Source organism: Arthrobacter sp. 05N33_2 (genome assembly GCF_056397425.1).
On sequence record NZ_JBFTNJ010000001.1, the window covers coordinates 1 to 57,671 of the forward strand.

Genomic DNA, 57,671 nt, shown 5'->3' on the forward strand with positions numbered 1-57,671 from the left:
TCCACCGCGGCGATCGCGGCCATCGTGACCGGGCCGCGGCGCCAGTACGAGGACCGGTACAGGAACTGCCAGGTGTCCTCGATCCGGTGCGGGTCCTTGCCGATCAGCAGCTGCGCGACGTGCTCCTTCAAATAGGCGGCCACGGCGAGCTCGCGCCCGTTCAGGGTCGCGTCCCCGATCCCGGTCACGCCGTCCTCGGTGGTGATCCGCAGGGTCACGAAGTTCCGGGAGGGGCTGGTGACGAACACTTCAGCGGCAATGATTTTCACAACAGGTCCTTTTCTGGTCTTTCGGGGGTGTCTTATTTGCTGGGCGCCAGCGGCGCGGCGTCCGCGGAACCGGTGGCGGAAACAGCGGCCGGCACGCCGGCGCCGTCGGAAGAACCGTCGCCGCCGGTGCGGCGGGCCTGGATCTCGGTGAGGATCCGGGCGTGCATGGCATCGGTAAGCGTGTACTTGGCCATGACGAGCACGGCCAGGATGGTCATGACGGCCGGCAGGGCGCCTGCGGCGATCTGGATGCCGAAGACGGCGTCGGGCGTCTGGACGGCGCCGGACTTGTAGCCGCCCAGGGCCAGGGCGTAGGCGGCGAGCGCACCGCCGACGGCCTGTCCGGTCTTGCGGGTGAAGGAGAACAACGCGTAGGTGATGCCCTCGGTCCGGACGCCGGTCTTCCATTCGCCGTACTCCACGGTGTCGGCCTCGAGCGCCCACACGACGATGTTGACCGCCAGCACGCCCACGAGGCTGATGATCAGGCCGGTGAATCCGATCCAGACCTGGCTTGCCGGGGTGAAGAAAACGATGGCGCCGCCAATGACCGTGAGCAGCGAGGAGAAGATGTAGACGCGCTTTTTGCCAAGGTTCCGGACCAGCTTCGGCATGAACCCGGCCAGCACGAAGGTGAGGACGAGCTGGGTGATGGACAGTACGGGGTACAGGTCCAGCCGGCCCAGGACATCGCGGAGGTAGTACAGCTGGACCGAGGTGAGGGCCAAGTAGCCGGTCAGGAAGAAGAAGGAACTCACGCACAGCATCAGCAGCGGCCTGTTGCCCTTGAGGGTGTCCATGCTCTGCTTGAACGTGACGTTGGGGACGGCGCGGTGGACCCGCTCCTTGGCGGTCAGGACGGTGAAGAGGTACAGGGCCGCGCCGATGACGACGAAGACAAGGGTGATGGTGGTGAACGTTGCCTGCAGGTTGGCGCCCGGCTTGATCAAAGGGGCCACGAAGATGCCAAGGGCGGAGCCGACCAGCATTCCGCCGATCATCCGGGCGGAGCCGAGCTTGGCGCGTTCCGCGGGGTCCTGGGTCATGGCGCCGGCGAGGGAGCCGTAGGGGATGTTGACCAGGCTGTAGGCCAGGCCCAGGGCTGCGTACGTGACGTAGGCGTAGGCGTAGAGCAGGGTGCCGGATTCGCCGAGCTCAGGGATGGAGAAGGTGGCCACGCTCAGCAGCAGCAACGGGATGGAACCGAACATGATGAACGGACGGAACTTGCCGAACCGCTTGCTGTAGGTCCGGTCCACCACGCGGCCGGCGAAGACGTCGGCGAAGGCGTCGAAGATCCGCACCACCAGCAGCAGGGTGCCGGCGGCCGCGGCGGAGATTCCGGCCACATCCGTGTAGTACACGAGCAGGAACATGGTGGCGGTGGTGAAGGCGAGATTGTTTGCGGCGTCGCCGGCGCCATAGCCGACGATGCTGAGCTTGTTCAGCTTTTTCATGATTGGGCTCCTTTACCCGTTGCCGGACCTGGGTCCGGCGAAAAATGTGCGGTGAGGCCTACGCCTTGGAGGTGCTGTTCTTGGTGCCGGCCAGTGCCGTCCACCGTTGGCGCAGGGCATAGGCGGCAGGTTTGGGCCGCCTGTCCCGGGTGAAGACGCCCTTCTTGTTGCCGTCCACGCGCATGATGCCGTTGGAGGTCTGGAAGTCCGCGAAGTTCCAGACCTGTTCACCGACCATGGCGTCGACCCGGTCGAAGACCCGGTGGTACATGGCCAGGAACGCTGCCTGGTATTCCTCGCTCCAGGGCTGTTCATAGATGGAGTGGAAGCCGGGCATGGTGTCCGGTCCGTACTCGGTCATGATCATGGGCTTGCCGTACTTGGTTTCCCACTCGCGCAGCTCCTTCTCGAGGTGCTGCTCGGCGGTTTCGAGGTCGCCGTTATCGACGTACCAGCCGTAGTAGCGGTTGAGCATGATCACGTCGAACAGGTCCCCGAGCAGTTCCTTGTCCGGGGTGTCGAACAGGACGTTGACGTAGCCGACGGGCCGGGTGGGGTCCAGGCTGCGGGTCAGCTCCGCGAGGGGTGCGAAGTACTCGCGGGCGCCCTCCTCGGAACCGTTGGGTTCGTTGGCGATCGACCAGATCACGACGGAGGGGTGGTTCTTGTCGCGGGCGACGAGTTCGGTAATCGCCTGCCGGTGGTTGGCGGCGGTGTTGGCGTCCACTCCGCCCTCGACGTAGGTCTTCCTGGCGATGCCGCCGAAGACGGCGCCGAAGCCCAGGTGCAGCCCGACGGCGGCGGTTTCGTCGATCACGACGATCCCGTGCCGGTCCGCGAACTCCATGACTTCCTCGGCGTAGGGGTAGTGCGAGGTCCGGAACGAGTTGGCGCCCACCCAGTCCAGGAGCTGGAAATCATTGACCATCTGGGCGTTGCTGTGGCCCTTGCCGATGGCCACGTGGTCCTCGTGCATGCCGAAGCCGGTGAAGTAGAACGGTTCGCCGTTGATGAGGAATTCCTTGCCGCTGACTTCCACGGTGCGGACGCCGACCGGCAGGGTGTAGCTGTCCAGCAGCCGGCCGCCGTCGCGGATCTGCGCGATGAGGCTGTACAGGTAGGCCGCGCCGGGCTTCCAGAGCACGACGTCGGCGACCGCCAGGGTGCCGCGGGCGCCGTCGGCGCGGGCGACCTCGACGCCGTCGGCGTCGCGGAGGGAAACTGTGACCGTTTCGCTGCCGGTTCCGCCGGCGGTGGCAATCGTGTAGTCGACGCTGCCGGCGGTTCCTTCGAAGCCGGTGACGACGGTGATGTCATCGACCGTGACCGCGGGGGTGCTGAAGAGCCAGAGGCTGCGGTGCAGGCCGGCGTAGTTGTAGAAATCGTGGAGGTAGCTCTGCTGCCGGCGGCCGTCCCCGGTGACGGTGATGGTCCCGGGCGGGATGGTGGCCTGCGTGAGCTCGTTGTTGACCGAGACCGTCAGGCGGAAGGCCTGTCCGGGTGTCACATGGTCCGTGATGTCTGCGCTGAACGGCATGTAGCCGCCGGTGTGCTGTGCCACCAGGGTGTCGTCCACCCACACCATGCCTTCGTGGGTGGCGGAGTCGAGGCGGACGTGGATGCGCTCCCCTGCCCAGCCGCGCGGGACGCGCACGTCGCGCTGGTACCAGACGTAGCCCACGTGGTCCCGGATGGCCTTGTCGGGGAAGACGTCGTTGTAGCTGGCCGGGACGCCCATTTCCAGTCCGGTTTCCAGGGGCGCCTTGAACCATTCGTCCCGGTGGCCGGAGCGGTCATGGTCGACCTTGAAGCGGTACAGGCCGTCGAGGTTGACGATCTCGCGGGTTTCGCTGGCCTGGGGCTTGAGCATTGGGAGGTCCTATCGCGTCTTTGCGGGCAGTGCCGGGGAGGGTTTTTAGGGTCCGGCCGCGGGGCCGGTTTGTGCTCTTGCTGTAATCCTAATCACTTGGCAATCAAATGGCAAGCGGTTGCCATCATTTTGTTGAAAGTTCATTGAAACTCCGCTGTTCATTGAAACACTGCTGCCCGGCTCCCGATGATCCGGGAGCCGGGCAGCAGTGCTTGCCCGCAGGGCGTTACGGGGAGACAGCCTGCTCCCCGAACGTTCCGCGCAAGCTTTCAATGAGGTCCACGACGGAACGGTCACCGGCCAGGGCCGGATCCACCAGGGCCAACAGTGCACGGGTCCGCTCGGCGCCCGCGAGCCGATTGGCTGCGGCTGCCTCCTCGGCGAGCGGATCCTGGAGCGCGGCCGAGGCGGCGCTGTAGTCCATCCAGGCGGCAATCATGAGCGCGGCCGCCGCGCCGGGCCTGCCCGCGGCACGCTCGGCCCGCAGCACCGGAACGGCGCGCATCCGCAGCTTCGTGCTGCCGTCCATGGCGATCTGTGCGAGGTGGTGGGCAATCCGGGCGTTGCCGAATCGCTCCAGCAGGGCGGCGCGGTAGGCCGGGATCTGCAGCTCGGCGGCATGTCCCGCCGGCCCGGACAGATTTGCCTCCGCCTCGTCCCAAAAGCTTTCAATGGCCCGCAGGCACAGCGGGTCTGCCAGGGCCTCGGCCACGGTGGTGTGGCCGCGCAGCAGGCCGGCGTAGGCCAGCAGGGAGTGCGCGCCGTTCAGGAGCCAGAGTTTGCGGTTCTCGTACGGCTCAATCTCGGCGACGAACACGGCTCCGGCGTCTTCCCAGCGCGGCCGCCCGGCGGGGAACTCCCCGCTGAGCACCCAGTTGGAGAAGGGCTCGGCCACCACGGGCGAATTGTCGCGGTAGCCGCACGCGGCCTGGACGGCGGCGATGTCCGCGGCCGTGGTGCGGGGAGTGATGCGGTCAACCGAGGTGCTGACGAAGCTGACGTTGGCGTCGATCCATCCGGCCAGGCCCGCGTCCCACGCCCCGGCCATGCCTGCCACGGCATTGTGCGCGACGGTGCCGTTGTTGGAAAGGTTGTCGCAGCAGACGACGGCGAGCGGTCCCGCCCCGGCAGCCCGGCGGGCGGCGAGGGCCAGCACCAGCCGGCCCAGCGGCGTCGCCGGGTTGGCGCTGCCGGACGCCAGCAGCGCAAGGTCGGCGGCGACGTCGGGCGCGGAGCGGTCAAGCTGCCCGTCGGCGCGGAGCCGGTAGGCCGCCTCGGTGATGGTCAGGGTGATCACCGCGGTGGCCGGCGCGGCAACCAGCTCCGCCAGGCGCTGGACATCCGCCCCGTCCACGGCTTCGACGATGCTGCTGACAACGGTGAAGGTGTCGCCGCCGTCGGCCCGGTTCACGATCGTGTAGAGCCCGTCCTGTTCGGCCAGCGCCAGGGCGGCGTCGGGGCGGCGTCCGGTAAAGGCCGCAATGCCCCAGTCCGCTGCGTCGGACGCCTGGTGGGTGTACCAGCCCTGGTGCGAGCGGTGGAAGGCGCCCAGCCCCAGATGGACGATCCGCACAGGCGCCGTCGCACCGGGGTGCAGGTGGCGGCTCAGTTGGGGAAGTTCCACGGCGGCCTCGACCTCGGATTCCTGTGCGGATGTCAGTTCGGCGCTCACAGTTTGAACACCCGTCGGGGTGAGCCGTCCACGACGTCGACGATCAGTTCATGGGCGCGGTCCTCGCTGACGCGGTGCTCCGCGACCAGCCTGGCCAGGAAGGAGGCCTCGATCCGGCGGGAGGCATCGTGGCGCGCGGGGATGGAGCAGAAGGCGCGGGTGTCGTCGATGAAGCCGGACGAGCGGGAGAATCCTGCGGTTTCGGTCACGGCCGAGCGGAAGCGCAGCATGGCGTCGGGCGCGTCCAGGAACCACCATGGCGCACCGAGGTAGACCGACGGGTAGAAACCCGCCAGCGGCGCGAGTTCGCGGGAGAACACGGTCTCATCGAGGGTGAAGAGCACCAGGTGGAAGTCCTTGGCGGTGCCGAAGTCCTGCAGCAGCGGACGGATCGCCTCGGTGTAGTTGACGGCGAACGGGATGTCGTGGCCGGTGTCGGCGCCGAAGGCGTTGAAGGTGGGTTCGTGGTGGTTGCGGTAGGACCCCGGGTGGATGGTCATGACCAGGCCGTCCTCCACCGACATCCGTGCCATCTGGTACATCATGTGGGCCTCGAAGTCGTCGCGGTCGGCCGCCGTGGCCTGGCCCGAGCGGGCGCGGTCGAACAGCCTGGCCGCGTCGCCGGCGTCGAGCTTGAGCGTTGCCGGGGTCCGGACGCCGTGGTCGGCCGAGACTGCGCCGTGGTCCACGAAGTAGCGGCGCCGGTTTTCCAGGGCGGTGATGTAGCCGGCATAGCCGGCGGCGCCGTCGCCCGCTGCCGCAATAAGCCGGTCAACATTCGCACTCCACGTGGGGTGCGCGATGTTGAGGTAGGCATCGGGGCGGAAGGTGGGCAGGACGCGGCCGTGGAAGGTGGGGTCCTCGGCGATCGCCGCGTGGCTGGCGAGGCTGTCCAGGGGGTCGTCGGTGGTGGCCAGCACCTCGATGTTGAAGTCCTTGAAGAGCTGGCGGGGACGGAAGCCGGGCTCCAGCAGCTTGGCGGAGATCGCGTCGTAGCTGGCGTCGGCGGTTTCGGCGCTGATCTCCTGCCGGAGGCCGAAGACGCTGCTGAACTGGGTGCGGAGCCAGTAGCCGGAGGCCGTGCCTTCGAAGAGCGGCCAGGCCTTGCAGAACTCGCGCCAGACCGTGCGGGAGTCCGGTTCCGCCGCGGCCGAGCCCCGGAGCCGGTCCAGCGGGACGCCGCTGGCGTGGATCAGCCGGGTGACGTAGTGGTCCGGGCTGACCAGCAGCGCTGCCGGGTCCGGGAAGGGGCTGTTGTGCTCGATGACGGCGGCGTCAACGTGCCCGTGCGGGGAAATGATGGGGAGGTCCTGGACGCGCTGGAGGAGGTCGCGCGCAATGCTGCGCGTTCCGGGATCCGCGGGCAGAAGCCGGTCTGGGTTGGCGGCAATCGACTGTGACATAGATCAATGGTCCGGCTTGCCTCCGGCATTTGTCAACCGGTTGCCAATAATTGCCATCAAGTTGCGGATGGCCTCACAGGTGTGGCTAGCCCGCGGGCAGTAGCCGCCCGCTCGAGCCGCGCAGCACCAGCTCCGTCTCGACGCGCAGCGTGGCGGCCGGTTCCCCCGCACCGTGCAGCAGATCAAGGAGCAGGGTCGCGGCACCGGCGCCGCACTCCCCCAGCGGCGAGCGCACGGTGGTGAGCGGTGGCGTGGTGAAATCCGCGCCGAAGATGTCGTCGAAACCCACGATGCTGATCTGGTCCGGGACCACCATGCCGGCGGCCTGGAGTTCCTGCATGAGCCCGATGGCCAGGAGGTCGTTGTAGGTCAGCACCGCCGTGGCGCCGCTTGCCCGGACGTCGCGCGCCACCTGGCGGCCGCCGTCGACCGTGGGTTTGGTGGATTCCAGCCGCACGGCTTCGAGCCGGGACCACTCGCAGGCCGCCTGCACGCCTTCCCAGCGGCGCGCGGACATCCAGGACTGCGGCGGCCCGGCAACAAAGGCAACCTTGTGGTGCCCGTTGGCGGCCAGGCTGCGCACTGCCTCGCTGATGCCCTTGTTGACGTCGGGAACCACGCACGGCACGCCGTCGACCTCGCGGTTGATGACCACCACCGGCTTGTCCCGGGCGATGGCGCGGATGTCGTCGTCGTCCATGCGGGGGCTGGCCAGGATGAGGCCGTCCACGGTGGCCATCATCCGGCGTGCTGCCGTCAGTTCGGTGACGCCGGACTCGGCCGACTCGGCCAGCACCAGGGTGTAGTCCCGCAGCGTGGCGGTCGTTTCCGCCCCGCGGATGATGTCGAAAAACGTGGGGTTGGTGATGTCCGCGACGATCAGGCCGAAGGTGTTGGTGCGGCCGGTGGGCAGCGCGCGGGCGAACGGATTGACCTGGTAGTTCAGCTCGGCGGCCGCGTCCTCGATGAGTTTCTGCGTCTTGGCGCTGACCCGGCCGGGCTTGCTCAGCGCCCGTGAGACGGTCGAAGGATTGACGCCGGCAACCTTGGCAATGTCGTAGATGGTGGCGTGGGACTTTCCGGACCGGGAGTGCTTCTTGGCCGGGTCTGTTGTTGCGGCAGCGTCCGGCGTCTTGGGTTCAGTCACCGCCCCATCCTAACGAGGAAACAACCCAACCAGCCCCCAGCGGAGGCCGTTTTGAGTGCTCAAAACGGCCCCTGCTGCGGCTGGGCGGGGCGGGCTAGGAGCGCTCGGCGAACTTGCCCTCGTCCGCGATGCGCTTGTTCAGCTCGGCGAGGAACTCGTCCTCGTCGAAGTCCAGCGCCACTTCCGTGCCGGTCCAGCTCGAGAGGTGGATGGCGTTGGCCAGCCGGACACCCTTGATGCCGTCCGATCCCGGGGCCAGCAGCGGGGTGCCGTCCAGGATGTTGGCGGCGAAGTTCGCCAGGACGCCGGAGTGCTGCGCGCCCCAGGCGGACTCGAACTCGATGACCTCGGTGGTGTAGTACTCGCCGGGATTCAGCTCGCCCATGAAGAGTCTGCGGACATCGTCCATGCCCATGCCGTCGCTGAGTTCACGCTCGGGCTTCTTCAGGCGGGTCACGGTGGCGGTCTTGCTGTTCTCCACCACGATCTTGCCCTGGTCGCCCAGGATCTCGAAGCGGTCGGTTCCCACGAGGTCGTGCGTCGCGGTGACGAAGACGCCCGTGGCGCCGTTGCCGTAGTCCACGACGGCCGTGACTTCGTCCTCCACGGCGATGTCGCGGCGGAAGCCGTAGGCGACTTTGGCGTAGACGGACTTCGGCACGCCGCAGATCCACTGCCACAGGTCCAGCTGGTGCGGGGCCTGGTTGACCAGAACGCCGCCGCCCTCGCCGCCCCACGTGGCACGCCATTCGCTGGAATTGTAATAGCCCTGCGGTCGCCACCAGTTGGTGATGATCCAGTTGGTGCGGCGGATGCCGCCGATCTCGCCGCCGTCGACGATCTCCTTCAGCTTCTGGTACAGCGGGTTGTTGCGCTGGTTGAACATGATGGCGAAGGACAGCTCGGGCTTGCCCGCGGCAAATTCGTTGAGCTCCCTGACCTGCTTGGTGTAGACGCCGGCCGGCTTCTCCACGAGGGCGTGGATGTTGCGCTTGAGGGTCTCGATCCCCATTTCCGGGTGCAGGAAGTGCGGCACGCACGTCACGACCGCATCGACGTCGCCGCTTTCCAGCATCGTGATGTAGTCGTCGTAGAAGGGCGCGTCGGGGTACCTGGCGGCCGCCAGTTCCTTTTTCGCGGGGTCGGTGTCGCAGATGGCGCCGATCACCATGTTCGCGACCAGGCCGTCGGTGATGAACTGGGCGTAGGCGCCGCCCTGCTGGCCCAGGCCGATGATGCCCAGGCGTACTTGCTTGCTCATGGTGGTTCTCCGTAGTCAGTGGGGGTGGGCTAGAAAAGGTCGGCGTGGCCGAGCGCCACCAGGTTGTCGTGGGAGGTCTGCAGCGCGTCCCAGACGGTGCGCCCGTAGAGTTCGTCCTGCTCCACGAGCAGGTACCGGGCGCCGGCGGCCTGGGCGGCCGGAACAATGGATGCGAAGTCCAGGTTGCCTTCGCCCACTTCAGCGAACTGGACCACATTCTTGAACTCGGTCATGAAGCCCATGATGTCCCCGGAATCCAGGAGCCCGAACGAGGACTCCGGCAGTTCTCCGATCCGGTAGTCCTTCAGATGGACCATGGCCGTGCGGCCGGCGTACTTCTGCAGCGTCCGGACCGGGTCCAGGCCGCCGCGCTGCACCCAGTGCACATCGATTTCCATGCCCATGGCCGGGGAGTTCTCGGCAATGATGTCCAGCATGAATTTGCCGTCGAACTTCGCGAACTCGATGTGGTGGTTGTGGTAATACAGGCTCAGGCCCTGTTCCTGCAGGCGCTCCGCGTACTCGTTGGCCTGCTTGGCGAAATCAACGACTGCCGCGATTGACTTCATGGCCGGGAACGGCAGCATGCCGATCCGCAGGAGGCTGGAGTCCAGGCGTTTGGCGTCCGCCACGATCTTGTCGAAGTGCTCCGCCAGGGAGTCCCCGGGACGGCCTTTGGGGGTCTCCATCGCGACGGACAGTGCCGCGATGTCCATGCCCAGTTCGCTCCGGGCGCGGCCCAGCTCGGCGACGTTCTCCGGGGTCATCGGGATCTGGGAGATCTCGACGGCGTTGTATCCGATCGCGCTCACCTTGCGGAGCGTCTCGAACGCCCCCACTTCGGCGAAGCTGTCTTTCAGCATCATCGCTTGTACGCCAATTTTGGCCACTGTATTCCTCCGTGGTGTTACGGACCCGCAAGGGCCCTCGTTGCCGGTTAGGTGCTGCCGCCAGGGCGCCGGCCGTTCTGTCTGACGGCGCGGGTGGCCTCAGGCGAGGGCGCCCGCTTGTTCGTGCTGCATGCGCTGCGTCTCGAGCAGGCGGTGCCGGTCCGCGCGGCGCTGTTCCTGCCGGTCCGGGTCCGGGACCGGGGAGGCGAGCAGCAGCCGCTGGGTGTAGGGGTGGTCGGGGTCGGTGGTGACGACGCCGGCCGGGCCTTGTTCGACGATCTCCCCGTGGTACATCACGGCGACGCGGTGGCTGATGTGCCGGACGACGTCGAGGTCGTGGGAGACGAAGAGGTAGGACACACCGGTGTCCTTCTGGATCTGCAGGAACAGGTCCAGCACCCGGGCCTGGGTGGAGAGGTCCAGGGCACTGACCGGCTCATCGCAGACGATCAGCTTCGGCGAGAGGGCCAGGGCGCGGGCGATCGCCACGCGCTGGCGCTGTCCGCCGCTGAATTCGCGCGGCAGCCGGTTGATGGCGTCGGCGGGCAGACCCACCTGGTCCAGCAGTTCCCTCACACGCTTTTTGGCCGCCGCGGCGTCCATGCCCTGCACACCCAGTGGTTCGGCGAGGATGTCGCCGATCTCCAGGGCGGGGTTCAGCGAGGTGTAGGGATCCTGGAACACCACCTGCAGGTCACGGCTCAGGACCCGCCGGTCCTTGCGGGTGGCGCGGCTGATGTCCTTGCCGTCGAAGCTGATCTTCCCGCCGGTCACCGGGGCCAGCCCCAGGATGGCGCGGCCCAGGGTGGTCTTGCCGGAACCGGACTCCCCCACCAGGCCGAGGGTTTCGCCGCGGCCGATGGTGATGTTGATGTCCGTCAGGGCGCGGAAGGGCTTGGCCCGGAACTTCTTGCTGGGGTACTCGACGATCAGTTGGTCTACCGCGAGCAGCGGAGCGCTGTCGGTGGGGCTCATGCGACTGGCTCCTTCTGGCCGGTGGAAACGAGCATGGACATGGGTTCCTTGCCCTCAAGCATCGATGCCAGGAGCGTTTGCGTGTAAGGCTCCTGCGGATTGCGCAGGATGTCGCGGACGGATCCTTCCTCCACGAGCCGGCCGTTCTGCATGACAGCCACACGGTCGCAGAGGTCCGCCACCACCCCGAAGTTGTGGGTCACCAGGATGACGCCGATGTTCAGGCGCTGCTGGAGCTCGCGCAGCAGGTCCAGCACGTCCGCCTGCACCGTGACATCCAGGGCCGTGGTGGGCTCATCGGCAATAACCAGGTCCGGTTCGCAGCTGATGGCGCCGGCGATCAGGACGCGCTGGGCCATGCCGCCGGAGACTTCGTGCGGGTAGGCGTTGAAGGTCCGTTCCGGGTTGGCGATTCCGACGTCGGTGAGCAGCTTCAATGCCCGCCTCCTGGCCTCGGCCTTGGAGATGCCGAGGACGCGGACCATGGGCGTCACGAGCTGGTAGCCGATGGTGAAGGCCGGGTCCAGGTTGCTCATGGGCTCCTGCGGGATGTAGGAAATCCGCCTGCCGCGCAGTTTGGACAGGCGCTCCTGGCTGACGCGTTCCTCGCCCGGGGCAACGGTGTAGTTGCCATCGAACTGGATGGAGCCGGCCACGATGCGGGCATTGTCCGGCAGCAGCCCCAGGATGGAGAAGGCGGTCTGGGACTTGCCCGAACCGGATTCGCCCACGATGCCCAGGATCTCGCCGCGGTCCACGTGGAAGGAGACGTCGTCGACGACCTTCTTGATGGAGCCGTCTGCCTGCGGATAGCCGACGCCGAGATTGGTCACCTTGACCAGGTGGTGTTCGGTTCCGGGGTCGACGGCGGCCACTGACTTCCGCGACGGGCGGGCGGGGAGGTGCGGCGGCGCCGTCGTGCGTTTGCTGATGCCGCTTCCCCTTGGCTTCTTGCGATGCGTGATCTTTTCGCCGTCTTCAAGGGCATCGCGGATGGCGTTGCCCAGCAGGACCAGGCCGCCGATGGTCAGCGCCATGGCCAGTGCCGGCCAGAAGAGCAGCGTGGGAGTGAGGTAGACGTTCTTGAAGCCCTCCGAGAGCATCACGCCCCAGGTGGCCTTGGTGGGGTCGCCCAGGCCGAGGAATTCCAGACCGGACTGAATGGCGATGGCCACGCCGGCGATCGCCGCGGTCTGGATGATGATGGGGGCGCGGACCACGGAGAAGATGTGGCGGGCGATGATGCTGAGGTCGGACAGCCCGGAGACCCGTGCGGCGTCGACATAGAGCTCGTTGCGCACCGACTGGACGGCCGTGCGGGTCAGCCGGAAGTAGGACGGGCTGATCAGGATGCCGAAGGCGATCATGGACATCCAGACCGAAGGGCCGAAGGCCGCCCGGATGGTCAGCAGCACGATCAGCCCGGGGAGGCTCATGAGGATGCCGACCACCCAGTTGGAGACTGCCTCGAATTTGCCGGCGTAGTACCCGGCGACTAGGCCGGACGGCAGGCCGATGGCAATGGCCACGCCCGCGCAGAGCAGGGCGGAAAGCAGCGTCAGCTGCGCGCCGTACAGGAGCCGGCTCCAGACATCGCGCCCGGCGCTGTCCGTTCCGAGGATGTTTACGGAGTCCGGGGCGGCGAGGGTCTTGGCGATGTTGGCGTAGTTCTGCTCGAAGGGCGCCAGGACCGGGGCGAGTACCGCCAGGAGCGAGATCGCCAGCAGGATGGTCATGGCAACGATGCCCAGCGGGTTCCTGAACAGGCGCCGGATGACGGTGGACCGGACCACGGTGCCGCTCTGGCCGGGGTGAATCGGAATGGCGGCGGATGCCGCGGTTGCGGCGGCTTCTTCGGAAGAATTGTTCATGACACACGTACTTTCGGGTTGAGCCAGCCATTGAGGATGTCCACCAGCAGGTTCACCACAATGACGACGACCACCGTGTACATCACGACGCCCATCACCACCGGAAGATCCGACTGGCCGGTGGCGGCGACCGCCATCGGACCCATGCCGGGAAGGGCGAAGATCTGCTCGATGATCACCACGCCGCCCAGCATGCCGATCAGCTGCAGGCTCAGCACCGTCAGGCCGGCCGGCGCGGCGCTGCGCAGGACGTGCTTGAACAGGATTTCCCGCTCGCCGATCCCGCGGCTGCGCAGGGTGCGGACATAGTCCCGCTCGAGTTGTTTGATGACGGCGCTGCGGATCTGCTGCGCGCCCCCGGTGACGCCGTTGATCAGCAGGGCTATCACCGGAAGCGACATGGAATAGACCCACGCGTCGGCCCCGGAATCCGGGGAAATGGTGCTGGTGGCCGGGAACAGGCCCAGCTGGATGGCCAGGATGGTGACCAGGATGACGCCGATCACGAACCCCGGAACGGAGTCGCCGATGATGGCGCCAACCTGGACCACCCTGTCCACCCAGCCGCGCTTGACCGCGGCGAAGACACCGATGAGTGCGGCACAAATTGCGATCAGGATCATTGCGGCGAAAACCATGGTCATGGTCACCGGAATCCGGGTGGCCAGGGAGTTGGCCACCGGTTCCGAGGAGAACCAGGAGGCGCCCAGGTTTCCGCTGAGGGCATCGGCCACCCAGGCAAAGTAGCGGGTCAGCAGGGGCTGGTCCAGCCCCAGCTCGTGTTCTTTCATCGCCACCTGCTCAGCGGTGGCCTGATCGCCCAGGATGTTCCTGGCGATGCTCCCGCTGGACATATAGAGCAGGAAGAAGGTGAGCGCCGAGACAACAAGCAGCACCACCAGCCCGCTGCCCAGTCGTTTCGCAATGAACCTGATCATGGTGTCCTACTTGGCGGGTGAGTAGTTGTAAATGGACGGAACGGCCTGCTGGATCTGGGGTGTGACGTCGACCTTGGCGTTGTGGTAGTACATCTGGTTGACGCGGAACAGCGGCGCGAACCAGGCCTGCTCCACCACGTACTTGTTCACTTCCTGGGCCAGCTTGCCCGCGTCAGCCCCGCCGTTGCGCACGGCGTCAATCTTGGCGTCGAGCTCCGGCGACGCGTTCTTGAACGGGTTGTAGAGCGCCTTGGTGGAGATGATCTGGTTGATGGCAACTGTCGGCTGGCCTTGGAAGAGGGAGAAGTACATGGTGGTGTACTTCTGTCCAGCCACATCGGAGGTGAAGGTGTTGGTGAGCGCGGCGCCAATCTTCAGGGTGATACCGACGTCTGCCAGCTGCTGCTGGACCACGGAAATCTGAGTCTGGAAGTCGGGGATGCTGGGGACTTCCAGGGTCACGCCGTTTTCATAGCCGGCTTCCTTGAGGAGCTGCTTGGCCTTGGCCGGATCGTAGCTGTAGTAGTTCTCCAGTTCTTCGGTCCAGGCGCCGCTGGCCTTGCCGAACGGCTGGGACGTCGGGGTGCCCTGGCCCAACAGGACCTGGTCGAGGATGGTCTTGCGGTCAAAGGCGTAGTTGATGGCCTGGCGGACCTTGACGTTCTGCAGTGCGGGGTTCTTGGCACCGTCACGGTCCAGGAGGAGCAGCCCCTGCCAGTCCACCTCGTTGGCGGCCAGCTTCATCTTGGCGCCTTCGGCCTGCTTGCCGTTCTTGGGGTCCAGGAGTGTGGCGTCCACCTGGCCGGAGACCAGGGCGTTGGTGCGGGCGGTGGGGTCGGTCAGGATCTTGAAGGTCAGCTTGGAGTACTTCTGCAGATCCTTGTTCCAGTAGTCCTTCCGGGCGGTGAACACGGTCTGGGAGTCCTTGACCGACGCGGCCTTGTCCATCACGTAGGGCCCGGAGCCCACCGGCTCGGTCTTGATGCCCTCGGTGCCGAGCGCCTTGGGGCTGCCCATCAGGCCGGCCGCCTGGCTGAGGAAGTACTCGAGGGCCGGGTCCGGGGTGCTGAGGTTGATGTCGATGGTATCGGCGTCCACAACGGCCACGTCCTTGACGGCATTGAGCTGGGCCATCTGCGGACCATTGGCCGTCTTGAAGTGGTCCATGTTGGCCTTGGCAGCCTCGGCGTCGAACTTTGCTCCGTCGCTGAAGGTGACGTCCGAGCGCAGGTCCACCGTCAGTTTGGTGTTTGCTGCGTTGTACTTCCAGGCCGTCGCCAGCATGGGGCTGAGCTTTCCGTCCGGCTCGCGCAGGATCAGGGTGTCGTAGACGGCCTGGTACGGCTGGAGGATATGGCCCACATGGGCCTGGGCCGGATCCCAGGACCGGACATCCTGGATGGTGCCGAGCGTGAGGGACGTGGCTGTGGCGCCTGCGCCGCCTGCTGCGGCGCCGCCGCCACAGGCGGTGAGCGCGAGGGATGCGCTGAGGATGAGGGCAGCAGCTGCTGCCTTGGGACCGAACTTCATTGTTGGCTCCTTTGGATCGCTTCTCGAGGTCCGCTGCACGGACGTTGATGGCGGCAATGTGGCTTGGGCCACACCGCTGCTTGTGGGTTCAGCGTACGTTGGGTTGCCACATCTGGCAACCGGTTGTCATTATTTTTTGAATTATTGCGCCCAGGGGTGTTGCCGGGCACTTGGACGGAGCACGACGGTGCGCCTGGGGAGCGCACGCAGTGCACAGGCACGACGTTCGCAGTGGAAAAGAAAGCGCAACGGAAGCCCGCGCGCCTGAGCCGGGTCGCGGAGGCGGCTTCGGTTAGGACACTTTTTCCTCAGAGCCGGGGTAGGACTGGCGGTAGAGTTCCTTCACGATCCGCAGCGACTTCGCCCCTTCGGCGGCGTCAATCCAGAACGGGCCAGGCTGCGCCAGTCGGGCATAGAAATCTGCGATCAGCAGGGCATGCGAAACACCCCAGTAGGACCGGCCGCCCGATCCCTTGGTGCGTTCCCGCACCACCTCGCTGCGCCCGTCGTCGTAAGTGACTGTCAGGTCCCCGCGCAGGCTCAATGTTGCCCTCTCGGTGCTGATGTCCAGCGTGACTGGTGCGTTGACGGTGTTGGCCAGGGTGGCGTAGAAGACGGAGCGCGCCCCGCTGCTGTGCAGCGCGGCGAACTCCGCAGTGTCCTCCACCTCGATGGTTTCTGCCAGCGCATGGGTCGAGGCGCTGCCTGCGAGCGCGACGACGTCGCCCACCAGCCATTGCAGCAGGTCAACGGTGTGGATGGCCTGGTTCATCATCAGCCCCCCGCCGCCCTCGGCCCAGTTTCCGCGCCAGGGCCGGCTGAGGTAGTAATCGGCATCCCGGTGCCACATGACCGTGGCCGAGGCCCCCCGCACCTGGCCCAGTTCGCCGGAGTCCAGCAGTCGGCGCATTTCCTGCACCGGGGCGTTGTAGCGGTTCTGGAAACACAGGGCAATTTTCGCCGTGCTGTCGGCAGCCGCGGCCAGCAGCCTTTCGCCCTCGGCCAGGGTGTGCGCCAGGGGCTTTTCCAGCACCACGTGGACACCGCGGCGCAGGCATTCGATCGCGATCGCCGCGTGTTCGTGATGCGGGGTGGTGATGTGCACGACGTCGGGAGCTGCCACCTCGAGCATGTCGCGGTAGTCCGCGAAGCCGGGGACGCCGTGGGCCTCCTGCGCCGCCGCCCGGCGTGCCGGATCCGGGTCACAGACGGCCATCAATTCGGCGTTGTCCATCCCTGCAAGTGCTTCAAAGTGAACGACCGACACGTCGCCGCAGCCGATGATTGCCGCTTTTGGCATCCGGAGTTCCCTCTTTCCCTAGTGGTGGTGCATGCCTGCTAAAGAAGGCCGATTACACGAGTTCGATCTGGTTTTTCGCGGCCAGCGCGGCAAAGGCGCGGGCCGCGGTGCCGAAGGCCGCCGGGCCCGAGAAGCCGCCGAGTTCGTGGGCGCTGGCCAGGTGGGGTTCCAGCGAGGCGAAGCCGGCGTAACCGTCCGCCTTGAGGGCGGCGATGGTGGCGTCGAGTTCGCCGTCGCCCTCACCGGAGGGGACCACTTCCCCGGTGGTGGCGAGCGCGTCCTTGACCTGGAAGTACTCGAGGTAGGGGCGCAGCATGGCATAGCCCTCGGTGTAGGGCTTGACGCCCACCTGGACGAAGTTGGCGTTGTCCCACGCGATGCGGAGCGCGGGCGAGTTCACGGATTCCATGATGTCCAGCACGCGCTGCGGGGTATCGCCATAGATGCCCTTTTCGTTTTCGTGCAGGAGCACGACGCCGGATTCCGCGGCGAGCGCCGCCAGCGCGCCCATACGGCCCAGGACGTCCTCGCGGATGTCTTCCGCGCTGCGCCCTTCGGCCCGGAAGAAGGAGAAAATGCGGACGTATTGTGTATCCAGCCCCCTGGCCACTGAGATGATCTGCCGGAGCCGTGCCAGCTCGTGCTCCACCGGCAGGCTCACGTCCACCTTCCCGATGGGGCTGGCCACGGCCGAGACCTTGAGGCCCTTTTCATCCAGGATTTCCTTGAGCCGGGCAACCTGCGCGGGCTCCAGCTCGGAGACGTTGGTGCCCCAGGCGCTGCGGACCTCGATGTGGCTTGCGCCCAGCGCCAGGAGCACGGCGGCCTGAACTGCCGGGTCCGGATCTATTTCGTCGCCGAAGCCTGACAGTGACCAGACTGCGGGTGGTGTTTTGCTCACGCGGATCTCCTGGGTTTCGCGGCCGCCGCGGGCAGCTTCCGGCTCCGGCGCGGTGACGCAGTTCACAAACGGTGTGGGCCCCAGTCTAGCCATCACCGCACTCAAATGACAACCGGTTGCCAAATTCTGACAATCTGTGGCATGCTTTGCTGACCGGCCCTGTGGCGGCAATCACAGCCCGGCCACCCGCCCCCGGCCACCTCGGCCCGGCCACCACGTTCAGAGAGGAGCGCCGTGGCGACGACGCAACCAGCAGCAGTGGACCGCCCGGCCACCATCCATGACATCGCCGCGCTCTGCGGCGTGGCGGCCTCCACGGTTTCCCGTGCCCTCTCCACGCCGGACCGGGTCAACATCAGGACACGGCAGCGGATCGAGGCGGCCGCGGCCCGGCTGCACTACACACCCAACAGCCAGGCGAAGGCGCTGAGTTCCGGGCGCACGGGCGCGGTGGGAGTCCTGGTTCCGGATATCACCAACCCGTTCTACTTCGACCTCATCAGGGGAACCCAGCTCCAGCTCAAGGCGGCCGGGTACACCCAGTTGCTGGTGGACACGGAAGAATCCGACGAGGTGGAGGCCAGCACCGTGGAGCAGCTGCGCAAGAGCGCTGACGGCATCATCGTTGCCGCATCCCGGCTCAGCGACGAAGCTCTGCTGAACGCGGCGGCGAAGATGCCCATGGTCGCGATCAACCGTGACGTGCCCGGCGTTCCCGCGGTCCTGATCGACACCCCGTCCGGCACCAGCCAGGCGCTGGACCACCTGATCTCGCTGGGGCACACCCGGGTGGCCTATGTGGCCGGCCCGACGACGTCGCAGTCCAGCGAACGGCGGTGGACCGCGTTGTCCGTGGCTGCCGAGGAACGCGGCGTGGAGGTGCGCCGGCTCGGTCCGTTCGCCCCCAAGACACAGTCCGGCGCGGCAGCCGCGGACGCCGCCGTCCACAGCGGGGTCACCGCCTGCCTCGCGTTCAACGACCTCATCGCCATCGGCATGCTCCAGCGCCTTCGCGAACGCGGCATCCGCGTCCCGCAGGACATGAGCATTGTGGGCTGCGACGACATCTTTGGCGCCGACTTCTGCAATCCGCCGCTGTCCACCATGGCCTCCCCGATCGAGCAGGCCGGCCGCGTGGCGGTGTCCATGCTGCTGGCCCAGCTGAACCCGCTCGCCGGCGGTGGCACCCGAAGCCGGTCCGTGATGCCCACCCATCTCACGGTCCGCGGCTCCACCGGTCCGGTGCGGCAGGCTCAATAGGCCCGGCGTCCGGCCCGGTGCCCAGTCAGGACCGGGCAGGCGTCGGCCGGTGGTGAGGTTTTCGCGGCGGTTCCGGACAGGGGCGCCGAATTCGGACCGGCGCACCGGGGATCTAAGTCGCAACGGTCCGAAACCGTAGCCGCCGTCCGGAACCGAAGCCATTTCGACGCCGGATCCGCTCGTCAGCCGCCGGTCCGGGCGCAATAGTTGAGCGTTGTTGACACCGCTGACTAGGCTGTGAGGCATGCGTGAACTCCAGGCGAAGATCATCGAGGAAATGGGCGTGCAGCCCCGGATCGACCCTGCCGGGGAGGTGCGCAAACGCGTGACGTTCCTGAAGGAATACTTGGCGGCCACCCACACCAAGGGCTTCGTCCTGGGCATCTCGGGCGGCCTGGACTCCTCCCTGGCCGGGCGGCTGGCCCAGCTGGCGGTCGAGGAACTCGAGGCCGAGGGCACCGAGGCGAACTTCGTGGCCGTGCGGCTGCCCTACGGCGTCCAGTATGACGAGGACGACGCGCAGGCGGCCCTGGACTTCGTGCGAGCCAAGACCGAATGGACGTTCAACATCTCGGCGGCAGTAGATGGCTTCGAGGACGAGTTCGAGAAGACCGTGGGCGCGGAGATCTCCGATTTCCACAAGGGCAACACCAAGGCCCGGACCCGGATGATTGCCCAGTACGCCCTGGCCGGCGAGCACAACTACCTGGTGATCGGCACGGATCACGGCGCCGAGTCCGTCACGGGGTTCTTCACCAAGTTCGGCGACGGCGGCGCGGACATCCTGCCGCTGTTCGGCCTTAACAAGCGACAGAACCGCGCCCTGCTGGCGGAACTCGGCGCACCGGCCCGGATCTGGGAAAAGGTTCCGACGGCGGATCTGCTGGACGGCAAGCCGGGCCGCACCGACGAGGACGAACTCGGCCTGGGCTACGACCTGATCGATGACTACCTCGAGGGCCGTGACGTACCCGATGCCGCTGCCGAACGGATCGAGGCGATGTACCTGCGGACCCGCCACAAGCGCACGGTCCCGGTGACGATTTTCGACACCTGGTGGAAATAGCCTGAGCCGGGAGCCCCGGGCCGGGCTGCAGGCTCGCCCCGCGGGTCCAATCACGGGATCAGCACGAGTTTGCCCCGGACATGGCCTGCGCGGCTGATGCCCAGTGCCCGGGCCGCATCGGTGAGGGGAATCCGCTCCTGGATGCTGAAGCGGAGCTTTCCCCCGGCCGACAGCCGGGCCGCCTCCGCTACCCGTCCGTCCAGCAGCCTGACCGGTGCAATTCCGGCGGCGTTGGCCTCCTTTCCAGGCACTGTGGTCACCGCGGCGCCGTGGCCGCCGAGCAAATGGACCGTCGCCGTCGTCGTCTCCTCCCCGCCAAAGGTGTCCACGACGGCGGTGATGGTGCCCAGTGCGCGGACGCGTTCGACGAGCCCTTCGCCATAGGCCACAGGCACGGCGCCGAGGCCGCGCAAGTAGTCGTGGTTCTGCTCTGAAGCGGTGCCGATGGTCCGGGCGCCGAGGTGCCGTGCTATCTGGACCGCCGCCGAGCCGACCCCGCCCGCTGCGCCGTGGATGAGGACCGTGTCCCCCATGCCAATGCCAAGCTGAACCAGCGCCGAATACGCTGTGCCGCCAGCTATCGCGACGCATGCCGCCTGCTCGAAATCGATGCCCGCGGGCTTTGGCGTCAGCTGGTCGACCGGAAAATTGGCCACGGCACGGTAGGCCCCGGAAATGCCATTCCAGATGACGTCGTCACCCACCTCATAGCCGGTCACGCCGGGGCCAACGGCGGTCACGATTCCTGCCGCCTCACAGCCGGGAACTGCAGGGAAGTCCAGGGCAAGGTACGGCTCCAGGTAGCCGGCGACGACTTTCCAGTCCACCGGGTTGACGCCGACGGCGCGGATTCCCACCTGGACCTCGTTCTCCCCCGGAACCGGCGGTTTCTCCTCGCCAACGGTGACGACGTCCGGGCTGCCATAGTGATCGAAAGAGATCTTGGTGTCTTTCACGGGGCTTTGCTCCTTCGGCTCGACGCGATGCGGCCTGTGCTGCCAGCTTCTGGCACAAGCGGCGGCTGCGCAAGGGTCGCCCGGCAAGTTGAATTGTCCGAGGCGGCCTGAGCCGAACCGGGGCCCGTGACGAGGGTCAGGCGCCTGGCGAGCGGGTCAGCAGCGTGGAGATCCGGTGCGCTTCTTCCAGGAGCAGCCGCCCCAGCTGCGGACGCCGGTCCTCCCGGAAGCGCGGTTCGATGCCGGTCAGGGACAGCGCCCAGGCGGGGCGCCCCCGCTGGTCGAAGACCGCCGCGCCCATCCCCCAGCTGCCTTCCAGGACCAGGCCAGGATTGACCGAATAGCCGGCCTGCCGCGTCGCTTCCAGGTTCGCCCTGACCAGTGCTGCGGTATGCGCGGCCGCAAAGCTGCCGGCATGGGCTGCCCAGTTGGCGAGCAGTTCTTCCTGCTCTTGTGCCGGCAGGAAGGCCATGATGGCGGTGCCGGCCGAGGCGACGCCCAGCGGGAACCGCACCCCCTCGTGCAGCACGAAGGAACGGACCGGGAAGCTGCCTTCTTCCCGGAGCAGGCACACGGTCTCGTTGCCGCGGCGGATGGAGAAGAACGCGCTTTCGCCGGTCTCTTCGGCCAGGCGGCGCAGGCTCGGCCTCGCGAGATCCTCCAGGGGGAAGCGCGCCGAGGCCACGGACCCCAGCAACAGGATCTCGGGGCCCAGGACCCAGTTGCCGCTGCCCGGGTCCTGGTCCAGCAGCCCCTCGGCCGCGAGCGAGCTCAGCAGCCGGTGCACGGTGGGCCGCGTCAGGCCGGATTCGCGCACGAGCTCCACCAGGGGGCAGCCCTCCGGCTTCCGGCCGACCAGGCGCAGCAGGCCGGCTGCCCGGCTGACCACCTGGGCGCCCTGGACGGGGGTTGTATTCATTGCTTGCCTCACGTCGGCCCGGAACTGAATGATGCTTTCTCCCACGTTGCTTTTACCCAATTTTGCCATCAGGTATCCACATAATGGATAGTCCCAAGGGTAGCGTCCACACTGTAAACTCCGCCAGTTAGCGGGGAAAATCCACGTTGACAGTGGTCCGTGACACACCATAGGCTCCTTCTTCAGACATGGAGTCCACAAAGTGGATTGCCGGGGTGGATAGCAAGACGAGCTCAATGAGGAGATGCAATGTCAAAGGTGAAATCCGGGGCAGCGGCCGCTTTGCAGGACGTACTGCGCGACGGCATGACGCTCGCCGTCGGCGGTTTCGGGCTCAGCGGGATCCCCGCTGACCTGATCGAGGCGGTGCGGGACTCCGGGGTGAAGGACCTGACTGTCGTCTCCAACAACATGGGCGTGGACGGCAAGGGCCTCGGGGTCCTGATCGAAGGCGGCCAGGTCCGTAAGGTCATCGCGTCCTACGTTGGGGAAAACAAGCTCTTCGCCGAGCAGTACCTCGCCGGCCAGCTGGAGGTGGAGTTCACCCCGCAGGGCACCCTTGCTGAGCGGCTGCGCGCCGGCGGCGCCGGCATCCCGGCGTTCTACACGAAGACCGGCGTGGGCACCCTCGTCGCCGAAGGCAAGCCGCTGGCGGAGTTCGACGGCGAGACCTATGTCCAGGAGCGCGCCATCAAGGCCGACGTCGCCCTGGTTCACGCCCACACGGCCGACACCGACGGCAACCTGATCTACCGGTATACCGCGCAGAACTTCAATCCGGTGGTGGCTACCGCGGGAGCCGTGACGGTCGCCGAGGCCGAAGTGATCGTCGAGCCCGGCCAGCTGGACCCGAACCACATCATCACCCCCGGCGTGTTCGTCCAGCGCCTGGTCCAGGCCAGCGGCCGCGTCAAGGACATCGAACAGCGCACCGTCCGCCCGCGGCCCGCAGCGGAAGCGGCGGCGGCGCAGGCCGCCTCCGCCGTCACCGTCTAATCCGGCCCGAGCGCCGCCCACCCCCGGGCGCGCCGGCGTTGGCGCCCCACCCCTTGCACCCTGACTTTCCAAGGAGAACCACCATGGCCTGGACCCGAGATGAAATGGCCGCAATCGCGGCCGAAGAACTGAACGACGGCGACTACGTCAACCTTGGCATCGGCATCCCCACGCTGGTGGCCAACAACCTGCCCGACGGCGTCCGCGTTGTCCTGCAGAGCGAGAACGGCCTCCTCGGCATGGGCCCGTTCCCCTTCGAGGGCGAGGAAGACGCGGACCTGATCAACGCCGGCAAGCAGACCGTCACGGTCCTGCCCGGCGGCAGCATCTTCGACTCCGCGACGTCCTTCGGCATGATCCGCGGCGGTCACGTGAAGGTCGCGATCCTGGGCGCCATGCAAGTCTCCGGTGCCGGCGACCTCGCCAACTGGACCATCCCCGGCAAGATGGTCAAGGGCATGGGAGGCGCCATGGACCTCGTAGCCGGCACCCCGCGCGTCGTGGTCCTCACCGAGCACAACGCCAAGGACGGCAGCGCCAAGATCGTCAAGGAATGCACGCTGCCGCTCACCGGGCTCAGCTGCGTGGACCGCATCATCAGCGACCTCGCGGTCTTCGACCTTGTGAAGAATGAACACAAAGCAGGCGGCGGGCGGAAGCTCACGCTCACGCGCCTCGCGCCCGGCGTCACCGTGGAGGAAATCCGCGAAAAGACCGAAGCCGACTTCGATGTCGCGCTCGAATTTGAAGGAGCGACGGCATGAGCCTCAAAGACCAGTTCGGCAAGGACGTCCTGCTCACCGGCTGGGGCCACAGCCGGTTCGGCAAGCTGAGCGAAGAAACCCTGGAGTCCCTGATCGTGCAGGTCGCCACCGAGGCGATCGGCAACGCCGGGATCGAGCCCGGCCAGATCGATGAGATCTACCTCGGCCAGTTCAACTCCGGCATGATGCCGCTGGCCTTCCCGTCCTCCCTCGCACTGCAGGTCTCGGATCAACTGGCCAACGTTCCCTCCACTCGGGTGGAGAACGCCTGCGCCTCCGGCTCGGCCGCATTCCAGCAGGGCACCAAGTCCCTGCTTGCCGGCACCGCGAAGACCGTCCTGGTGATCGGCGCCGAAAAGATGACCCACGCCGGGGCCGACGTCGTGGGCGCGGCCCTGCTCGGCGCGGACTACGACATGGCCGGCAAGGCCTCCACCACCGGGTTCACCGGGCTCTTCGCGGAGGTCGCGAAGCACTACGGCAAGCGCTACGGCGACAGCAACGGAAAACTCGGCGACGTCCTGGGCACCATCGCGGCGAAGAACCACCGCAACGGCGTCGACAACCCCTACGCCCAGCTCCGCAAGGACCTCGGCGAGGAGTTCTGCCGCACCGTCTCGGACAAGAACCCGATGGTGGCCGACCCGCTGCGCCGCACCGACTGCTCCCCCGTCTCCGACGGCGCCGCCGCCGTCGTCCTCTCCGTCGCCCCTGCCGGCGGGGCAACCGCCCCGGTGCGGCTCGCCGGCTTCGGCCAGGCGAACGATTTCTTCCCCGCCGAGCGCCGGGACCCGACCGAATTCGCCGCCACACGCGCCTCCTGGCAGCGGGCCCTGGGGATGGCCGGCGTCGGGCTGGATGAGCTCGACTTCGCGGAAGTCCACGACTGCTTCACCATTGCCGAACTGCTCATGTACGAGGCCATGGGGCTGACCGAACGCGGCCAGGGCGCCCGGGCGCTGGAAGAAGGCTGGGTCTTCAAGGACGGCAAGCTGCCGGTCAACGTCTCGGGCGGGCTCAAGGCCAAGGGCCACCCCGTCGGCGCCACCGGCGTCTCCCAGCACGTCATCGCCGCGATGCAGCTCACCGGGACCGCCGGCGACATGCAGCTGGCCAACCCGCGCCGGGCCGCGGTGCAGAACATGGGCGGCGTGGGCATCGCCAACTACGTCAGCGTGCTCGAAGCCCTCTAAAGCAACGCGGGGTCAGATACAGCCCATGCCGGGCGGCTTGATGGGCCGTATCTGACCCCGCGTTGCTTGTCCTCGCCTGCGTGGCCGGCATGCCACGGGACTAAACTCGTTCCCAGCCCATCCACCACAATGCGAGGAGCACCCATGCGCGCCACCATCATCCACGGTCCCGGCGACATCCGAGTCGAAGACCGCGACTACCCCACCCTCCAGCTGCCCACCGACGTCATCGTGAAGGTCACCGCCTCCTGCGTCTGCGGCTCGGACCTCTGGCCGTACCGCGGGGTCAAGCCCACCCACAAGCCGTCCGCAATCGGGCACGAGTTCATCGGGACGGTCGAAAGCATCGGCGACGACATCAAAGACCTCGCCGTGGGCGACTACGTGATCGCCCCGTTCGTGGTCAGCTGCGGCGCGTGCCCGCAGTGCCTCGACGGCGTCACGGTCGCCTGCGACCACCTCGCCGGCTGGGGCGGCAAGGATGACACCGGTCACGGCATCGACGGCGGCCAGGGCCAGGCCGTGCGCGTACCGCTCGCCGAGTCCACGCTGGTCAAGGTCCCGGGCGTCACCGACCCGGACGACGCCCTCCGCGCCAGCCTGCTCACGCTCTCCGACGTCATGGCCACCGGCCACCACGCAGCCCTCGCGGCCAAGGCCGGTCCCGGCCGGACGGTCGTGGTGGTCGGCGACGGCGCCGTCGGGCTCTGCGGCGTCCTGGCCGCCAAGCGCCTCGGCGCGGAGCGGATCATCGCCATGTCACGGCACGCCGACCGCCAGGCGATCGCCCGCGAATTCGGGGCCACGGACATCGTCGCCGAACGCGGGGACGAGGGCGTCGCCAAGGTCCGCGAATTGCTTGGCGGTGTGCTCGCCGACTCCGTGCTGGAGTGCGTGGGGACCAAGGAATCCATGGAACAGGCCCTGCACAGCGTCCGCCCTGGCGGCGCCCTCGGCTTTGTCGGCGTCCCCACCGGCGGCGCCGAAGCCCCGCTGCGCTTCCTGTTCGACACCAACATCTCGATCGGCGGCGGCATGGCCCCGGCCAGGACGTACATCCCGGAACTGCTGGCGGACGTGCTGAACGGCACCATCAATCCGGGCCGCGTGTTCGACTCGGTCATGCCGCTTGAGGAGGCACCCGAGGCCTACCGCGCGATGGACGAACGGCGCGCCATCAAGGTCCTCCTGACCCCCTAGCCGGGATCTCGACGGCGGCCGCGCTTGCACCCGCGCGGCCGCCCGCGCCGGCCTAGCTGTACTGCTAGCTCCCGCCCTTGCACGGGCAAGGACGAGGGTCTAGCGTGAAGCGCATCAGCATCCGCCGCCGTCAAGGGAGCCGTCATGGCCAGGTTCGTGCAGATCATCGAATTTCAGACCTCCCGCATTGAGGAGATCGAGCAACTCGGCCGGCCCTCCAGGACGGAGGGAACCACTGCCCCGACCTTCCGCCGCATCATGGCCACCGCAGACCGCGACCGCCCCGGAACGTACCTCACGATCGTGGAATTCGACTCCTACGAGTCGGCCATGGAGAACTCCAACCGGCCCGAGACCTCCGAATTCGCCGCGCAGATGGCCGCCCTGTGCGACGGCCCTCCGGTCTTCCGCAACCTGGATCTTATGTGGGAAGACACCGGCGAGGCCGACGCCGGCCAGTAGGCCGGCAGGCTCGCTTGGCGGAGGTGCCGCCGCGCCGCCGGACTCAGGACCCGGAGGCCGCCCGCGGCTTGAATACGTGGCGTGAACACGTGGATTGAAGACGCGGACAGGACGTGGGAGCAGGGAAATGGGTTCTGCAGATGGCAGGGCGCCGGAAAGTCTCGTCATGGATCTCAGCGCACTGGGTTCCGCTCCCCTGCCGCTCGTGGGCGGAAAGGCCCTGAACCTCGGCAAGCTCACGGCCGCCGGATTCCGCGTACCCCGTGGATTCTGCCTCACCACGGTTGCCTACCGAAAGGCGGCCCCGGCCGAACTGGACGCGCTGGCGGCCCGGCTGGACGCCGCGCGGCCCGGCCCTTCGAACGACGACGAAACAGACAACGGCGAACCAGGCGACGGCGAACCAGGCGACGGCGGCTCCCGCCCCGGCCAGCCAGGCCGCCCCGGGTTGGCCCGGCCCGGACCGGACCTGGGCGAACTGGCCCGGCAGGCGCGGGAAATGATCGTGACCGCGCCGATTCCCGCCGACGTCGATGCCGCCCTTCGCGGCGCGTATGCCGCGCTCGGCAGCCGGGCCACAGTGGCGGTCAGGTCCTCCGCCACCGCCGAGGACCTGCCCTTCGCCAGCTTCGCCGGCCAGCAGGATTCCTTCCTGAACATCTCCGGAGCCGACGCCGTGGTCGAGTCGGTCCGGCGCTGCTGGGCCTCACTCTGGACCGAACGGGCCGTGGCCTACCGCGCCGCCAACGGGATCAGCCACCGTGAGGTGGGGCTCGCCGTCGTCGTCCAGGACCTCATCACCGCCACCAGCGCCGGCGTGCTCTTCACCGCCAATCCCGTGACGGGCACCCGGACCGAAACGGTCATCGATGCGAGCGCGGGGCCCGGCCAGGCGGTGGTCTCCGGCAGCGTCAATCCGGACCATTTCGTCGTGGATACGGCCACGGGACGCATCCTCCTCCGTTCACCGAAGGGGACGGCAGTCCGGCGGCGGCCGAGCCTGGACGACGCCCGGATCAGCGAACTCACGGCCCTCGGCGATACCGTCCAGCGGCTGTTCGGTACACCCCAGGATGTGGAATGGGTGATCGACGCAGCGGGCAGGATCTGGGTGACCCAGTCGCGGCCCATCACCACGTTGTATCCGCTGCCGGAGCCTGCGGCCGCCGAACCGCTCGGCGCGGAGGCAGGGGCCGACGCCGACCCCCGCGTCTACCTGTGCGGCACCTTGCTCCAGGGCCTGACCAGGCCCCTGACCCCCATGGGGCTCTCCGTGCTGGGCTCAATGCGGAACCGCAACGGGCCGTGGCGGTACGTCAACCCGGGATTGCGGATGTATGTCGACGTGACGCCCATGGTGCGCAACAGGTACGGCCGCCGCTACCTGCTGCGGATGCTGCCGCTGGCGGACGGCAGGTCCGGCGCGGTTTTTCCGGCACTCCTGGATGACCCGCGGTTCGGCGTGCGCAAACGGCCGTCCCGGCGGGCACGGCACGGTGCAGCGGGCAGGCTGGCCCCCCGACAGGCGGGGACTGGCAGCGGCGCAGCGGGCAATAGCGCAGGGCGCGATCCCGGAACCATGGCCGGCCTGGGCCTGACGGTCCGGCTGCTTCCGTCCCTGGCGCGGGCCGCGGTGCGGCCGTCCGCCGAACTGCGCCGCGCCTTCGATTACGGAAATCGCCTTCAATCCGAGCTTGTCCTGCCGGAGCCGGCCACCACTTTTGGCCGGCTCGATCACGCCCAGCGCATCCTGGAGAACACCGTGGACGGGCTGATCTTGGCGACGCTGCCCGGACCGTCCGTTGGGTACCTCATGCTGGCCGGGGCGCGCAGGCTGCTGCGCGGCATCGCGGCACCGCGGGAACTCGAGGCCGTGTTGCGGGGTCTGCCCAACAATGTCACTACCGAGATGGACCTCGAACTCTGGCAACTGGCCGTCACCGTCGGCGCGCATGCCGCGTCCCGGGAGGTGTTCCTGGCCCACGGGCCAAGGGAACTGGCCGCCCTGTACCAGGCCGGCTCGCTGCCCGCGGTGGCGCAGACCGGCCTGCACGGGTTCCTGGACCGTTACGGCCACCGCGCCGTGGCGGAGATCGACCTTGGCATGCCGCGGTGGTCGGAGAAGCCGGACCATATCCTCGGGATGATCTCGAACTACCTCCACGTGGAGGACCCCGAGCAGGCGCCCGACCGGCAGTTTGCGCGCGCGGAGGAACATGCCGAGGCCAGGATCCGCAGCCTGGTGGAACGAACCGGGGCGCGCAGCCGGATCCGGGCGCGGCTGGTGGAGTTCTGCCTGCGCCGGACCCGCCAGTTGTCCGGACTGCGCGAACTGCCCAAGTTCTACATCGTCCTCGCCCTCGCGGAGATGCACCGCCAGCTCAACGCGATCGGCATCGAGCTGGCCCGGTCCGGTGCGATCGCCGCCGCGGACGATGTGTATTTCCTGGAATTCGACGAGGTCCGGGTGGGTTTGCGGGGTGCCGACCTCAAGGGCATCGTCGCGGGCCGCCACCGGATCTACGACGTCGAACTGCGCCGGCGCCGGATTCCCCGGCTCCTGCTCTCCGACGGCACGGACGTGGAGGCGGCCGTGATGGCCAAGTCCCCCGCTTCCGGCGCCCTCGCCGGGACACCGGCGTCGGCCGGCACCGCCACCGGAACGGTCCGGGTCATCCTGGATCCGGTGGGCGCGCACCTTGAGCCCGGGGAAATCCTTGTGGCACCCTCCACCGACCCCGGCTGGACGCCGCTGTTCATGACGGCCGGCGCCCTAGTGATGGAAATGGGCGGGGTGATCTCGCACGGCGCCGTGGTGGCCCGCGAATACGGCATCCCGGCGGTGGTGGGCGTGCCGGACGCGACCACCCGTTTGCGGACCGGTGAGACCGTGACCGTGGACGGATCGGCCGGAACGGTGCGGCAGGTGGATTCCCCGCTCTCCCCTGCGACGGCCGCCGGCAGCCTGGCTGGCTGAGCGTGAACCTCCGGACCGGCCGGCGCCGGGCCTTCGAATTGCAGCGGGACCTCCGCCACGCCGCCGGCAGGGGGCTATGTTAGTTAGATGGCGTCTGCCGGCAGTAACGCACAGGGCGGCCCGGTTCCCGAGGGCTTTGGTTCGGGGCTGGTGGACGATGCCGCCCGCCGGGACGCCGCGTTGCCCGACTTCGACTGGGCCGTCCTTCCGGCAGGCGTGATGCGCGGTGAGTTCGAGGCACCGAGCGGGACCTTGGCGACGATCGCTGCCGGAGATCCCGGGAAGCCGCGCGTCCTGCTAGTCCCGGGCGCGACCGGCTCCAAGGAAGACTTCATCCTCATGCTGCCCGAGCTCGCCGCGGCCGGATACTTCGTCCTCAGCTGCGACATCGCCGGGCAGTACGAATCCGCCCAGGCCGGGCCCGAAAACCTCGTTCCGCCCCGGAATTGCTACGACTACGAGCTGTTCCGCGACGATCTCCTGGCCATGCTGGACACCGATCAAGGCGCGGTGCACGTCGTGGGGTATTCCTTCGCGGCGGTGGTTGCCCAGCTGGCGTTCGTCCAGCGGCCAGAAAAGTTCCGCAGTCTGACCCTCATCAGCTGCCCGCCGGAGCCGGGGCAGAGCCTCCGCTACGTGCGCCTGGCTGGCTGGGTCAGCTGTTGGGTCACCTCCAGGGTCGGCACCGCATTAATGATTTGGGGCATCCGCAGCAATATTGCCCGGGTGGCGCCGCAGCGGCTGCGGTTCGTCAGGAGCCGGTTCGCGTTCACGCGCCGCGCCTCGGTGGTCGACATCATCGGCCTTATGAAGCACACCCCGGATCTGCGGCGGGTGCTGGCGGCCGCGACGCTGCCAAAGCTTGTCGCAGTCGGCGAACACGACCTCTGGCCGCTGGCGTTGCACCGGAGCTTCGCGAAGTCGATCGGTGCGCGGATTTCGGTCTACCGCGCGGGCCACAGCCCGTCCGAGACCTCGCCGTACCAGATCAGCCGGGACCTGATTGCGCTCTTCGACGCCACCGTCTCGGCCTGACGAAAGCGGCCGGCCGGGACGAAGACCCCCGTCAGACCCTTGCACCGCGGCCCGTCGCACCGTACGTTGGGGACAGCGGACGAATGTCTCCGCAGCCGTTGGCCTTATGGCCGCCGGAGATCAGCAGCATTTCAGAAGGATAAAGGCATGGCTACAGGCACAGTTAAATGGTTCAACGCCGAAAAGGGTTTTGGCTTCATTGCCCCGGATGACGGGTCGGCCGACGTTTTCGCCCACTACTCGGCAATCGCTACCAGCGGCTACCGTTCGCTGGACGAGAACCAGAAGGTTGAATTCGACGTCACGCAGGGCCCGAAGGGCCCGCAGGCTGAGAACATCCGCCCGCTCTAAGTACTCCGGAAAAAGCCCCGGCCGCCTGGCCGGGACACTTTCCCCGAAGACCACAACGCCCCTCCGGAGGATTCCTCCGGAGGGGCGTTTGTGTTCGAGGCGCTTGTGTTCGAGGCACTTGTGGCCTTGCGCCTGCCGCCGGGCGCGGTCTCAGCCGACGTGGACCCATGGACGCCGGGTGACGTCCGGCTCGGCCTCCCGCAGCACTTCGCGCGTCACCGGGGCGATCTCGCCTTCGCCGAAAGCCAGGAACCGCAGGAGGTTGGTGAACGGGTTTCCCTCCGTCCAGCGGAAGTAGATGTGCGGCATCAGCCCGGTGACGTCGCGGATGTGCAGCAGCACGGAGGCGATCGTGTTCGGAACAACTGGCCCGTGGACCTCCAGGATCTGGTACCCGTGCCGGCTGACCCCGCGGACCTCGAGCGCGGTCTCAAAGTCGGAGGAGTCGTCCACCACCACTTCGAGGAACAGTGCCTGGGAGTCCAGCGGGAGGTGGCTGACCTCGATCGCGGACGTGAGCTTGTCCAGGTACGCCTGGGCAGTGAGACGCAGCGGCTCGTGGGCGATGATCGCGATGGGGCCGGATTCATTGGCGGCCAGGAATTCCAGGGCCGGGGTGTCCATCCGCACATGCGTGGCATGGAGCTCGAAGGAGCGCCGGATGCGCGAGAGCAGGGAGATCACGATGATCCCGATGATAAAGAACGCGGCGATCCGGATGCCTTCGGGCCGCTCGAAGATGTTCGCCACCGTGGTGTAGATGAACACGACGGCGATGATGCCGAAGCCGATGCTGCGCATACGCTGCTGGTGGCTGCGCGCGGACAGCGTCACGGCAATCGCCGCCGACGTCATCAAGACCAGGACGCCGGTGGCGTAGGCGCCGCCCTGGGCGTCGACGTCGGCGTCGAACAGCCAGGTGATCAGGAACCCGACCAGCGTGAACACCAGGACCAGTGGCCTGACCGCGCGGGCCCACTCCGGAGCCATGCCGTACCGGGGCAGGTAGCGCGGTACGAGGTTCAGCAGCCCGGCCATGGCGGAAGCGCCGGCAAACCACAGGATGGCAATGGTGCTCAGGTCATAGACGGTGCCGAATCCGTTTCCCAGGTATTCGTGCGCGAGATAGGCCAGGGCACGCCCGTTCGCCTGCCCGCCCGGCTGGAACTCCTGCGCCGGGATCAGCACCACCGTGGTGAAGCTTGTGGTGACGAGGAACGCGCTCATGATGAGGGCCGCCGTCGTCAGCAGCCGGCGTGCACCCTTGATCCGGCCCTCAGGGTTCTCCTCGGTGTCCTTGACGTGGCCGCGGATCTGCGGCATCACGGCGACGCCGGTCTCGAAGCCGGACAGGCCCAGGGCCAGCTTGGGGAAGACGAGCAGCGCGATGCCCACCACCATCAGCGGGCTCCCGTGCTGGGTGGTCAGGGCCAGCCACCAGTTGTCGACCGCCACCGGGTGCTGCAGGACCTCGATGATCGTTGTGATGACCACGACGACGTTCAGCCCGAGGTAAATGCCCACCAGGACGACGGCGACGCCGATCGCCTCCTTGAAGCCGCGCAGGAACACGGCAGCGAGCAGGGCCAGGAAGACCAGCGTGACCGCGACGTTCTGGCCTTGGATCCAGTCGGGGGCGAACGGGTTCTCGATCGCGTGCGCTGTTGCGTCCGCAGCGGAGAGCGTCATGGTGATCATGAAGTCGGTGGCGGCGAAACCCAGCAGCACCAGGACGAGCAGTTTCCCGCCCCACCGCGGCAGCAGCCGCTCCAGCATGGCGATGGACCCTTCGCCGCGCGGACTTTCGCCGGCCACCCGGCGGTACACCGGCAGTGCGCCCAGCAAGGTCACGGCGACCAGGACCAGCGTGGCCAGCGGCGAAATCACGCCGGCCGCGAGCGCGGCGATGGCGGGCTGGTAGCCCAGCGTGGAGAAGTAGTCCACGCCAGTCAGGCACATGACCTGCCACCATGTGTGTTTCTTCAGGTGGCTGTCGCTCACGGCCCCGGGCCCCTGGTGGATTCCCTTGGCGTCCTGGAGGCCGAACAGCAGCCAGTTCTTGAAGTGCTCCCCGGCGTCGGGCCGCGGCGCCGAAGGGTCTGCCGGTGGCCGGCTGAGGGTAGTCATGTAGTCCTTTCCAGGCGACGCATCGCGCCGCTTCCGTCCGCGAGAGTACCAGCGTCCGCAGCCGTGGCGGCCCTTCGGCGAACAATCCTGACGGTTCCCTAACGCCCACGGCGAGCCGCCACATTAAGAGAACGCAAATTTATGGCCTGCCGGCATACGGAAAGCATTAAGGACCGACCCGAGGGGCGTCGCCGGTGATGTTATGAAGCAGGAGGACGCTGCAGCCACGGTGGCCGCAATCCGATCCCCAGCAGGAGCCAAACAGCATGAACACCACGTCCCGGCCGGCGCAGGACACGCCCGACCTTCCGGCGGGTGCCGGTATTGTCCGGGATTTCGTCGCCATCGATGACAGCGGGGACTTTACGTATCACCGGTCGGAACAGGATCTGCTGACGGCGTTTGAGTACGTCGGGGAAGCCGCGTGCATCATCGACCGTAACGGCTGCGCCTACCGTCTGGCCCTGGATCCGAACCGTCACCTGATCCTCGGGCCCTCCCGCGGCCAAGTGGAATTCCATTGGCTCCGCCACGCATGGCTGGACGCACAAGGCGCGCATCCCGAGGGGCATCGGCTCCGCCGCTTCTGCCCCGCCACCAGGGACGAAGTGGTCTCGGACCTGTTCGAAATCCTTGCCCTGGAACGCGGGACAGCCCCGGCCGGGGGCGCCTGGTCTCTCAACATCGACGGCCTTGCGTCGCACCAGTCCGGCATCGAGGACATCGACGTCCAGCTCCGGCGCCAAGACGTGCTGGCGCATGCCCACGTGACAGACCCGTTCGGACACCTCTACCGGCCCGCACGGCACCGCAGGCACTGGTATCTGCCGGCTGCCGCCGGTTTCATCCTCTACATCGAAATCCCCGCCCCCGCCGCAGCCCGCTGAGACCGGTGCCGCCGCCGGCGGGCCGGTGTTAAAGATCCGTCAAGATCGGCCCCGGGGCGGGAGCCGCTCCCGGCTCCGGTGTTATCGTCGGCAGTAAACACGATGGTGGGCATCGCGCGGAGAGGCATAGATGACCACGATGAGCAGGCCGCCTTCGGATCCCTCAGAGGCACGGCCGGGAGCCGGGGACAACTTCAGGAAATGGCTGCTGTTCGGCCTCCAGGACGCCAAGGGTATCCATCAGGGGCCCGGGGCCGTGAGCGACAGCCACCTGAAGAAGCACTCGTGGTGGCAGGTCATGTGCCTGACCGGCGTCGATTACTTCTCCACGCTGGGCTACCAGCCGGCCATTGCGGCCCTGGCCGCGGGCGTGATTTCGCCGCTGGCCACGCTGGTCCTGGTTGCCGTGACCTTGTTCGGCGCACTGCCGGTATACCGCCGGGTGGCCGGCGAAAGCCACCGCGGCGAGGGATCCATCGCCATGCTGGAGCGGCTGATGCCGCGTTGGGGCGGGAAACTGCTCGTCCTGGTGTTGCTGGGTTTCGCCGCCACCGACTTCATGATCACCATGACGCTTTCTGCCGCGGACGCGACCGCGCACGCGCTCGAGAACCCGTTCGCCCCCGCCTGGATGCAGGGCCAGAACGTCGCGGTCACGCTGTTCCTGTTGGCTCTGCTCGCCGCCGTGTTCCTGCGCGGTTTCAAGGAGGCCATCGGCGTCGCCGTCGTCCTGGTGGGCATTTACCTGGGCCTGAACGTCGTCGTGGTAGTCACGACAATATTCGAAACATTGACCCACCCAGTTGCCGTGGACGACTGGTGGCTGGCCCTGACCACCCAGCACGGGAGCCCGCTGATGGTGGTGGGCATCGCGCTGCTCGTCTTCCCCAAGCTGGCCCTGGGCCTGTCCGGCTTCGAGACCGGCGTGGCCGTGATGCCGCAGATCCAGGGACGCCCCGGTGACACGGAAGAGAAACCGGCAGGCCGAATCGACGGTGCCCGCCGGCTGCTGACAACTGCCGCCGTCATCATGAGTGCCTTCCTGATCACGACCAGCTTCACCACGGTGGTCCTGATCCCAGCGCAGGACTTCGAACCCGGCGGCCCGGCGAACGGCCGCGCCCTGGCCTACCTCGCGCACGAATACCTGGGAAACGGATTCGGCACCGTCTACGATCTGAGCACCATCGCCATCCTGTGGTTCGCCGGCGCCTCCGCCATGGCCGGGCTGCTGAACCTCGTACCGCGCTACCTGCCCCGGTACGGCATGGCCCCCGGGTGGGCAAGGGCCGTGCGCCCGCTGGTCCTGGTGTTCACCCTGGTGGGGTTCCTGATCACCTGGCTGTTCGACGCCGACGTCGACGCCCAGGGCGGCGCTTACGCCACAGGCGTCCTGGTCCTGATGACCTCCGCCGCGGTGGCGGTGGCACTGTCCGCCCGGCGCGGGAAACAGCGCAAACGCACTATCGGGTTTGGCGTCATCGCCGTCGTGTTCATCTACACCACGGTGGCCAACATCATCGAACGGCCCGAAGGCATCCGGATCGCCGCGTTCTTCATCGGGGGCATCATTGTGATCTCCCTGCTTTCCCGCATCCGGCGCTCCTTCGAACTCCACGCGACCCATGTCCACATGGACCGGAAGGCATTGGAGTTCATGTCCGCCAACCTGGAAGGTCCGATCGCCATCATCGCCCACGAGCCGTTGCGGCTGAGCCCTGAAGCGTACCTGGACAAGCTCACGTCCGCGATCGAGGTCAGCCACCTCCCCGTGGACTACCAGGCGCTGTTCCTCGAAGTCGTCGTGGACGACTCCTCGGACTTCGAGACCGCGCTCGAGGTCAACGGGGTCACCCGGCACGGTTACCAGATCCTGGAGGTCCACGGGCCAGTTGTGCCGAACACGATCGCTTCCGTACTGCTGCACATCCGCGACGTCACCGGGCTGATGCCGCACATCTACTTCCGCTGGACCGAAGGCAACCCGGTCACCAACCTGCTGCGCTTCCTGGCCTTCGGCGAAGGTGAAATCGCCCCGGTCACGCGCGAAGTGCTCCGCGAAGCCGAACCGGACGTCACCAAACGGCCCTGGGTCCACGTCGGCTAATGGCCGCGGGACGGCGCGCTTTCCGCGCCCGTTAAGACTGCGTCAAGATCGGCCGTCCGGGCGTTAAGAAACCATCAGGAACCGGTTATTTCGCTCTTGGCAGGGATTGACTTTCAGTAGCCCCGCAAACGGGGCGCGGATGAAAGGAACCTGCAATGGCCGACCTGGCTGTTATCGGAATCCTCATGGTGTCCATGGGGTTCGTCATGTGGATCGGCCACGTCCTGGCCGGAATGGTCGGCAGTGCCGATGACCGGCCGGAGAGCGGCAAGTGAGCGCCGACGCGATCATGTGGCTCGTTCTGTTGCTGGCCGGGTTGTGCCTCTTCGGCTACCTGCTGGCCGTCCTGATCCACCCGGAAAAGTGGTGAGCGGATCATGACGTTCAACGCTGCATCCTTTGCTGCCCAGGTGGCGGCCCTCCTCATCGTTCTGGCGGCCGTGCACAAGCCCCTGGGCATCTACCTGGCCCGGGTTTTCGAGGGCAAAACGTCATCCCGGCCCGAGCGCCTCTTCTACCGGCTGGCCGGGGTCGACGCCGACACCGAGCAGACCTGGCCCGTCTACCTGCGCAGCGTCCTGGCGTTCTCGGCCGTGTCCATTCTGGCCGTGTTCGGCCTCCAGCGGCTGCAGGGCGTCCTGCCGGGCAGCGGATCCCTGCCCGGCGTGGATCCTTGGGTGGCCATGAACACGGCCATTTCGTTCGTGACCAACACGAACTGGCAGACCTATGTACCGGAGACCACGGTAGGCATCTTTGTGCAGATGGCCCTGCTTGCGGTGCAGAACTTCCTTTCTGCCGCCGTCGGGATCGTCGTCGTTATCGCCCTGATCCGAGGCATCGCCCGGACCCGCACCGACCGGCTGGGCAACTTCTGGGTGGACCTGGCCCGGACCTCGTTCCGGGTCCTGTTGCCGATCGCGTTCGTCGCGGCTGTGGTGATGGTCCTCGGCGGTGTGGTGCAGAACTTCTGGCCTACGGACGTCGTCAACCAGGCGTCCGGGGTCAGCCAGACCATTCCCGGCGGTCCCGTCGCCTCCCAGGAAGCCATCAAGATCCTGGGAACCAACGGCGGCGGCTACTTCAATGCCAACTCGGCCCACCCGTTCGAAAACCCCAACGCCTTCATCAGTCTTTTTGAGGTGTTCCTGATCCTGCTCATCCCCTCGGCGTTGCCTTACGCCTACGGCCGGATGGTGGGCGACCAGAAGCAGGGCTATACGGTGGTCGCCGTGATGGGCACCCTGTGGCTGGCTTCGATTTCGCTGATGGGTTGGGCCGTGGCTGCCGGACAGGGAACGGCGACAGCGGCCGCCGGCGGATTGGGCGAGGGGTTTGAACAGCGCTTCGGCCCCGTGCCAAGCGCGATCTTCGCTACCTCCACCACTCTGACCTCCACCGGCGCCGTCAACGTCGCCCACGATTCGCTGCCGCCGCTGGCCGGCGGAATAGCCATGGTGAACATGATGCTCGGCGAGGTCGCCCCCGGCGGAACCGGCTCGGGGCTCTACGGCCTGCTCATCCTGTCCATCATTTCCGTCTTCATCGCCGGGCTGATGGTCGGGCGCACCCCGGAGTATCTAGGCAAGAAGATCGGCCCGACGGAAATGAAGCTCGCCGCCATGTACATCCTGGTCACCCCGACCCTGGTGCTGGCCCTGTCCGGAATCACCGTCCTGCTGCCGGACATCATGGCCAACGCGCCAGCAACCGGTCCCCACCAGTTCAGCGAAGTGCTCTACGCCTTCACGTCCGGGGCCAACAACAACGGCTCCGCGTTTGGTGGCATCACCACCTCCGGCCCCTTCATGTCGGTCATGATGGGCCTGGGCATGCTGCTGGGCCGGCTCCTCCCGATTGTCCTGGTGCTGGCCCTGGCCGGCTCCCTCGCCCGTCAGGGCAAGGTTCCCGCCTCCGCCGGCACCGTCCCCACCCACGGCCCACTGTTCGGCTCGCTGCTGCTCGGCGTGACAGTGATCATGACCGCCCTGAGCTACTTCCCGGCCCTTGCCCTCGGACCCCTCGCAGAAGGACTCCTCAAATGACCCGGTCTCACACGGCATTAGCCACGGACACCGACGCCCAGACCTACGCCGACGGCAACCCCCTCGGCACCCCCGGCGAACACAAGCACCACACCAAGGCCCCGGCAAAACTCACGTTCGCGTCCGTCCTCGCGGCCCTGCCGCTCGCGGTCCGCAAACTCTCCCCGCGGCAGATGATCCATTCCCCGGTCATGTTCACCGTGCTGGTGGGGGCTGGCCTGTGCACGGCGATCTCCCTGTACCGGCCGTCGGTGTTCGGCATCGCGGTCACAGCCTGGCTGTGGCTCACCGTCCTCTTTGGCACGCTGTCCGAATCCATCGCCGAGGGCCGGGGCAAAGCCCAGGCCGACAGCCTCCGCGCCAGCCGCAAAGGCGTCCAGGCCCGGCTCCGCCAGCCCAACGGCACCACCCGGGACGTGCCCGGCACGGAGCTGCGTCTCAATGATGTGGTGATCTGCGAGGCCGGGGACGTCATCCCCTCGGACGGCGAAATCATCGAAGGCCTGGCGAGCGTCGACGAATCGACCATCACCGGCGAATCAGCCCCGGTGATCCGCGAATCCGGCGGTGACCGGTCCTCCGTCACCGGCGGCACGAGGGTCCTCTCGGACCGGATTGTCATCCGCATCACGGCCGAGCCTGGACAGACGTTCATCGACCGGATGATCAAGCTGGTGGAGGGCGCCGTGCGGCAGAAGACTCCCAACGAAATCGCGCTGCACGTCCTGCTGGTGTCCCTGACCATCGTGTTCCTGGCCGTGACGATGTCTCTGGCACCGTTCGCCGCCCTGGCCGGCGCCACGCCGTCTCCGATCGTGCTTGTCGCCCTGCTGGTCTGCCTGATCCCCACCACCATCGGCGCCCTTGTCCCGGCGATCGGCATCGCCGGCATGGACCGCCTGGTCCAGCACAATGTGCTGGCGACCTCCGGCCGTGCCGTGGAGACCGCCGGGGACATCACCACACTGTTGTTGGACAAGACCGGAACCATTACCTACGGCAACCGCCGCGCCGTCAATTTCTTCCCCGCCAGCCATGTGGAGCGGACCCGGATGATCGAAGCGGCCCGGGTCTGCAGTCTGGCCGATGAAACCCCCGAGGGACGCTCTATCCTGGACCTCGCCGCGGACAAGGGCGTGACCGGGTCCGATCTGGCCACACTTGAACGCTCCTCCGGCAATTTTGCCGTGGTCCCCTTCAGCGCCAGCACCCGCATGAGCGGCCTGGACCTTGACGGCCGGCAGATCCGCAAAGGCGCTGCCACCACGGTGGCGGCATTCGTTGCCGACTTCGGCGGGCACACCCCGGCGGAGGTCGACCACCGGGTACAGGAAATCTCGGCCCAGGGCGGCACCCCCCTGCTGGTCGCCCAGGTGGACAAGGAGGGCCGGGCGGACATCCTGGGAACCATCCACCTCGCCGACGTCGTCAAACCCGGCATGCACGCCCGCTTCGCCGAACTGCGGCAAATGGGCATCCGGACCGTCATGATCACCGGCGACAACCCCATCACCGCCAAGGCCATCGCCGCCGAGGCCGGCGTCGATGACTTCCTGGCCGAAGCAACCCCGGAGGACAAGCTCGCGGTCATCAAAAAGGAACAGGCCGCAGGCCGGCTCGTGGCCATGACCGGTGACGGCACCAACGACGCCCCGGCCCTGGCCGCGGCGGACGTCGGCGTCGCCATGAACTCCGGAACCCCGGCCGCGAAGGACGCCGCGAACATGGTCGACCTCGACTCCGACCCCACCAAACTCATCAACATCGTCGGCATCGGCAAGCAGCTGCTCATCACCCGCGGCGCCCTGACCACCTTCTCTGTCGCCAACGACGTCGCCAAGTACTTCGCGATCGTCCCGGCCCTCTTCACCGCAGCCTTCCCCGGGCTCGGACTGCTGAACATCATGGGCCTGGCCACCCCGGCCTCAGCCATCCTGTCCGCAGTGATCTTCAACGCCCTCATCATCATCGCCCTGGTGCCGCTGGCTCTGCGCGGGGTCAAATACCGTGCCGTCTCCGCCAACCAGGCGCTGGCGCGGAACCTGCTGGTCTACGGGCTCGGCGGCCTGATCGCACCCTTCATCGGCATCAAAATCATCGACCTCATGATTTCCCTCATCCCCGGAATCGGCTAGGAACACCCCCATGAACGCACTCACCGGCTACCTCCGCCAGGCCGGCACCGCACTGCGGTTCCTGCTCTTTGCCACACTGGCCCTCGGCGTCGCCTACCCGCTGGCCGTTTTCGGCATCGCACAGCTCATCGCGCCATATCAGGCGAACGGCTCCATCATCAAGGACGCCGCCGGCGACCCGGCCGCGTCTGCCTTGATCGCCCAGTCATCCGCTAACGACGCCGGCGCCCAGGACCCGCGCTGGTTTCACCCCCGGCCCTCGGCCGTGAAGTGGGACCCGGCGTCGTCCTCGGCCACCAACTTCGGGCCCAACGATCCGAAACTGCTCGAGGCCGTCGCCGCGAACCGGGCCGCCGTCGCCGCCGCTGAAGGCGTGGATGCGGCAGCGGTGCCGGCCGACGCGGTGACGGCCAGCGGTTCCGGACTGGACCCGGACATTTCACCCGAGTACGCCAAACTGCAGCTTGCGCGGGTGGCAGCAGCGAACGGCTTCAGCACCGACGCCGTTGCCTCCCTGGTGGAGCAGCACACCAGCGGTGGGTTAGTCGCGTTTCTCGGCCAGCCGTCGGTCAACGTGACTGCCCTCAACCTCGCCGTGGCGGCGGCCGCGCTGCCGTCGCAGCCGGCACAATCCAAGTGAGAGAATGACGGCATGGCACGTGGAACGCTGCGGATCTTCCTGGGCGCCGCGCCGGGTGTGGGCAAGACCTACGAGATGCTCGAGGAGGCCCACCGGCTCGGCAAGCGCGGCGAGGACGTCGTCGTCGCGTTCGCCATGGACCACGGCCGCAGCGAGACAGGGGCGCTGCTGGAGGGACTCGAAGTCATTCCACCCCGGAAGCTGCCCTACCGGGACACGGAGTTCGAGGAGATGGACCTCGACGCTGTCCTGGCCCGGGCGCCAGGGACCGCGATCGTGGACGAATACGCCCACTCCAACATCCCCGGCAGCCGCAATCCCAAGCGCTGGCAGGACGTCGATGCGCTTCTGGATGCCGGCATCAACGTGCTCTCCACCGTCAACGTCCAGCATCTGGCGTCCCTGGGCGACGTTGTCAGCGCCATCACCGATGTCCACCAGGCGGAGACGGTGCCGGACGCCGTCGTCCGGAAGGCGGACCAGATCCACCTCGTGGACATCTCCCCCGAGGTGCTCCGCCAGCGCCTGGGCGACGGCAAGATCTACGCTGCCGACAAGATCGACGCCGCCCTCTCGAACTATTTCCGCCTGGGCAACCTCACGGCATTGCGTGAACTGGCTTTGCTGTGGCTCGCCGACCGGGTGGACGAGGGCCTGGCCAAGTACCGGGCCGAACAGGGCATCGACGAAAGCTGGCCGGCCCGGGAACGCATCGTGGTCGGGCTGACCGGCAGCCCCGAAGGAGAAGTCCTGATCCGCCGCGGGGCCAGGATCCTCAACCGCGTCAGCGGTGGGGACCTGCTGGCGGTCCACGTCCGGTCCGCCGATGGCCTCGCCGAGGAGTCGCCCCAGGCGCTGGAAGCCCAGCGCCGCCTGATCCTGGACCTGGGCGGCAGCTACCACATCGTGACCGGCGAGGATCCGGCTGCCGCGCTCCTGGACTTCGCCCGCAGCGTCAACGCCACCCAGATCGTCGTCGGCATCTCGCGGCACAAAAAGCTCGCCGGCCTGGTCGGAAATCTGCTCGGCGGCGGGGTCGGCACCCGGGTGGTCCGCGATTCCGGCGACATCGACGTCCACATGGTCTCCCATCCGCTCGGCGGCCGGGGAACCCGCCCGCCACGGCAGCGGGACCTTGGCCGCATCCGGGTGGCCGCCGGGTTCGGTCTTGCTGTGCTGCTCCCGGTGGTCCTGCAACTCCTGCTGTCGCTCTTGAATCCGGAACAGAATGTGGCTGCGGCCATGCTGGTCCAGCTCACCGGCTCGGTGGCGGTGGCGTTGATCGGCGGGTTGTGGCCGGCCATCCTGGCCGCACTGTGGAGCAGCCTCCTGGTGAACTACTTTTCGACCCCGCCGCTGGGCAACCTCACCATCAGCGATCCCCAGAATTTCCTGGCGCTGCTGGTGTTTGTAGGCGTCTCGGCCGCCGTCGCCCTTGTGGTCGACCTATCGGCCGGCCGCTCCAAGGAGGCCGCGCGGGCCCGCGCCGAAGCCACGACGCTCGGTGACCTGACGCGCAGTGCCGCCGGCTCGGAGGACACGGTCCAGGCATTGCTGGAACAAGCCCTGAGCGTCTTCCAGGTCCGTGGTGCTGCTGTTTTCAGCCTGGGCTACGGCCTCGCGGACGGCGACAGCGGAGCCAGCCCGGACCGGCAGTGGCGTCTCCAGGCCGCCGTAGGTGAAATTCCTGCCCTGTCCGCTGACGGGACCGGAAGCGATGCCGCCGGCGACAACGTCGAAGAAATCGACGCCTCCACGCGCCTGGTGCTGTTCGGACGGATTCTGCCCGCAAGCGACCGGCGCCTTCTGGGGGCGTTCGGGGTTCATCTGGCAGCGCAGCTGGAACGACAGCAGCTGGTGGCGAGCCGGCGGGAGATGCTGCGCCTGGCCGAGAGCAACACGATGCGCACCTCCATCCTCCGGGCCGTTTCCCACGACCTGCGCACGCCCCTGGCCGGGATCAAGCTGGCTGTCGGCGGACTTCGGCACGACGACGTCCATTTCACCAAGGAAGAGGAGAAGGAGCTGCTGGCTACGATAGAGGAGTGTTCGGACAGGTTGGACGCGCTGGTCGGCAATCTGCTGGACATGTCCCGGATCACGTCGGATGCCGTCAATCCCCTGCTCAAACCCGTGCGCTGGTATGAGGTCATCCCGGGTTCCCTGAGCGCCGTCCCCGCGGGGAGGGTGCGGGTGGACCTGCCTCCAAACATGCCGGAGATTGAAGCCGACCCTGGAATGCTGGAGCGGGTGATTGCGAACATCGTCGAGAACGCCGTGAAATATGCCCCCGACTCGGACATCGTCCTGGTCGGGGCGGCCGGCGGGCTGAGCCCGGCGACTCTCGGGGGGCGTCCTGCCGGCGAGCTGCGGATCATCGATCACGGCCGGGGAATCCCTGCGGAGAGTGTCCTGGAAATGTTCCGGCCATTCCAGCGGCTCGACGACGCCCCGCAGGCCACTGGGATCGGGCTCGGGCTTGCGGTAGCGAAAGGGTTCACGGACGCCATGGGTGGGAGCCTGACCGCGGAAGCTACACCGGGAGGAGGGCTGACGATGATTATCCGGCTGCCGTTGTCGACGGGGACCCCGTATGACGGGCACCGGGCCCAGGCCCCGTTCGAGCCCCGCTCGCTGGTGGCGCGCCGTGGTCATGCGCTGCCCGTCACGTCCGGACCGGACGCAGCATGACGGCGGTCCTCGTCGTCGACGACGACCCGCATCTGCTCAGGGCCCTCCGGATCACGCTCCAGGCCAACGGCTACGCCGTCACCACCGCCGTCGACGGGACCTCAGCACTGCTGGCGGCCACTCAGAACCCGCTCTCACTCATCATTCTGGACCTCGGCCTGCCTGACATTGACGGGACCAGCGTCCTCAAGGAGCTGCGCGGCTTCAGCAGCGTGCCGGTTCTGGTGCTGTCCGCCCGGCACGGCTCCGAGGACAAAGTTGAGGCGCTCGACGCCGGCGCGGATGACTACATCACCAAACCGTTCGGCCTGGACGAGCTCCTGGCCCGGCTGCGGGCCCTGCTGCGCCGCAGCGTCGAACCGGAGCACGAATCAGTGGTCAGGACCGATGCCTTCACCGTGGACCTTGCCAAGCACCGGGTGACCAGGGACCACGAGGACGTCCGGCTGACCCCCACGGAATGGAAGATTCTGGAGGTTCTGGTCCGCAATCCGGAAAAGCTCATCACCCAGCAGCAGCTGCTCTCCAGGGTCTGGGGTCCGGCCTACGCCAAGGAGACCAACTACCTCCGGGTTTACATGGCGCAGCTGCGGCGCAAGCTGGAGCCGGATACCGCCAGCCCGCGCCACCTGCTCACCGAGGCCGGCATCGGCTACAGGTTCATGCCCTGAGTCCCGCTGACACGCTGGCGGTCGATGACACTGACGTTTCCCTCCAGGCAACCCGGCCATGGATACTGGGGCAATGACTAATCGCAGCCCGCTCAACAGGGACGATGCCGGTCCGTCGCCACTGCCTGAGATCCCGGCGCAGCTGCGGGCCGTCCTGAACGGAATCCCGGCACTCGTGGGCTATTGGGACACGGGACTCCGCAACCGCCTGGCCAACGACGCCTACTGCGAGTGGTTTGGTTTCGCACCCCAGCAGCTTCACGGCATGCATGTCCGGGACGTGCTCGGCGAGACCGTCCTGGAGGCCAACCTGCCGCACATCGAGGGAGCGCTCGCCGGGAAGCGGCAGCAGTTCGACCGGACCCTGGTGGATGCCGCGGGCCAGTCCCGCTTCACCGAGGTGACCTACACCCCCGATACCCAGGACGGCGCGGTGCAGGGCTTCTTCGTCCTGGTCACGGACATCACCGAGCGTGTCCTGGCCGACCGGCGCCGGCAACGGGACATGGACCGGTACCGCGCCCTGGCGCGGAGCGTCCCCGGCGTCTTTGTCCTCCTCTTCGACGCCGAGCTGCGCTACCTGATCGCCGAAGGCCAGGAGCTGGAGACCTTCGGCTACCGCAGGGAAGAGCTCGAAGGCCAGCGCATCCAGGACGTGCTCAAGGGCAATCTCGCCAGCGAGCTCGAGCCGCGCTACCTCGCTGCCCTCGCCGGCCGCGAGGTCTCCTGGAGCCGGCAGATCGGCCACCGCACCTACCGGCTGAACGCCGGGCCGGTCTACTCCGACGACGAGGCCGCGGCCGGCATGGTGGTGGCGGTTGATATCACCGAGCGCCTGCAGCAACAAAAAGTTTGGGAGGCTTTGCACGAGATAGCCACCGAAGTTGCCCGCAACGCGGCCCCCGCAGCCATCTCTGAGCGGGTCGCCGCGATTGTCCGCGACCTGTTCAACGTCGATTCCGCCGCCGTCGTCCGTTTCACGGGCGCATCCTCGGCGGAAATCGTCGCCATGGCGCCGACGCTGCCGCCGACGCTGAGCCGGCGGCAGATCTTCGCCCCGACGGACGAGTCGGCCACTGTCCGGGTGGCCGTGACCGGCAAGCCGGCCCTGGTTCGCTACCGGGCGGAAGGTGGACAGGCAGCGGAGCAGATGCGCGCCGGCGGCTTCCAGTCTGCGGCGGCGGCGCCGATCCGGGTCCGCGGCAGCCTGTGGGGCGCCGTGAGCCTGACGTCGAAGTCGCGCACCGGGGTCACGGAGGCGATGATGGAGCGGCTGGCCCAGTTCGCGGAGCTCGTCGAGATCGCCATCGGCAACACGGAGGCCCGGACCGACCTCGAACAGCAGGCCACTACCGATGCCCTCAGTGGCTTGCCCAACCGGCGGGCCTTGGAACGGCACCTCGCCGAGCATGTTGCGCAGTCCCGGACCCGCGGGACAAGCCTGAGTGCCGTCGTCCTGGATATCGACCACTTCAAGAGGGTCAACGACACTCACGGCCACCTGACGGGCGACGTGGTCCTGGCGGAGGTCGCGGCCAGGCTCCGGGCGGTCGCCCGCGCCGAGGAGATCGTGGCCCGATTCGGCGGCGAGGAGTTCGTGTGGCTGCTCCCGGAGACGGACGGTGCCGAGGCCCTGCGCGCCGCCGAACGCGCCCGCAAGGCCATCGCGTCCGAACCGTTCGGGGAGGTTGGTTTCCTGACGATCTCCGCCGGAGTCTGCGAGCAAAGCGACGCCGCGGCCGGCTCGCTCCTGGACTGCGCGGACCGGGCCCTGTACGAGGCCAAGAACGGCGGCCGCAACCGCACGTCCCGCTACGGCCACGCCAGCCCGGCGGTTCAGCCTGCCCCGGCCGGGCCGGCACGGAACAGCCCGGCACAGAACGGGCCGGCACAGAACGGGCAGGCGCGGGACGGCGCTGACACACTCGGAGCCTAGATCCCGCGGGGAGCCTAGACGAAAGCGGACTTTCCCGTCACGGCCCGCGCCACGATCAGTGAATTGATTTCGTAGCTGCCCTCATAGGTATAGAGAATCTCGGCGTCGCCGAAGAGCTTGCCCATCTCATAGTCGCTGCTGATGCCGTTGCCGCCCATGAGGGACCGTCCCATCGCCACCGAGGCACGCGCCAGCCGCGTGGTGGTCGCTTTGGCCATGGCGGCCTGGACCATCTCGAGCTTGCCCTCTTCCTGGATGCGCGCCAGCTGGGCCATCAGGGCCAGGGAGGCGGTCGCGTTGCCCAGGATCTCGGCGAGCTGCTGCTGGATGAGCTGAAAGCGGGCCAGTTCCTTGCCGAACTGGCGGCGCTTCAGCGAATAGGCGCGCGCGACGTCGAACGCGGCCAGCTGGATGCCGGCACCCTGCCAGCCCACCCAGGCCCGCGAATCGCGCAGGAGCTCGTTGGCCTTGGAGAAGCTGGTGGCGCCGGGCAGCAGGTTGGCCGCCGGGATCCGGACCTCGTCGAGGACGATGTCCGCGTTCTGCATGATGCGCAGGCCGATCTTGTTGGCGATCTTGGTTGCGGTGTAGCCCGGACGGTCCGTCTCCACGATGAAGCCCTTGATGTGCTGGTCAGCGACGTCCCGGGCCCACACGAGGGCGAAGTCCGCGATGGTGCCGGCGCCGATCCAACGCTTGGCGCCGTTGAGGACCCACTCGTCGCCGTCCAGCCGCGCGGTGGTTTCCAGGCCGCCGGCGATGTCCGAGCCGTGGTCCGGCTCCGTCAGGGCGAACGCCCCGAGCTGGGTGAACGCGGTGAGGCCAGGGAGCCAGCGCGCCTTCTGTTCCTCCGAGCCGAGCTCGTCGATCATGCCGACGATCAGCTCGTTGTGGATCCCGACGAGCGCGGAGAGGGACACGTCGGCGCGCGCCACCTCGACATACATGAGCCCCTTGAAGAGCTTGGACGTGCCGTCCGTCTGCAGCCCGCCCAAACCGTATTTGCCGAGTTCGGCGAGCAGCCCGAAGGGAAACTCCTCGCGGTTCCAGTAGTCGATTGATGCGGCCCGGATCCGGGACTGCAGGAATTCCCGGACCTCCTGGTAGCGGAGCTGTTCGTCCGGCGGCAGCAGATCCACGATGTACATGAGGTCGGCGTCGGGAAACGGCGGCTCCGCCGCGGCTTCGGATGCGGCGACGGCTGTGTTTTCCGCTGTATTTGATTCGGCTCTGTTTTCCGCTCTATTTGATTCGGCTGGCGCCGACGGTCCGCTGGCACGTCCTTGTGGCTGCACGGGCACGTATCCCTTCGTCATGCAACGCCTGCAGAGCAGCGCCGCCCTTCCAAACCCTTGGATGTCCTAGTATATTGCACAGTGACGGGGATCACTAGGCAGGCACCGTGCCGGGCCGGTGGATCCCAGGCAACGGCGCCGTGCCACCGACCGCCCGGAACGGCAGCGCCCGAGGACTTCGAAAGGTGCACCATGACCGTGACTGAGGAATTCCGGGCCGCAAGGGACCGGCTGCTGGCCCTGCGCGGGGACTACGACGGCGCCCGCAACGAATTCCAGTGGCCCCGCTTCGAGGAGTTCAACTTCGCCCTGGACTGGTTCGACCAGCTCGCCGCGGACCCGGCCAAGGCGGATAAGCCTGCGCTGGTGATCGTTGAACAGGACGGGTCCGCGACCCGGCGCAGCTTCGCTGACCTCTCCCGGCGCTCGTCCCAGGTGGCTAACTGGCTGCGCGGGGCAGGTGTGCGGCGCGGGGACCGGATGATCATCATGCTCGGCAACCAGGTTGAGCTCTGGGAACTGATGCTGGCCGGCATCAAGCTGGGGACCGTCATGATTCCCACCACCACGCTGATGGGACCGGCCGACCTCCAGGACCGGGTGGAACGCGGCGGTGCGGCCTGGGCCGCCGTCGGCAGTGCCAACATCGCGAAGTTCGCCGACGTCGCCGGCCAGTACAGGCTGATTGAGGTCGGCGCCAGCGCCCGGGACCCCGCCGCCGCCCAGGCCAATGCCCTGCAGTACTACGGCGCGGATGCTGCCGCGGCCGGTACGGATTTCACCCCCGACGCCCCCACCCTGGCCGACGAGACGCTCCTGCTGTACTTCACCTCGGGCACCACGTCCAAGGCCAAACTCGTCGAACACACGCACACGTCCTACCCGGTGGGACACCTGTCCACGATGTTCTGGATCGGCATGGAACCGGGCGACGTGCACCTCAACGTGGCCTCTCCGGGCTGGGCCAAGCACGCCTGGTCCAATGTGTTCACCCCCTGGATCGCCGAGGCGTGTGTGTTCATCTACAACTACGAACGCTTCGACGCCAGGGCGCTCATGGAGCAGATGGACCGCGAATCCGTGACCAGCTTCTGCGCCCCGCCCACGGTCTGGCGGATGCTGATCCAGGCCGATCTCACACTGCTCAAGAATCCGCCCACCAAGGTGGTATCCGCCGGCGAACCGCTCAACGCCGAAGTGATCGACCAGGTCCACCGCGCCTGGGGGCAAACCATCCGGGACGGCTTCGGCCAGACCGAATCGACCGTGCAGATCGCGAACACCCCGGGCCAGCCGATCAAGATCGGCGCCATGGGCAAGCCGCTGCCTGGCTACGACGTCGTGCTTGTGGACCCCGCCACGGGTGAGGAGGCTGACGACGGCGAGCTCTGCCTGCGCCTCGACCCCCGCCCCGTGGGGCTCATGAAGGCGTACTACGGCGACCCGGACAAGACGGCGGAGGCTTTCCGTGACGGCTACTACCACACGGGGGACATGGCGAGCCGGGACGAGCGCGGCATCATCACGTATGTGGGCCGCGGCGACGACGTCTTCAAGTCCTCCGACTACCGGCTGTCCCCGTTCGAACTGGAGAGCGTGCTGATTGAGCACCCGGCAGTGGCGGAGGCCGCCGTCGTCCCCTCCCCTGACCCGCTCAAGCTGTCAGTGCCGAAGGCCTTTGTGGTCCTGGCGGCCGGGCACCAGCCGGGCCCCGAGCTGGCCGAAGACATCCTGCGGTACTGCCGGGAGCACCTGGCGCCGTTCAAAAGGATCCGCCGGCTGGAGTTTGCCGAGCTCCCCAAGACGATCTCCGGCAAGATCCGGCGCGTGGAGCTGCGGCACAGCGAGGAAGTGCGCCACGGCGGCGGGCCCGTCCCGGAAGGCCTCGGCGTCGAGTACTCCGACTCCGATTTCCCCGGGCTCAAGGGTCAGGGCTGAACATGGGAACACCGCTGCCGCGAGATCCGATTGCCGACGCCCGGCTGAACTGGGAGCGCCACGGCTGGTCCGACGTCGCCGCCCCGATGGCCGCCATCACCGCCATCATGCGGACCCAGCAGATCCTGCTCGGCCGGATCGAGACGGTGCTCAAGCCGTTCGGGCTCACCTTTGCCCGGTACGAGCTGCTCGCGTTGCTCAGCTTCGCCCGCAGCGGGGCGCTGCCCATGAACAAGGCGAGCGCGCTGCTGCAGGTCCACCCCACCTCAGTCACCAATGCCGTGGACCGGCTCCAGGAGGCCGGGCTGGTGATCCGCTCGCCGCACCCCACAGACGGCCGCACCACCCTGATCGAACTCACCCCGGAAGGCCGCACCCTGGCCAAACGGGCGACGGCGGTGCTGAACTCCGAGGTCTTTGGCCAGTCCGGCTTCGCGGACCAGGACGTGGACCAGCTGATCCGGATCCTGGGCACGTTCCGCCGGAACGCCGGTGATTTCAGCGGCTGAGACCCGGGCGCCGGGCACCGGGTGAAGCCCGGTGGCCGCGGCTAAGATCATGAAGTGAAAAAACAATCCTGCGGTGTCTGCGGTTCGAGCGTGTACTTTGAAAATTCGGTCTGCCTGCACTGCGGAACTAACTTGGCATACCTGCGGAACGCCCGCGCCATAGTCGCAACAGGCAGTCAGGGACAGTACACCGATGAGTCGGGAGCCGCTTGGCACCGGTGCGCTAATTTTTTGCTTTCCGGTTGCACTTGGCTTGCCCCGGAGGGCGGCAGTCAATGCTTCAGCTGTGAGCTCACGCGGACTCGCCCGAACGACAGCGACGCCAAAGGCCTATCGCAGTTCATTGCGGCTGAGCGGGCCAAGCGTCATCTCATTGCTGAGCTCGATGGGCTGGGCCTGCCGATCATCACGCGCACAGAAGACCCCGACGGGGGACTTGCTTTCGACCTGTTGTCCAGTGTCAAGGAAAATGTGGTGATCGGTCATGCTGACGGTGTGATCACCATCAATCTGGCCGAAAGCGACGATGCCTATCGGGAACGAATGCGTACCCAACTCGATGAACCATACCGGACGATGCTCGGGCATTTCCGGCATGAAGTGGGGCATTATTTTGAGACGGTGCTGGTATTCAGCGATGACGGACGAACGCGCGAGGCGCGTAATCTCTTTGGCGACGACACCAAGGACTACCAGGCAGAGATAGACCGCCACTACAGCGAAGGCGCCCCGGCGGACTGGAATGAACGGTTCATCTCAAAGTACGCAACCATGCACCCCTACGAGGACTTTGCGGAGTCGTTCGCCCATTACCTCCACATCTGCGACACCCTCGACACCGCCCGGGAATTCGGACTCATCCCAGGCACTCCCCGGGGGACCTCTTTCCAGGAAATTGTGGAAACCGAATGGCTGCCGCTCTCCCTTGCCCTGAACCAGGTCAACCGCAGCATGGGGAAAGATGATCTTTACCCCTTCGTCCTTTCCGCCGCAGTTATCGACAAGCTTGAGTTCGTCCACGGGCTGCGAACCTCAGCGACGGCCGCCGGCTAAGAAGCGCCCCTCTGACCCCGCCCGCTGACAAGAAGGGCGTCCCGGCAGACAGCACGAAGAAAACAGTCTCCGACCCTTCGCTTCTTGGCGTTCGGCCCTCAGGGACGATGGCCCGCGAAGCCGGGCAGGAGCTATTTTGTGCGGGATCGGACCGGAGTATCGTGGTTCCGGCAGGACGGTTCCGTCCGGCCAGGCAGTAAGCAGTGCTCACAGCGCGTCCATTGGCGATCGCCTAGGAGTGGCCATGACTTCGCCCAGCGTCCCCATACCGCAGCCTCCCACGAGGCCGGTGGTCGGCAATTTGCCGGACATCGACTCCAGCAAGGGAATCCTGGGAATAGTCGAGCTGGCCGAGCGGTACGGCCCCATAGTCCGCATCCAGTTCTTCAACCGCAGTATCGTCGCCATCTCTTCCCAGCAGCTCGTCAACGAGGTGTGCGACGAGTCCCGGTTCGGCAAAGTGCTGGGCGTTGCCCTTCGGCAGGTGAGGCAGTTCGCCGGCGACGGCCTGTTCACCGCAGATACACAGGAACCCAACTGGCAAAAGGCACACCGGATCCTGATGCCGGCGTTCGGGCCTGCAGCGCTGAAGCGGATGTTCGCCGGCATGGACGACATCGTCGAGCAGCTGCTGCTCAAGTGGGAGAGGCTGGGCCCCACGGCGCGGATCGACATTCCGGACAGCACCACCCGCCTGACGCTGGACACCATCGCCCTGTGCTCGTTCAGCTACCGGTTCAACAGCCTCTACCGGGAGGAGATGCACCCGTTCGTCGGCGCCATGGTCCGCGCCCTGGTTGAATCCGGGGACCGGGCGCGCAGGCTCCCGGTGCAGAACAAGATCATGCTGCGCAGGCGGCACCAGCTCGAAGAAGACCATGCCCTGATGTTCGAGGTCGCCGAACAGATCATCAGTGACCGGCGGCGCAACCCCAGCCCGCCCGGCAGCGAAGACATCCTGGACACCATGCTCAGCGCGGCGGACCCGGTGACCGGTGAGCGTCTATCCGATGAAAACATCCGCTATCAGATGGTCACCTTCCTGATCGCCGGGCACGAGACTACCAGCGGCTTGCTGTCCTTTACACTCTACGAACTGCTGCGCCATCCGGGCGTCCTGGCCAAGGCGCGTGCACAAGTGGACGAGGTCCTTGGTACCGAAAGCGCCAGGTTCGAGCACCTGCCCCGGCTGGGATACCTGGACCAGATCCTTAAGGAAACGCTACGGCTGTGGCCCACCGCTCCGGCGTTCAACGTGACTCCTTACGAGGACACGATGCTCGGCGGCCGCTACGAAGTCCCCGCGGGCCAGCCCATCATGGTCCTGATCCCGCAACTGCATCGGGACAAGGCGGCCTGGGGCGAGGACGCCGGCCTCTTTGACCCGGAGCGGTTCTCCCCGGAACGGGCCGCCGAAATCCCCGCCAATGCCTGGAAGCCCTTCGGCAACGGGCAGCGCTCCTGCATCGGCCGGGGATTTGCCCTGCAGGAGGCCATGCTCTTCCTGGCCAAGCTCCTGCAGCGCTTCGAGGTCACGGCGGCGGACCCGGGCTATGAGCTGCAGATCAAACACACGCTGACCATGAAGCCTGAAGGGCTGTTCATCCACGTGCGCAGGCGGGACGTCACCATCGCGGCCAGCCCCCGGGCCGACGTCGAACAGGCACGGCAGGCCGAAGCCGCAGCGGCGGCCGCCGCGCCCAACGGCGTCCCGATCCGGGTGCTCTACGGTTCCAATGCAGGCACGTCCAAGGACTTCGCCCAGCGCCTCGCCAACGACGCCGGACGGCGCGGCTACAGCCCCACCATCGGTCCGCTCGACGAGGCGGCCGGCGGGCTGCCCACGGAGGGGCTCGTCGCGATCGTGACGTCCTCCTACGAGGGGCAGCCGCCGGACAACGCCCGAAAATTCGTGGCATGGACCGAGGGCCTGCGGCCGGGCGCCCTCGCCGGGGTCCGGTACACGGTCTTCGGCAACGGCAACAAGGACTGGGCGCGGACGTACCAGGAGGTGCCCAAGGCCATCGACGCCCGGCTCGAGGCAGCCGGTGCCACGCGGATCTATGCCCGGGGCGAAGCCAACGCCCGCGGCGACTTCTTCGGCGATTTCGAAGAGTGGTACGCGGGATTCTGGCCCGCGGTGGACGCCGCCCTGGGGCAGCGGACCAGCCAGCCGACAGCTCAACCCGAGCTGGAACTGCAGTTCGTCGGCAACGTCCGGGACCCGATGCTGCGCCAGAACGGGCTGGCGCTGGGCACCGTCGTCGCGAACCGGGAACTGGTCGATCTGGCCAAGCCCGGCGCCCGGTCCAAGCGGCATGTCGAGATCGCCCTGCCCGAGGGGATGAGCTACCGGACCGGGGATTATCTGGCCGTGCTGCCCCTGAATCCCAGCGAACTCGTGCAGCGGGCCCTGGCCCGTTTCAACCTCGACTACGACTCGCACGTCCAGCTGACCATGGAGCGCGGGGACACCTTCCTGCCCACGGGCGCGCCGGTGGCCGTGGGCGAACTGCTGAGCAGCTACGTGGAGCTCGCAGTCCCCGCCACCCGCACCCAGCTCGAGGACCTGGCGGATGTCGCGGCCGATCCTGCCCAACGCGCCGAACTTGAGGCCCTGGCCCAGGACCGCGGGCGGTACGCGGCCGAGATCCTCGACAGGCGCGTTTCCATCCTTGACCTGCTGGAGACGTATCCGTCATGCCAGCTGTCGTTCACCTCGTTCCTGCAACTGCTGACCCAGCTGACCCCTCGGCGGTACTCCATCTCCTCGTCCCCGCTCTGGAGCCCCGACCACGTGACCCTGACCTTCGCCGTCATCCAGGCTCCGGCGTGGTCCGGCCGCGGGGTCTTCGAAGGGGCCTCGTCCACCTACCTCGCCCAGGCCAGGCCCGGGTCAAGGGTCGCGGTTACTGTCCGCCCCTCGAACGCGGCCTTCCACCCGCCGCCGTCCCTGGCGGTCCCGCTCATCATGGTCTGCGCGGGGACGGGACTGGCCCCCTTCCGCGGGTTCGTCCAGGACCGGGCGCTGCGGGCCGAGGCCGAGGAGACGACGCCGGCACCTGCCCTGCTGTTCTTCGGCTGCCGCGCCCCGGACACCGACTTCCTCTACCGCTCGGAACTCGCGTCATGGGCGGACCAAGCCAACCTCGATCTGCGGCCGGTCTTTTCCACCGCACCCGAGGACGGCCTGAAATACGTCCAGGACAGGCTCTGGGCAGACCGGGCCGACGTCGTCGAACTGGTCCGGCAGGGCGCCACGGTCTATGTCTGCGGCGACGGCAAGCACATGGCGCCGCAGGTCCGGGACACGTGCGCCCTCATTTACCAGGAAGCGACCGGCGCCTCCAAGGCGGAGGCCGAGGCCTGGATGGATGAGGTGGAGCGCACCCACGGCAGGTACGTGGCCGACATCTTCACCTGAGGCCGCCCCGCCGCTCCCACGGCCGGCCGGTGCCGCCTAGCGGTGGTTGAACTCCGGCTGCCGCTTCTCGGTGAAGGCGGCCATGCCTTCCTTCTGGTCCTCGGTGGCGAACAGCGAGTGGAACACGCGCCGTTCAAACAGCACGCCCTGGGCAAGCCCGGTCTCAAACGCGGCGTTCACCGCTTCCTTGGCCACCATCGCCACCGGCTTGGATTTGGACGCAATCACCTCGGCGGCCTTCAGTGCCTCCTCGACGACGTCCGCGGCGGGGACCACCCGGGACACCAGGCCCGCGCGTTCGGCCTCCTCGGCGTCCATGAAGCGGCCGGTCAGGATCATGTCCATCGCCTTGGACTTGCCCACTGCGCGGGTCAGGCGCTGTGAGCCGCCCATGCCGGGGAGCACGCCAAGGTTGATTTCCGGCTGGCCGAACTTGGCGTTGTCCCCGGCGATGATGAAGTCGCACATCATCGCCAGCTCGCAGCCCCCGCCGAGCGCGAAGCCGGACACGGCTGCCACGACGGGGATGCGGAGCCGGGTGAAGTCCTCCCAGCCGCGGAACCAGTCCGCCGCGTACATGTCCATGTAGCCCTTGGACTGCATTTCCTTGATGTCCGCGCCGGCAGCAAAGGCCTTCGCCGAACCGGTCACCACCACGGCACCGACCCCCGGGTCCGCGTCCATCGCGGCGACTGCCTTCACCAGCTCGTCCATCGTGGCCTTGTTCAGGGCATTGAGGGCCTCGGGCCGGTTGAGCGTCACGAGGCCCACGCGGCCGCGGCGCTCCACCAGGATGTTTGCGTACTGTTCCGTCATGGGTGGTCCCCTTCGGTGGTGCTGGTCTGGTTCTGGTTCTGATGTTGCGCGTTGGCTTCGGTCCGGGACTAGTGCCCGGCCGTGCCTGCCTCGGATTTGCCTGCTTCCGACTTTTCCCGGATGTCGGTGATGATGCCCGAGAAGTCCCGGCCGGCACCGCCTTCCGCGGCAAACGTATCGTAAATTTCGGCCGCGAGCGGCCCGAGCCGGGCCGCGACGCCGGTGCTCTGCAACGCGTTGAGGGCCAGGTTGAGGTCCTTGGCCATGAGCGCCCCGGCGAAGCCAGGCTGGTAGTCCCGGTTGGCGGGGCTCGTCGGGACCGGACCGGGCACGGGGCAATTGGTGGTCAGCGCCCAGCACTGTCCCGAGGCGGCGGAAGCGACGTCGAACAGCGCCTGGTGGGTCAGGCCGAGCTTCTCGCCCAGCACAAAGGCCTCACTGACGGCGATCATCGAGACGCCCAGGATCATGTTGTTGCAGATCTTGGCCGCCTGGCCGGCACCGTGCGCGCCGCAGTGGACCGCCCGCTTGCCCATGACTTCCAGCAGCGGATTGACGGCCTCGAAGTCCTCCGGGAGGGCACCGACCATGAATGTGAGCGTGCCGGCCTCGGCGCCCACCACGCCTCCGGACACGGGGGCGTCGACGGCGCGGTGGCCGGCCGCGACCGCGAGTTCTGCGGCCTCGCGGGCCTCGTCCACGTTGATGGTGGAGCAATCCAGGAACATGGTGCCCGGGGCGGCGGCTTCGAGCAGGCCGGGCGTACCGCCCGTGCCGCGGTAGGCGTCAAGGAGGTGCTTGCCGCTGGGCAGCATGGTCAGCACGACGGCGGCGCCCGCCGCCGCCTCGACAGCCGTCCCGGCAGTGGGAATGCCGTGCTCCCGGGCGGCGTCCAGGGCCGCCGGCACGACGTCGAAGCCGGTCACCCGGTAGCCGGCCTTGACCAGGTTGACGGCCATGGGGCCGCCCATGTGGCCCAGGCCGAGGAAGGCGATGGTGCCGGTATCCGGGGCTCCTGCGTCAGACATGGTTCTTCTCCTTGTTGTTCTCCGCGTTGTTCTCTTTCGGAGAGAGTTTCAGTTCGCGCCCGCCCAGCGGGGCGAAGTAGGCCGCGACGTCCGTCCCGGTGACCTCGGCAAGGGTGGCGGGCTTCCAGCGGGGATTGCGGTCCTTGTCCACCACCTGGGCGCGGATGCCTTCGCGGAAGTCCGGGCCGTCGAGGAAGCGCAGGCCGACGCGGTACTCCTGCTCCAGCGCCTGCTCCAGGTTCAGGCCGCGGACCCGGCGCAGGGATTCCAGCGCCACCTTGACCGCCGTCGGCGACTTGGCCTCGATGGTGTCAGCGGCTGCGGCGGCCTCCCCGCCCGCCTCTCCACCGAAGGCCCGCAGCCGGCGCAGGATTTCCTCGGCGTCGTCGCTGGAGTAGCAGGCGTCGATCCATTCCTGCTGTGCGGCCAGGATTGAAGCCGGTGCCGGTTCGGCGAATCGGGCCACGGCGGCCTCGGCCGCCTCGGTTTCGAGCGCTGCCGCCAGGCCCGGCAAACGGCCGGAGGGCACGAAGCAGTCGGCGAGGCCCAGGAACAGTGCGTCCGCGCCGCTCAGGTGGGCTCCGGTCAGGGCCGCATGGGTGCCGGTCTCCCCCGGCGAGCCGGAGAGCAGCAGGGTGCCGCCGACGTCGGGAACAAACCCGATCGTCGTTTCGGGCATGCCCGTGCGGGTGCGTTCGGTGACGATCCGTACGGAGCCGTGGGCCGAGATCCCCACGCCGCCGCCCAACACCAGCCCGTCCATGAACGCGACGTACGGCTTGGGGTATTCGGAGATGAGCAGGTTCAGCCGGTACTCGACGGCCCAGAAGTCTGAGGTGGCGTCCCCGCCGTCGAGCATGTCCCGGTAGATGGCCACGATGTCACCGCCGGCGCAGAGGCCCCGGTCCCCGGCGCCGCGGACCAGCACCGCAGCCACGGCGTCGTCGTCGGCCCAGAGCGTGAGCTGTTCGAGCATCGCGGCGGCCATGCCGGCCGTCAGGGCGTTGACGGCCGCGGGCCGGTTGAGGGTCACGACGCCGAGGTGGCCGCGCCGTTCAAACGTCACTTCCCCTGCTTCCCCGGCCAAGGGTTCGCCTGCCGCTGCTCCACTGTCCGCTACCCGCGCAACGTCCGCCCCCATCAGCTGCCTTCCGGCATGATGAAGCTGGCGCCCTGGCGGATACCGGACGGCCAGCGGCTGGTGACCGTCTTGGTCTTCGTGTAGAAGCGGAAGGCGTCGGCCCCGTGCTGGTTGAGGTCGCCGAATCCGGACGCCTTCCAGCCGCCAAAGGTGTAGTAAGCAATCGGCACGGGGATGGGGACGTTGATGCCCACCATGCCCACCTGGACCCGGCTGGCGAAGTCCCGGGCGGCGTCGCCGTCGCGGGTGAAGATGGCCACGCCGTTGCCGAACTCGTGTTCGCTGCAGAGCCGGAGGGCCTCGTCGTAGTCTTCGGCGCGGAGCACGCTGAGGACCGGGCCGAAGATTTCCTCCTTGTAGATCTTCATGTCCTTCGTGACGTTGTCGAACAGCGTGGGTCCGATCCAGAAGCCGCCGTCGTAGCCTTCCACCTTCAGGCCGCGGCCATCGGTCACCAGGCTCGCGCCTTCCTCGACGCCGGAGGCGATGTAGCCTTCGATCCGGTCCTTCGCGGAGGCCGCCACCACCGGGCCGAAATCGGAGTCCTTGGCGAGGCTGTGGCCGA

Annotated in this window: 44 protein-coding genes and 1 pseudogene (1 of these 45 running past the window's edge); 23 read left to right on the top strand and 22 right to left on the bottom strand. The window is 67.5% G+C overall.

Annotation, left to right across the window (positions count from 1 at the left end; genetic code table 11):
• The 14 genes and pseudogenes from AC1DHX_RS00005 to AC1DHX_RS00070 all read right to left on the bottom strand — a co-directional run.
• A pseudogene (locus tag AC1DHX_RS00005) lies at window positions 1-269 on the bottom strand (bifunctional D-altronate/D-mannonate dehydratase); the annotation flags it as partial.
• A gap of 32 nt (window positions 270-301) precedes the next feature.
• Entirely contained in the window at window positions 302-1,726 is a 1,425-nt protein-coding gene (gene uidB, locus AC1DHX_RS00010) for a glucuronide transporter (RefSeq protein WP_476859408.1), read from the bottom strand.
• 58 nt (window positions 1,727-1,784) lie between these two features.
• Window positions 1,785-3,596 carry a beta-glucuronidase gene (uidA, locus tag AC1DHX_RS00015; RefSeq protein WP_476859409.1) on the bottom strand — a complete coding sequence of 604 codons (1,812 nt, stop codon included), beginning with the start codon at window positions 3,594-3,596 and terminating at the stop codon, window positions 1,785-1,787.
• A 226-nt stretch (window positions 3,597-3,822) separates the two neighbouring features.
• The gene (locus tag AC1DHX_RS00020; RefSeq protein ID WP_476859410.1) at window positions 3,823-5,268 is read right to left on the bottom strand and encodes a mannitol dehydrogenase family protein; all 1,446 of its coding nucleotides are present in this window, start codon (window positions 5,266-5,268) and stop codon (window positions 3,823-3,825) included.
• The gene (gene uxaC, locus AC1DHX_RS00025) at window positions 5,265-6,671 is read right to left on the bottom strand and encodes a glucuronate isomerase (protein ID WP_476859411.1); all 1,407 of its coding nucleotides are present in this window, start codon (window positions 6,669-6,671) and stop codon (window positions 5,265-5,267) included. Before uxaC ends, AC1DHX_RS00020 begins: the two co-directional genes overlap by 4 nt.
• Before the next feature lie 85 nt (window positions 6,672-6,756).
• Window positions 6,757-7,818: a LacI family DNA-binding transcriptional regulator gene (locus tag AC1DHX_RS00030; protein ID WP_476859412.1), complete on the bottom strand. Its 1,062-nt coding sequence runs from the start codon at window positions 7,816-7,818 to the stop codon at window positions 6,757-6,759.
• A 94-nt stretch (window positions 7,819-7,912) separates the two neighbouring features.
• The gene (locus tag AC1DHX_RS00035; protein ID WP_476859413.1) at window positions 7,913-9,079 is read right to left on the bottom strand and encodes a Gfo/Idh/MocA family protein; all 1,167 of its coding nucleotides are present in this window, start codon (window positions 9,077-9,079) and stop codon (window positions 7,913-7,915) included.
• Between the two features lie 29 nt (window positions 9,080-9,108).
• Window positions 9,109-9,945: a sugar phosphate isomerase/epimerase family protein gene (locus tag AC1DHX_RS00040; protein ID WP_476859414.1), complete on the bottom strand. Its 837-nt coding sequence runs from the start codon at window positions 9,943-9,945 to the stop codon at window positions 9,109-9,111.
• A 123-nt stretch (window positions 9,946-10,068) separates the two neighbouring features.
• Window positions 10,069-10,944 (bottom strand): ATP-binding cassette domain-containing protein, encoded by an 876-nt coding sequence (locus AC1DHX_RS00045; protein ID WP_476859415.1) that lies wholly within the window; start codon window positions 10,942-10,944, stop codon window positions 10,069-10,071.
• Window positions 10,941-12,815, bottom strand: coding sequence for a dipeptide/oligopeptide/nickel ABC transporter permease/ATP-binding protein (locus tag AC1DHX_RS00050; RefSeq protein ID WP_476859416.1), 1,875 nt, complete (start codon window positions 12,813-12,815; stop codon window positions 10,941-10,943). Before AC1DHX_RS00050 ends, AC1DHX_RS00045 begins: the two co-directional genes overlap by 4 nt.
• Window positions 12,812-13,753, bottom strand: a complete 942-nt coding sequence (locus AC1DHX_RS00055; RefSeq protein WP_476851820.1) for an ABC transporter permease — start codon at window positions 13,751-13,753, stop codon at window positions 12,812-12,814. Before AC1DHX_RS00055 ends, AC1DHX_RS00050 begins: the two co-directional genes overlap by 4 nt.
• 6 nt (window positions 13,754-13,759) lie before the next feature.
• Window positions 13,760-15,283: an ABC transporter substrate-binding protein gene (locus AC1DHX_RS00060; RefSeq protein ID WP_476859417.1), complete on the bottom strand. Its 1,524-nt coding sequence runs from the start codon at window positions 15,281-15,283 to the stop codon at window positions 13,760-13,762.
• A gap of 292 nt (window positions 15,284-15,575) precedes the next feature.
• A complete protein-coding gene (locus AC1DHX_RS00065; RefSeq protein WP_476859418.1) occupies window positions 15,576-16,583 on the bottom strand; it encodes a Gfo/Idh/MocA family protein in 1,008 nt (335 codons plus the stop codon).
• A 52-nt stretch (window positions 16,584-16,635) separates the two neighbouring features.
• Window positions 16,636-17,484, bottom strand: a complete 849-nt coding sequence (locus tag AC1DHX_RS00070) for a sugar phosphate isomerase/epimerase family protein (RefSeq protein ID WP_476856216.1) — start codon at window positions 17,482-17,484, stop codon at window positions 16,636-16,638.
• A gap of 234 nt (window positions 17,485-17,718) precedes the next feature.
• Between AC1DHX_RS00070 and AC1DHX_RS00075 the strand changes: the two genes are divergently transcribed.
• Window positions 17,719-18,744, top strand: coding sequence for a LacI family DNA-binding transcriptional regulator (locus tag AC1DHX_RS00075; RefSeq protein WP_223914562.1), 1,026 nt, complete (start codon window positions 17,719-17,721; stop codon window positions 18,742-18,744).
• 244 nt (window positions 18,745-18,988) lie between these two features.
• On the top strand, window positions 18,989-19,810 hold the full coding sequence (nadE, locus tag AC1DHX_RS00080) for an ammonia-dependent NAD(+) synthetase (protein ID WP_476859419.1): 822 nt from the start codon (window positions 18,989-18,991) through the stop codon (window positions 19,808-19,810).
• Window positions 19,811-19,860: 50 nt separating this feature from the next.
• On the opposite strand, the gene AC1DHX_RS00085 is transcribed toward nadE, so the two are convergent.
• On the bottom strand, window positions 19,861-20,766 hold the full coding sequence (locus AC1DHX_RS00085) for an NADP-dependent oxidoreductase (RefSeq protein ID WP_476859420.1): 906 nt from the start codon (window positions 20,764-20,766) through the stop codon (window positions 19,861-19,863).
• 136 nt (window positions 20,767-20,902) lie between these two features.
• A complete protein-coding gene (locus AC1DHX_RS00090; protein ID WP_476859421.1) occupies window positions 20,903-21,685 on the bottom strand; it encodes an IclR family transcriptional regulator in 783 nt (260 codons plus the stop codon).
• 249 nt (window positions 21,686-21,934) lie between these two features.
• Between AC1DHX_RS00090 and AC1DHX_RS00095 the strand changes: the two genes are divergently transcribed.
• The 8 genes from AC1DHX_RS00095 to AC1DHX_RS00130 all read left to right on the top strand — a co-directional run bounded on the left by AC1DHX_RS00095 (window position 21,935) and on the right by AC1DHX_RS00130 (window position 30,663).
• A complete protein-coding gene (locus AC1DHX_RS00095; protein WP_476856213.1) occupies window positions 21,935-22,681 on the top strand; it encodes a CoA transferase subunit A in 747 nt (248 codons plus the stop codon).
• Window positions 22,682-22,764: 83 nt separating this feature from the next.
• Window positions 22,765-23,445, top strand: coding sequence for a CoA transferase subunit B (locus tag AC1DHX_RS00100; RefSeq protein WP_230008949.1), 681 nt, complete (start codon window positions 22,765-22,767; stop codon window positions 23,443-23,445).
• Window positions 23,442-24,638, top strand: a complete 1,197-nt coding sequence (locus tag AC1DHX_RS00105; protein WP_476859422.1) for an acetyl-CoA acetyltransferase — start codon at window positions 23,442-23,444, stop codon at window positions 24,636-24,638. The genes AC1DHX_RS00100 and AC1DHX_RS00105 overlap by 4 nt, the downstream gene beginning before the upstream one ends.
• Before the next feature lie 144 nt (window positions 24,639-24,782).
• Window positions 24,783-25,838, top strand: coding sequence for a zinc-dependent alcohol dehydrogenase family protein (locus tag AC1DHX_RS00110; RefSeq protein ID WP_476851828.1), 1,056 nt, complete (start codon window positions 24,783-24,785; stop codon window positions 25,836-25,838).
• Window positions 25,839-25,982: 144 nt separating this feature from the next.
• Window positions 25,983-26,300 carry a hypothetical protein gene (locus tag AC1DHX_RS00115; RefSeq protein WP_079552423.1) on the top strand — a complete coding sequence of 106 codons (318 nt, stop codon included), beginning with the start codon at window positions 25,983-25,985 and terminating at the stop codon, window positions 26,298-26,300.
• 166 nt (window positions 26,301-26,466) lie between these two features.
• Entirely contained in the window at window positions 26,467-29,277 is a 2,811-nt protein-coding gene (locus AC1DHX_RS00120; RefSeq protein WP_476859423.1) for a PEP/pyruvate-binding domain-containing protein, read from the top strand.
• A gap of 87 nt (window positions 29,278-29,364) precedes the next feature.
• Entirely contained in the window at window positions 29,365-30,312 is a 948-nt protein-coding gene (locus tag AC1DHX_RS00125; protein ID WP_476859424.1) for an alpha/beta fold hydrolase, read from the top strand.
• A gap of 147 nt (window positions 30,313-30,459) precedes the next feature.
• A complete protein-coding gene (locus AC1DHX_RS00130; protein WP_009357211.1) occupies window positions 30,460-30,663 on the top strand; it encodes a cold-shock protein in 204 nt (67 codons plus the stop codon).
• 150 nt (window positions 30,664-30,813) lie between these two features.
• On the opposite strand, the gene AC1DHX_RS00135 is transcribed toward AC1DHX_RS00130, so the two are convergent.
• Window positions 30,814-32,790: an APC family permease gene (locus AC1DHX_RS00135; RefSeq protein WP_476859425.1), complete on the bottom strand. Its 1,977-nt coding sequence runs from the start codon at window positions 32,788-32,790 to the stop codon at window positions 30,814-30,816.
• Between the two features lie 266 nt (window positions 32,791-33,056).
• Between AC1DHX_RS00135 and AC1DHX_RS00140 the strand changes: the two genes are divergently transcribed.
• The 9 genes from AC1DHX_RS00140 (at window position 33,057) to AC1DHX_RS00180 (ending at window position 45,902) form a co-directional block, all read left to right on the top strand.
• A complete protein-coding gene (locus AC1DHX_RS00140; protein ID WP_476859426.1) occupies window positions 33,057-33,677 on the top strand; it encodes a hypothetical protein in 621 nt (206 codons plus the stop codon).
• 130 nt (window positions 33,678-33,807) lie between these two features.
• Complete coding sequence (locus AC1DHX_RS00145) at window positions 33,808-35,784, top strand: APC family permease (protein WP_476859427.1); 1,977 nt, start codon at window positions 33,808-33,810, stop codon at window positions 35,782-35,784.
• Between the two features lie 271 nt (window positions 35,785-36,055).
• A complete protein-coding gene (locus AC1DHX_RS00150; protein WP_344361134.1) occupies window positions 36,056-36,154 on the top strand; it encodes a potassium-transporting ATPase subunit F in 99 nt (32 codons plus the stop codon).
• A gap of 7 nt (window positions 36,155-36,161) precedes the next feature.
• Entirely contained in the window at window positions 36,162-37,829 is a 1,668-nt protein-coding gene (gene kdpA, locus AC1DHX_RS00155; RefSeq protein WP_476859428.1) for a potassium-transporting ATPase subunit KdpA, read from the top strand.
• Window positions 37,826-39,964 carry a potassium-transporting ATPase subunit KdpB gene (gene kdpB / locus AC1DHX_RS00160; RefSeq protein WP_476859429.1) on the top strand — a complete coding sequence of 713 codons (2,139 nt, stop codon included), beginning with the start codon at window positions 37,826-37,828 and terminating at the stop codon, window positions 39,962-39,964. Before kdpA ends, kdpB begins: the two co-directional genes overlap by 4 nt.
• A 10-nt stretch (window positions 39,965-39,974) precedes the next feature.
• On the top strand, window positions 39,975-40,604 hold the full coding sequence (gene kdpC / locus AC1DHX_RS00165; protein WP_476859430.1) for a K(+)-transporting ATPase subunit C: 630 nt from the start codon (window positions 39,975-39,977) through the stop codon (window positions 40,602-40,604).
• Between the two features lie 12 nt (window positions 40,605-40,616).
• A complete protein-coding gene (locus AC1DHX_RS00170; protein ID WP_476859431.1) occupies window positions 40,617-43,295 on the top strand; it encodes a DUF4118 domain-containing protein in 2,679 nt (892 codons plus the stop codon).
• Window positions 43,292-43,966, top strand: coding sequence for a response regulator (locus AC1DHX_RS00175; protein ID WP_230008106.1), 675 nt, complete (start codon window positions 43,292-43,294; stop codon window positions 43,964-43,966). Before AC1DHX_RS00170 ends, AC1DHX_RS00175 begins: the two co-directional genes overlap by 4 nt.
• A 73-nt stretch (window positions 43,967-44,039) precedes the next feature.
• Window positions 44,040-45,902, top strand: coding sequence for a sensor domain-containing diguanylate cyclase (locus tag AC1DHX_RS00180; protein ID WP_476859432.1), 1,863 nt, complete (start codon window positions 44,040-44,042; stop codon window positions 45,900-45,902).
• A gap of 14 nt (window positions 45,903-45,916) precedes the next feature.
• Here the strand turns inward: AC1DHX_RS00180 and AC1DHX_RS00185 are convergent, their stop codons facing one another.
• Window positions 45,917-47,050: an acyl-CoA dehydrogenase family protein gene (locus AC1DHX_RS00185; protein ID WP_243181414.1), complete on the bottom strand. Its 1,134-nt coding sequence runs from the start codon at window positions 47,048-47,050 to the stop codon at window positions 45,917-45,919.
• A gap of 339 nt (window positions 47,051-47,389) precedes the next feature.
• Between AC1DHX_RS00185 and AC1DHX_RS00190 the strand changes: the two genes are divergently transcribed.
• The 4 genes from AC1DHX_RS00190 (at window position 47,390) to AC1DHX_RS00205 (ending at window position 54,121) form a co-directional block, all read left to right on the top strand.
• The gene (locus AC1DHX_RS00190) at window positions 47,390-49,135 is read left to right on the top strand and encodes an AMP-binding protein (protein ID WP_476859433.1); all 1,746 of its coding nucleotides are present in this window, start codon (window positions 47,390-47,392) and stop codon (window positions 49,133-49,135) included.
• 2 nt (window positions 49,136-49,137) lie between these two features.
• The gene (locus AC1DHX_RS00195; protein ID WP_223914576.1) at window positions 49,138-49,644 is read left to right on the top strand and encodes a MarR family winged helix-turn-helix transcriptional regulator; all 507 of its coding nucleotides are present in this window, start codon (window positions 49,138-49,140) and stop codon (window positions 49,642-49,644) included.
• 54 nt (window positions 49,645-49,698) lie between these two features.
• Window positions 49,699-50,697, top strand: coding sequence for a zinc-binding metallopeptidase family protein (locus AC1DHX_RS00200; protein ID WP_476859434.1), 999 nt, complete (start codon window positions 49,699-49,701; stop codon window positions 50,695-50,697).
• 244 nt (window positions 50,698-50,941) lie between these two features.
• Window positions 50,942-54,121, top strand: coding sequence for a bifunctional cytochrome P450/NADPH--P450 reductase (locus tag AC1DHX_RS00205; protein WP_476859435.1), 3,180 nt, complete (start codon window positions 50,942-50,944; stop codon window positions 54,119-54,121).
• A 36-nt stretch (window positions 54,122-54,157) separates the two neighbouring features.
• Here the strand turns inward: AC1DHX_RS00205 and AC1DHX_RS00210 are convergent, their stop codons facing one another.
• From AC1DHX_RS00210 to AC1DHX_RS00225, 4 genes are all read right to left on the bottom strand, one after another.
• A complete protein-coding gene (locus AC1DHX_RS00210; protein WP_476859436.1) occupies window positions 54,158-54,937 on the bottom strand; it encodes an enoyl-CoA hydratase in 780 nt (259 codons plus the stop codon).
• 68 nt (window positions 54,938-55,005) lie between these two features.
• The gene (mmsB, locus tag AC1DHX_RS00215) at window positions 55,006-55,965 is read right to left on the bottom strand and encodes a 3-hydroxyisobutyrate dehydrogenase (protein ID WP_476859437.1); all 960 of its coding nucleotides are present in this window, start codon (window positions 55,963-55,965) and stop codon (window positions 55,006-55,008) included.
• Window positions 55,958-57,106 (bottom strand): enoyl-CoA hydratase/isomerase family protein, encoded by a 1,149-nt coding sequence (locus AC1DHX_RS00220; RefSeq protein WP_476859438.1) that lies wholly within the window; start codon window positions 57,104-57,106, stop codon window positions 55,958-55,960. The genes mmsB and AC1DHX_RS00220 overlap by 8 nt, the downstream gene beginning before the upstream one ends.
• On the bottom strand, window positions 57,106-57,671 hold the 3' end of the coding sequence (locus AC1DHX_RS00225; protein WP_476859439.1) for a CoA-acylating methylmalonate-semialdehyde dehydrogenase. 934 nt of this gene lie beyond the right edge of the window; the window shows 566 of its 1,500 coding nt (coding positions 935-1,500); its start codon lies beyond the right edge, outside the window; the stop codon is at window positions 57,106-57,108. The genes AC1DHX_RS00220 and AC1DHX_RS00225 overlap by 1 nt, the downstream gene beginning before the upstream one ends.

Excerpts from the sequence above, each read along its gene's own strand:
- AC1DHX_RS00130 (WP_009357211.1), top strand. The coding sequence starts at position 30,460 with ATGGCTACAGGCACAGTTAAATGGTTCAACGCCGAAAAGGGTTTTGGC.
- kdpB (WP_476859429.1), top strand. The coding sequence starts at position 37,826 with ATGACCCGGTCTCACACGGCATTAGCCACGGACACCGACGCCCAGACC.
- AC1DHX_RS00100 (WP_230008949.1), top strand. The coding sequence starts at position 22,765 with ATGGCCTGGACCCGAGATGAAATGGCCGCAATCGCGGCCGAAGAACTG.
- AC1DHX_RS00125 (WP_476859424.1), top strand. The coding sequence starts at position 29,365 with ATGGCGTCTGCCGGCAGTAACGCACAGGGCGGCCCGGTTCCCGAGGGC.
- AC1DHX_RS00180 (WP_476859432.1), top strand. The coding sequence starts at position 44,040 with ATGACTAATCGCAGCCCGCTCAACAGGGACGATGCCGGTCCGTCGCCA.
- AC1DHX_RS00115 (WP_079552423.1), top strand. The coding sequence starts at position 25,983 with ATGGCCAGGTTCGTGCAGATCATCGAATTTCAGACCTCCCGCATTGAG.
- uxaC (WP_476859411.1), bottom strand. The coding sequence starts at position 6,671 with ATGTCACAGTCGATTGCCGCCAACCCAGACCGGCTTCTGCCCGCGGAT.
- AC1DHX_RS00045 (WP_476859415.1), bottom strand. The coding sequence starts at position 10,944 with ATGAGCCCCACCGACAGCGCTCCGCTGCTCGCGGTAGACCAACTGATC.
- AC1DHX_RS00065 (WP_476859418.1), bottom strand. The coding sequence starts at position 16,583 with ATGCCAAAAGCGGCAATCATCGGCTGCGGCGACGTGTCGGTCGTTCAC.
- AC1DHX_RS00035 (WP_476859413.1), bottom strand. The coding sequence starts at position 9,079 with ATGAGCAAGCAAGTACGCCTGGGCATCATCGGCCTGGGCCAGCAGGGC.
- uidA (WP_476859409.1), bottom strand. The coding sequence starts at position 3,596 with ATGCTCAAGCCCCAGGCCAGCGAAACCCGCGAGATCGTCAACCTCGAC.
- nadE (WP_476859419.1), top strand. The coding sequence starts at position 18,989 with ATGCGTGAACTCCAGGCGAAGATCATCGAGGAAATGGGCGTGCAGCCC.
- AC1DHX_RS00170 (WP_476859431.1), top strand. The coding sequence starts at position 40,617 with ATGGCACGTGGAACGCTGCGGATCTTCCTGGGCGCCGCGCCGGGTGTG.
- AC1DHX_RS00040 (WP_476859414.1), bottom strand. The coding sequence starts at position 9,945 with ATGATGCTGAAAGACAGCTTCGCCGAAGTGGGGGCGTTCGAGACGCTC.
- AC1DHX_RS00060 (WP_476859417.1), bottom strand. The coding sequence starts at position 15,283 with ATGAAGTTCGGTCCCAAGGCAGCAGCTGCTGCCCTCATCCTCAGCGCA.
- AC1DHX_RS00140 (WP_476859426.1), top strand. The coding sequence starts at position 33,057 with ATGAACACCACGTCCCGGCCGGCGCAGGACACGCCCGACCTTCCGGCG.
- AC1DHX_RS00090 (WP_476859421.1), bottom strand. The coding sequence starts at position 21,685 with ATGAATACAACCCCCGTCCAGGGCGCCCAGGTGGTCAGCCGGGCAGCC.
- AC1DHX_RS00210 (WP_476859436.1), bottom strand. The coding sequence starts at position 54,937 with ATGACGGAACAGTACGCAAACATCCTGGTGGAGCGCCGCGGCCGCGTG.
- uidB (WP_476859408.1), bottom strand. The coding sequence starts at position 1,726 with ATGAAAAAGCTGAACAAGCTCAGCATCGTCGGCTATGGCGCCGGCGAC.
- AC1DHX_RS00190 (WP_476859433.1), top strand. The coding sequence starts at position 47,390 with ATGACCGTGACTGAGGAATTCCGGGCCGCAAGGGACCGGCTGCTGGCC.
- AC1DHX_RS00055 (WP_476851820.1), bottom strand. The coding sequence starts at position 13,753 with ATGATCAGGTTCATTGCGAAACGACTGGGCAGCGGGCTGGTGGTGCTG.
- AC1DHX_RS00145 (WP_476859427.1), top strand. The coding sequence starts at position 33,808 with ATGACCACGATGAGCAGGCCGCCTTCGGATCCCTCAGAGGCACGGCCG.
- mmsB (WP_476859437.1), bottom strand. The coding sequence starts at position 55,965 with ATGTCTGACGCAGGAGCCCCGGATACCGGCACCATCGCCTTCCTCGGC.
- AC1DHX_RS00110 (WP_476851828.1), top strand. The coding sequence starts at position 24,783 with ATGCGCGCCACCATCATCCACGGTCCCGGCGACATCCGAGTCGAAGAC.
- AC1DHX_RS00185 (WP_243181414.1), bottom strand. The coding sequence starts at position 47,050 with ATGTACATCGTGGATCTGCTGCCGCCGGACGAACAGCTCCGCTACCAG.
- AC1DHX_RS00095 (WP_476856213.1), top strand. The coding sequence starts at position 21,935 with ATGTCAAAGGTGAAATCCGGGGCAGCGGCCGCTTTGCAGGACGTACTG.
- AC1DHX_RS00175 (WP_230008106.1), top strand. The coding sequence starts at position 43,292 with ATGACGGCGGTCCTCGTCGTCGACGACGACCCGCATCTGCTCAGGGCC.
- AC1DHX_RS00105 (WP_476859422.1), top strand. The coding sequence starts at position 23,442 with ATGAGCCTCAAAGACCAGTTCGGCAAGGACGTCCTGCTCACCGGCTGG.
- kdpC (WP_476859430.1), top strand. The coding sequence starts at position 39,975 with ATGAACGCACTCACCGGCTACCTCCGCCAGGCCGGCACCGCACTGCGG.
- AC1DHX_RS00195 (WP_223914576.1), top strand. The coding sequence starts at position 49,138 with ATGGGAACACCGCTGCCGCGAGATCCGATTGCCGACGCCCGGCTGAAC.
- AC1DHX_RS00135 (WP_476859425.1), bottom strand. The coding sequence starts at position 32,790 with ATGACTACCCTCAGCCGGCCACCGGCAGACCCTTCGGCGCCGCGGCCC.
- AC1DHX_RS00050 (WP_476859416.1), bottom strand. The coding sequence starts at position 12,815 with ATGAACAATTCTTCCGAAGAAGCCGCCGCAACCGCGGCATCCGCCGCC.
- AC1DHX_RS00220 (WP_476859438.1), bottom strand. The coding sequence starts at position 57,106 with ATGGGGGCGGACGTTGCGCGGGTAGCGGACAGTGGAGCAGCGGCAGGC.
- AC1DHX_RS00205 (WP_476859435.1), top strand. The coding sequence starts at position 50,942 with ATGACTTCGCCCAGCGTCCCCATACCGCAGCCTCCCACGAGGCCGGTG.
- kdpA (WP_476859428.1), top strand. The coding sequence starts at position 36,162 with ATGACGTTCAACGCTGCATCCTTTGCTGCCCAGGTGGCGGCCCTCCTC.
- AC1DHX_RS00120 (WP_476859423.1), top strand. The coding sequence starts at position 26,467 with ATGGATCTCAGCGCACTGGGTTCCGCTCCCCTGCCGCTCGTGGGCGGA.